General features: G+C 60.1%; 47 protein-coding genes and 1 riboswitch (2 of these 48 only partly in view). Of the genes, 34 read left to right on the plus strand and 13 right to left on the minus strand.

The annotated features are described in order from the left end of the window. From ACK4FH_RS07200 to ACK4FH_RS07225, 6 genes are all read right to left on the minus strand, one after another. On the minus strand, positions 1-120 hold the 5' end (the start) of the coding sequence (locus ACK4FH_RS07200) for a glutathione S-transferase N-terminal domain-containing protein (protein WP_409812206.1). It extends 483 nt beyond the left edge of the window; only the first 120 of its 603 coding nucleotides appear in the window; the start codon lies at positions 118-120; its stop codon lies off the left edge, out of view. A gap of 63 nt (positions 121-183) precedes the next feature. Then, on the minus strand, positions 184-663 hold the full coding sequence (locus tag ACK4FH_RS07205; RefSeq protein WP_409812208.1) for a hypothetical protein: 480 nt from the start codon (positions 661-663) through the stop codon (positions 184-186). Further along, complete coding sequence (locus tag ACK4FH_RS07210) at positions 663-1163, minus strand: phage holin family protein (RefSeq protein WP_409812210.1); 501 nt, start codon at positions 1161-1163, stop codon at positions 663-665. Before ACK4FH_RS07210 ends, ACK4FH_RS07205 begins: the two co-directional genes overlap by 1 nt. A gap of 9 nt (positions 1164-1172) precedes the next feature. Then, positions 1173-1433 (minus strand): hypothetical protein, encoded by a 261-nt coding sequence (locus ACK4FH_RS07215; RefSeq protein ID WP_409812212.1) that lies wholly within the window; start codon positions 1431-1433, stop codon positions 1173-1175. A gap of 99 nt (positions 1434-1532) precedes the next feature. Continuing rightward, positions 1533-2978 (minus strand): phospholipase D-like domain-containing protein, encoded by a 1446-nt coding sequence (locus tag ACK4FH_RS07220; protein WP_409812214.1) that lies wholly within the window; start codon positions 2976-2978, stop codon positions 1533-1535. Positions 2979-3014: 36 nt separating this feature from the next. Beyond that, positions 3015-5114, minus strand: a complete 2100-nt coding sequence (locus ACK4FH_RS07225) for a TonB-dependent receptor (protein ID WP_409812215.1) — start codon at positions 5112-5114, stop codon at positions 3015-3017. 211 nt (positions 5115-5325) lie between these two features. Here ACK4FH_RS07225 and ACK4FH_RS07230 point away from each other — a divergent pair, with 211 nt between their 5' ends. The 9 genes from ACK4FH_RS07230 (at position 5326) to ACK4FH_RS07270 (ending at position 17065) form a co-directional block, all read left to right on the plus strand. Continuing rightward, positions 5326-5982: a cytochrome c oxidase assembly protein gene (locus ACK4FH_RS07230; RefSeq protein ID WP_409812217.1), complete on the plus strand. Its 657-nt coding sequence runs from the start codon at positions 5326-5328 to the stop codon at positions 5980-5982. Between the two features lie 192 nt (positions 5983-6174). Continuing rightward, a riboswitch (guanidine-I (ykkC/yxkD leader) is annotated at positions 6175-6299 on the plus strand. 92 nt (positions 6300-6391) lie between these two features. Beyond that, on the plus strand, positions 6392-7474 hold the full coding sequence (locus ACK4FH_RS07235; RefSeq protein ID WP_409812219.1) for a putative urea ABC transporter substrate-binding protein: 1083 nt from the start codon (positions 6392-6394) through the stop codon (positions 7472-7474). A gap of 32 nt (positions 7475-7506) precedes the next feature. Then, a complete protein-coding gene (locus ACK4FH_RS07240) occupies positions 7507-8328 on the plus strand; it encodes an ABC transporter permease (RefSeq protein ID WP_409812221.1) in 822 nt (273 codons plus the stop codon). Then, positions 8325-9098 carry an ABC transporter ATP-binding protein gene (locus ACK4FH_RS07245; RefSeq protein ID WP_409812223.1) on the plus strand — a complete coding sequence of 258 codons (774 nt, stop codon included), beginning with the start codon at positions 8325-8327 and terminating at the stop codon, positions 9096-9098. The genes ACK4FH_RS07240 and ACK4FH_RS07245 overlap by 4 nt, the downstream gene beginning before the upstream one ends. Positions 9099-9212: 114 nt before the next feature. Further along, entirely contained in the window at positions 9213-10049 is an 837-nt protein-coding gene (locus tag ACK4FH_RS07250; protein ID WP_409812225.1) for an urea amidolyase associated protein UAAP1, read from the plus strand. A 5-nt stretch (positions 10050-10054) separates the two neighbouring features. Then, positions 10055-10684: an urea amidolyase associated protein UAAP2 gene (locus ACK4FH_RS07255; protein WP_409812227.1), complete on the plus strand. Its 630-nt coding sequence runs from the start codon at positions 10055-10057 to the stop codon at positions 10682-10684. 45 nt (positions 10685-10729) lie between these two features. Continuing rightward, positions 10730-14350 carry an urea carboxylase gene (gene uca / locus ACK4FH_RS07260; protein ID WP_409812229.1) on the plus strand — a complete coding sequence of 1207 codons (3621 nt, stop codon included), beginning with the start codon at positions 10730-10732 and terminating at the stop codon, positions 14348-14350. Continuing rightward, a complete protein-coding gene (gene atzF, locus ACK4FH_RS07265; protein ID WP_409812231.1) occupies positions 14347-16155 on the plus strand; it encodes an allophanate hydrolase in 1809 nt (602 codons plus the stop codon). Before uca ends, atzF begins: the two co-directional genes overlap by 4 nt. Before the next feature lie 142 nt (positions 16156-16297). Then, a complete protein-coding gene (locus ACK4FH_RS07270; RefSeq protein WP_409812233.1) occupies positions 16298-17065 on the plus strand; it encodes a CPBP family intramembrane glutamic endopeptidase in 768 nt (255 codons plus the stop codon). Between the two features lie 9 nt (positions 17066-17074). On the opposite strand, the gene ACK4FH_RS07275 is transcribed toward ACK4FH_RS07270, so the two are convergent. Next, positions 17075-18199, minus strand: a complete 1125-nt coding sequence (locus ACK4FH_RS07275; RefSeq protein WP_409812235.1) for a site-2 protease family protein — start codon at positions 18197-18199, stop codon at positions 17075-17077. A 142-nt stretch (positions 18200-18341) separates the two neighbouring features. Between ACK4FH_RS07275 and ACK4FH_RS07280 the strand changes: the two genes are divergently transcribed. The 4 genes from ACK4FH_RS07280 (at position 18342) to ACK4FH_RS07295 (ending at position 24344) form a co-directional block, all read left to right on the plus strand. Next, positions 18342-18530, plus strand: a complete 189-nt coding sequence (locus ACK4FH_RS07280) for a hypothetical protein (protein WP_409812237.1) — start codon at positions 18342-18344, stop codon at positions 18528-18530. A 192-nt stretch (positions 18531-18722) separates the two neighbouring features. Further along, positions 18723-20093, plus strand: a complete 1371-nt coding sequence (locus ACK4FH_RS07285) for a tetratricopeptide repeat protein (protein ID WP_409812239.1) — start codon at positions 18723-18725, stop codon at positions 20091-20093. Between the two features lie 21 nt (positions 20094-20114). After that, positions 20115-23132: a hypothetical protein gene (locus ACK4FH_RS07290; protein WP_409812241.1), complete on the plus strand. Its 3018-nt coding sequence runs from the start codon at positions 20115-20117 to the stop codon at positions 23130-23132. A gap of 156 nt (positions 23133-23288) precedes the next feature. Next, positions 23289-24344: a hypothetical protein gene (locus ACK4FH_RS07295; protein ID WP_409812243.1), complete on the plus strand. Its 1056-nt coding sequence runs from the start codon at positions 23289-23291 to the stop codon at positions 24342-24344. 20 nt (positions 24345-24364) lie between these two features. Here ACK4FH_RS07295 and ACK4FH_RS07300 read toward each other — a convergent pair whose 3' ends face one another. Together ACK4FH_RS07300 and ACK4FH_RS07305 are read right to left on the minus strand one after the other, a co-directional pair. Continuing rightward, positions 24365-24988 (minus strand): hypothetical protein, encoded by a 624-nt coding sequence (locus tag ACK4FH_RS07300; RefSeq protein ID WP_409812245.1) that lies wholly within the window; start codon positions 24986-24988, stop codon positions 24365-24367. A 53-nt stretch (positions 24989-25041) separates the two neighbouring features. Further along, positions 25042-26040, minus strand: coding sequence for an SIS domain-containing protein (locus ACK4FH_RS07305; protein ID WP_409812247.1), 999 nt, complete (start codon positions 26038-26040; stop codon positions 25042-25044). 277 nt (positions 26041-26317) lie between these two features. Here ACK4FH_RS07305 and ACK4FH_RS07310 point away from each other — a divergent pair, with 277 nt between their 5' ends. From ACK4FH_RS07310 to ACK4FH_RS07335, 6 genes are all read left to right on the plus strand, one after another. Next, a complete protein-coding gene (locus ACK4FH_RS07310) occupies positions 26318-27058 on the plus strand; it encodes a metallophosphoesterase family protein (protein WP_409812249.1) in 741 nt (246 codons plus the stop codon). A gap of 142 nt (positions 27059-27200) precedes the next feature. After that, on the plus strand, positions 27201-27836 hold the full coding sequence (locus ACK4FH_RS07315; RefSeq protein WP_409812251.1) for a polysaccharide biosynthesis/export family protein: 636 nt from the start codon (positions 27201-27203) through the stop codon (positions 27834-27836). 451 nt (positions 27837-28287) lie between these two features. Continuing rightward, complete coding sequence (locus tag ACK4FH_RS07320) at positions 28288-28785, plus strand: hypothetical protein (protein ID WP_409812253.1); 498 nt, start codon at positions 28288-28290, stop codon at positions 28783-28785. A 151-nt stretch (positions 28786-28936) separates the two neighbouring features. Continuing rightward, positions 28937-30211 (plus strand): outer membrane beta-barrel protein, encoded by a 1275-nt coding sequence (locus ACK4FH_RS07325; RefSeq protein WP_409812255.1) that lies wholly within the window; start codon positions 28937-28939, stop codon positions 30209-30211. A gap of 221 nt (positions 30212-30432) precedes the next feature. Beyond that, positions 30433-32703: a GumC family protein gene (locus tag ACK4FH_RS07330; protein ID WP_409812257.1), complete on the plus strand. Its 2271-nt coding sequence runs from the start codon at positions 30433-30435 to the stop codon at positions 32701-32703. Between the two features lie 61 nt (positions 32704-32764). Then, entirely contained in the window at positions 32765-33466 is a 702-nt protein-coding gene (locus ACK4FH_RS07335; protein WP_409812259.1) for a hypothetical protein, read from the plus strand. Here the strand turns inward: ACK4FH_RS07335 and ACK4FH_RS07340 are convergent. Further along, entirely contained in the window at positions 33434-34882 is a 1449-nt protein-coding gene (locus tag ACK4FH_RS07340; protein WP_409812261.1) for an O-antigen ligase family protein, read from the minus strand. The two genes, ACK4FH_RS07335 and ACK4FH_RS07340, sit on opposite strands and share 33 nt — an antisense overlap. Before the next feature lie 494 nt (positions 34883-35376). Here ACK4FH_RS07340 and ACK4FH_RS07345 point away from each other — a divergent pair, with 494 nt between their 5' ends. From ACK4FH_RS07345 to ACK4FH_RS07405, 13 genes are all read left to right on the plus strand, one after another. Then, positions 35377-36702: a flippase gene (locus tag ACK4FH_RS07345; RefSeq protein WP_409812263.1), complete on the plus strand. Its 1326-nt coding sequence runs from the start codon at positions 35377-35379 to the stop codon at positions 36700-36702. A 165-nt stretch (positions 36703-36867) separates the two neighbouring features. Next, a complete protein-coding gene (locus tag ACK4FH_RS07350; protein WP_409812265.1) occupies positions 36868-37722 on the plus strand; it encodes an FkbM family methyltransferase in 855 nt (284 codons plus the stop codon). Between the two features lie 63 nt (positions 37723-37785). Beyond that, positions 37786-38667, plus strand: coding sequence for a sulfotransferase domain-containing protein (locus ACK4FH_RS07355; protein ID WP_409812267.1), 882 nt, complete (start codon positions 37786-37788; stop codon positions 38665-38667). Next, on the plus strand, positions 38654-39907 hold the full coding sequence (locus ACK4FH_RS07360; RefSeq protein ID WP_409812269.1) for a hypothetical protein: 1254 nt from the start codon (positions 38654-38656) through the stop codon (positions 39905-39907). The genes ACK4FH_RS07355 and ACK4FH_RS07360 overlap by 14 nt, the downstream gene beginning before the upstream one ends. A gap of 55 nt (positions 39908-39962) precedes the next feature. Further along, positions 39963-40832 carry a sulfotransferase family protein gene (locus ACK4FH_RS07365; protein ID WP_409812271.1) on the plus strand — a complete coding sequence of 290 codons (870 nt, stop codon included), beginning with the start codon at positions 39963-39965 and terminating at the stop codon, positions 40830-40832. Beyond that, a complete protein-coding gene (locus ACK4FH_RS07370) occupies positions 40829-42016 on the plus strand; it encodes a glycosyltransferase (protein ID WP_409812273.1) in 1188 nt (395 codons plus the stop codon). Before ACK4FH_RS07365 ends, ACK4FH_RS07370 begins: the two co-directional genes overlap by 4 nt. A 73-nt stretch (positions 42017-42089) precedes the next feature. Next, positions 42090-43055: a sulfotransferase family protein gene (locus tag ACK4FH_RS07375; RefSeq protein WP_409812275.1), complete on the plus strand. Its 966-nt coding sequence runs from the start codon at positions 42090-42092 to the stop codon at positions 43053-43055. Between the two features lie 67 nt (positions 43056-43122). Continuing rightward, positions 43123-44085, plus strand: coding sequence for a D-2-hydroxyacid dehydrogenase (locus ACK4FH_RS07380; protein ID WP_409812277.1), 963 nt, complete (start codon positions 43123-43125; stop codon positions 44083-44085). Next, positions 44085-45266 carry a glycosyltransferase family 4 protein gene (locus ACK4FH_RS07385; protein ID WP_409812279.1) on the plus strand — a complete coding sequence of 394 codons (1182 nt, stop codon included), beginning with the start codon at positions 44085-44087 and terminating at the stop codon, positions 45264-45266. Before ACK4FH_RS07380 ends, ACK4FH_RS07385 begins: the two co-directional genes overlap by 1 nt. Positions 45267-45412: 146 nt before the next feature. After that, on the plus strand, positions 45413-46057 hold the full coding sequence (locus ACK4FH_RS07390) for a sugar transferase (RefSeq protein ID WP_409812281.1): 645 nt from the start codon (positions 45413-45415) through the stop codon (positions 46055-46057). Between the two features lie 10 nt (positions 46058-46067). Further along, positions 46068-46895, plus strand: a complete 828-nt coding sequence (locus ACK4FH_RS07395) for an aldolase/citrate lyase family protein (protein WP_409812283.1) — start codon at positions 46068-46070, stop codon at positions 46893-46895. Positions 46896-47278: 383 nt separating this feature from the next. Then, positions 47279-49243: a polysaccharide biosynthesis protein gene (locus ACK4FH_RS07400; protein WP_409812285.1), complete on the plus strand. Its 1965-nt coding sequence runs from the start codon at positions 47279-47281 to the stop codon at positions 49241-49243. A gap of 45 nt (positions 49244-49288) precedes the next feature. Next, positions 49289-50302, plus strand: coding sequence for an NAD-dependent epimerase/dehydratase family protein (locus ACK4FH_RS07405; protein WP_409812287.1), 1014 nt, complete (start codon positions 49289-49291; stop codon positions 50300-50302). Between the two features lie 25 nt (positions 50303-50327). Here the strand turns inward: ACK4FH_RS07405 and ACK4FH_RS07410 are convergent, their stop codons facing one another. After that, positions 50328-51644, minus strand: a complete 1317-nt coding sequence (locus ACK4FH_RS07410) for a UDP-glucose dehydrogenase family protein (RefSeq protein ID WP_409812289.1) — start codon at positions 51642-51644, stop codon at positions 50328-50330. Positions 51645-51695: 51 nt separating this feature from the next. Beyond that, positions 51696-52574 carry a UTP--glucose-1-phosphate uridylyltransferase GalU gene (gene galU / locus ACK4FH_RS07415; protein ID WP_409812291.1) on the minus strand — a complete coding sequence of 293 codons (879 nt, stop codon included), beginning with the start codon at positions 52572-52574 and terminating at the stop codon, positions 51696-51698. Between the two features lie 250 nt (positions 52575-52824). Here galU and gmd point away from each other — a divergent pair, with 250 nt between their 5' ends. Beyond that, entirely contained in the window at positions 52825-53892 is a 1068-nt protein-coding gene (gene gmd / locus ACK4FH_RS07420) for a GDP-mannose 4,6-dehydratase (RefSeq protein WP_409812293.1), read from the plus strand. A gap of 6 nt (positions 53893-53898) precedes the next feature. Here the strand turns inward: gmd and ACK4FH_RS07425 are convergent, their stop codons facing one another. Then, positions 53899-56046, minus strand: a complete 2148-nt coding sequence (locus ACK4FH_RS07425; RefSeq protein WP_409812295.1) for an ATP-binding protein — start codon at positions 56044-56046, stop codon at positions 53899-53901. 245 nt (positions 56047-56291) lie between these two features. Between ACK4FH_RS07425 and ACK4FH_RS07430 the strand changes: the two genes are divergently transcribed. Beyond that, a protein-coding gene (locus ACK4FH_RS07430; protein WP_409812297.1) for a mannose-1-phosphate guanylyltransferase/mannose-6-phosphate isomerase crosses the window boundary here: on the plus strand, positions 56292-57671 show its 5' portion. 54 nt of this gene lie beyond the right edge of the window; the window shows 1380 of its 1434 coding nt (coding positions 1-1380); its start codon is at positions 56292-56294; the stop codon falls past the right edge of the window.

The following is a 57671-nucleotide window of genomic DNA, read 5'->3' on the forward strand; positions in this document are numbered from 1 at the left end:
GGCGGGGTCTTCCATCGCCGCGACGGTCTCCTCGGTCACGCGGGCAGTGGCCCCCTTTTCGTGGATGAGGAGCCTCACTTTTCGGGCATAGGGCGATGTGTGCGAACAATAGAGCTTCATGATGCGCGTCCTCAGAGTTCGGGCTGCGCATCCTAGCTGCGTTTTGCGACAAAAGTGAACCTGTCAGAGACAGGCCGTGCCTGATGTATGGCCGTTGTTGGCGCGGATCGTGCGCCACTCCACGAAGTCGCGGCACGCGCGGCCCCGTTCGTCGACAAAGTCGCGAACGGGTGTGATCTTGCCGCTTGCCTGATTTTCAGACGTGAACCATGTCACCTGCTCGCGAAGCGGCACAGTCATCATCCGGGCCAGGGCTTCGCGCCGTGCCTGCGCTGCCATGCCTGTGAGGGCCGGACCTTCCGAACCGCCGACGGCATAGCCGAGTGCGACACCGGCGGCGACCGCCCATTCCGTGCCGCCGCCTGTGCCGATCGCCATACCGAGCATGGCGCCGCCCGCCGGGCCGATCAGCCCCGTGCCGTGATCGTCGATCGGCACATCGATCATTCCCTGTGGCTGGCGCATTGTGACTTCCGGCTGCGGCAGGCTCTGCTGGGCGCAGGAGGCGAGAAAAATGGCGCAAGCGAGAGCAAATGCGCGCATCAGTCTTTCCTCAGGAAAGGCATGAGAAAGCGGCGAAGGGCCGGGCTCAGCGCGGCGAGCGCGCCGACGATGATGGTGATGAGCGGCAGGCTGCCGCTTGAACCCTTGACCAGACCGAGTATGCCAAGTGTGAGGTCGTTCAGCGTACGCTCTATGGCATCGAACTCGCGCTTCACATCGGCGCGCGCCTCGGCGATGGCGCGGTTTGCAAGTTCGAGTTCAAGCTTGTCGGCTCGGCCAGGTTCGCGGGCTGCGAAGACAAGTGCAATGAAGGCGAGGAGTACGAGCGAACCGCCTGTAATCAGAGCCCCCAGCGGATAGCCGTAAAGTTCCGCGAGATAAAGGAAGCCTGCGATCACGAGCATGACAAGCGCGAAGAAGGCGATGAAGACCGCGATGCCGACAAGGAAGAGGCGGCGGGCAAGACGGCGCGCTTCAATCTCGGCGCGATAGAGCTCGGCTTCGGCAAGCTTGCGAACCTGTGGCGTTGGATCGATCACCGGCGCCTCCTATCTTGCGATCAGGCGGCCGATGAGAAACCCGATTCCGAAAGCGAGCAGCGCGCTCGGAATGGGGTGCGCATCGATCTGCTTATGAATGTCCTGCAGGCCTTCCTGCATACGCTCGGCGACTGCCTCGGCATTTGCAGCGAAATCTTCGCCAGTTTCGCCTGTGGCCGCACGGGCCTCTTCCAGCGCCTTCTGAAGCGTCTCGATCTGAGCCTGCAGCTCCTCGATCGTCGGGCCGGTGTCGCTTTTCTTGTCTGCCATGGCCAAGCCTCCGGAAGGGATGTCCCTAATGTATCAGGTTATCGCCCCCAAGCGCTGCAAGCATAGCCCGCAAAAAGCCGCAGGCAAGGGCGGTGTGGCCTAGAGATAGGGCGAAGCAAGACGAAAGAAGGCATCCCGCATCCGCACGGGCAGCGACCGGCCTGCCAGTTCTTCCTGGGAAACGGGGCGCGCGGTCGAAATTCGTCGTACGATCATGTCGTCGAGCGCACCGGCAAAACTGGCGCCATAACATTCAAGATTGAATTCGAAATTGAGACGAAGGCTTCGATCGTCCCAGTTCGCCGAGCCAATGGTCGCCCATATGCCATCGACAGTCATCATCTTGGAATGATCGAAGGGCGCCCCGGTCTTCCAGATGCGGCAGCCCGACCGGGCCAGCCATTCGAGCCCCGGTGTGGCCGCCCAGTCGCAGAAGCGCAGATTGCTTTTTTCAGGCAGGACAATGTCGACGATGACGCCGCGCATGGCGGCAAGCGAAAGATTGGTTCGCAATGTCGCATCGGGAATGAAATAGGGCGTTAAGATGCGAATGCTGCTTTGGGCTTCCGCGAGCGCTCCGAGTAGCGTCCAGCGGATCGGATTGAGACCCATGTCGGGGCCCGCCGGCAGGCCGCGCGCGATGACCTCGCCTGCGGGCTCGATCTCGGGAAACCAGTCTTCGCCCTCGAGAATTTCGTCGGTGGTGAAGTTCCATTCATAGGCAAAGGTGTGCATGAGATGCGCCACGGCCGGGCCTTCGACCTGGAAGTGGCAATCGCGGATCGGCTTTTTCGGATTCGATGCATGCAGGTTTCCCTCGGCGATGTTCATGCCGCCGGTAAAGCCGTGGCGGCCATCCACGACCATGATCTTCTGATGGTTGCGCATGTTGAGATAGGGCATGCGCCAGGGCATGAACGAATGAAGGAAGCGGGCATAGTTGATGCCTCGTTCCTCGAGCAAGGGGATGATGGAAGGCCGCGAATACCACGAGCCGACGCCGTCTATGAGCAAACGCACGCGAACCCCGCGCGCCATCGCATCCGACAATGCCTCAACGAACTGCCGGCCCGCCCGGTCGTTGTTGAGAATATAGGTCGAGATTGCAATCGAGCGTTCGGCGCGAGCGATCATGTCGAGCATGACCGGATAGGCTTCATCGCCATTCAGCAATAGCCGTACCGAATTGCCGGGTTCAAAACTTTCCGGAAGGATTCGCTGGCCAAGCCGGGCAAGGCTTTCAAGCGCAGGAAGGTGCAGGCCGCTGTCGCGGGGGCGCCGTTCTCCATGCTCGGGCGGTTCCAGCAGAAACAGGTCCTGCTTCTCGCCACGCAGTTCGCGGGCGCGGCGCTGAATGCGGTTTACGCCGAACATCAGATAGACGATCCAGCCGAGGAAAGGCACGAGGATGATGAAGCCGACCCAGCCGGCGGCTGCGCGCTCATCCGACTTGGTCAGCAATGCATGGATGGCGGCCGCACCCATCGCCGCGAACTGGATCGCGGCGAGCAGAAAGAGCGATATCTCCCAGAAGTCCGTTCCCATTTGTCTCCAGACGCGCCGGCGCAGGGCCGCCGCAGGTCAGTAGCGCAAGGTGGCGCCGATATAGAGGCCGCGGTCTGCGCCGGGAAAGTAGCGTTCCTCTCCGGCGCCGAAGTCGGAATAGTCCGCCCGGTCCGCATAACGGCTGTCGAAGATATTGGTGAGTTTCCCGAAGATTGCGAGGTTTTCGCTGATCTCGTAGTCGAGACGCAAATTGAAAATGTCGTGCCCGTCATATTTGACGGTGTTGCCCGCATTCATCCAGTAGGAGCCCATGTGAACCCATTCGAGTTCTGCGCGTCCGGCGCCGTCATTGAAGTTGTATCCCAGCCGAAGATTGCCAAGCGTTCGCGGCGCCGTATCGACATCGTCCCCATCCCGGATCGTTTCCGTCGGGGTGATGTTGGTGAAGGCATAGGTGTGGCGCGCGTAGGTGCCCGCGGCGGCTATGTCAAAACCGAATCCGAGCGGTGCCGAAATTTCGACTTCGGCGCCCGCATGATTGGTGCGGCCGTCGCTGACATTGAAGCCGCCCGCATCGCGGAAATAGTAGTTCCGCTTTTCCATGTAGAAGAGATTGGTCTCGTAGGTGATGCCTGAGACGCGGCCGCGCGCGCCGACTTCTATGCTGTCGAGCTTTTCCGACTTTGCCTCGCCCGGCACCTGCAGGCGTTGCAGGCGGTAAAGGTCTGTCGTTTGCGGTGCGCGGGTGCCGCGTGCGAGGTTCACATAGGTGGTGAAGCCTTCGTTGAACTCGTGCAGCAGTCCGATCTTCGGCGTGACGTCTCCGAATTCGTCGACCCGGTCGGGGATGCGCAGGAAGCGGCCGAAAATGCCATCGGGCGCGTGGTTCCGATAGTCGTAGCGCGTGTATTCGAAGCGCAGTCCTGCAGTGAAGATCGTTCGCGGTGCGAGGCGCCATTCGCTGTGAATGTAGGGCGCGAGCACCAGCGCCTTTACCGTGTAGTCGTAGTGCACGCCTTGTGGCGACTGATTGGGCGCGATCCCCGCAGTCGGGTTGAACTGGACTTCGGTCAGCCAGCCGTCCGTGTACTCGGTGTCGAGACCGAAGATGATGCGGTGTCCGCCGTCGAGCGTTGCGGCGAGGTTTGAAAGCAGGCCGCCGCTCCAATGCGCATTCTGCTCGACCGGCCGTCCGGGCAGGAAGTGCATGAGAAAATTCATCGAGTTCGTGCGCGCATATGGCGTCAACGCAAGTGTGAGCTTATCGTCGATATCGCGTTCCATGCGAACGGCGGCGCGCACGGCCCAGGCATCGCGATAGGCGTCCGGGTCCGGGTTGGTCTTGTAGAGCGCCGGGTCCTTGTAAGCCTTGACGCCACGAACGAAGCCCGCCGTTTCCTGGTTTGTGTTGATGGCAGTCAGCGTCGCGTTGATGCGTGTATCGGGCGCAGCGTAGTCGTAGCGCAGGCGCGCCTTTTGCTGCTCAAGGCCGGAGTCGGCGCGAAACCCCCCATCGTGGAGAAGGGCGAAGCTGCCGCGGAAACCGTGACTTGCATTGCCGTTCGAAAATGTCCGGCTCGCCGTGCCGGAGGTGCTGAAGAAATCGTCAGGGCCGCCCTGCAGTGTCAGTTCGGCATCGCGCTCGGCAGGCGGTCGGCTCAGGAAATTGATGAGGCCGTGTTCCGCATTCGAGCCATAGCGCGCGCCGCCCGGTCCGCGCACCACCTCGATACCGCCCGACACTTCACTCATCGCTTCCATCAGCGCGTTCACATTGGCAAAGCCTGCGGCGCGCATGGGTACGCCGTCTTCCAGATAGAGGAAGGAGCCTGCGCCTGCGCCGCCCGTCAGCACGGGCGAGCGGATGGCGGTCAGGTGCTCGGCGCCGCTGCCCTGCTGAATGCCGACGCCGGGCAGGCGGTTCAGCGCCTCGGCCGGCTGGACGGGGCGGATGAAATCCATTTCGAATCCGCCGATTTTCGAGATATTGCCGGTATGCGTGGCGCGGGGGGTGCCGAATCCGGTGGTGGTGATGATCAGCTCGTCGAGCAGAAGGGTAGGCTCATCTTTTGGCTCTTCGGCGCCGGCCGGAAGCGCAGTGACAAGGAGGCCGAGACCGGCTGCCGGAAGGGCCGCGCCGACGCTGCGCAAAATGGACGCAAACCGAAATTCCATAACTCGAAATACCCCCCTAGAACGGGCATGAAGCCCGCTATTTTGCCTGCGTTACGGCTCTTTGCGGCTGTCTCTCTGCAATTGTTAGCATGGTGGGGGCGAAGGTCACCCCCTTTTGGCGTGGCGGGAAAAGCGCGGCAATCCGCCACGCGGCGCGGCTGTCCGGGTTTTCTTGCCCGGCAGGTCGGAGGCGACTAGATTTCTCTGCGTCATGAAAATCTTCGGCACGTCCATACCGCCTGTTGCCCTCTCGGTTGCAATTCTTGCCGTTGCGACGACAGCTGTCGTCTATTCGCCGACGCTCTACCGCATGTTTTGCGAGGCGACGGGCTATGGCGGCACGGTGAGCGTGACGCGGGCGGTCAATCCCGACCCTGCCTCGCCGATCGGTCCGGCCATGAAGGTGCGTTTCGACGCCAATGTGTCGCCGGGACTCGACTGGACCTTCGGTCCGGTGGAGCGCGAGGTGGAAGTCTATGCCGGTGTGCCCAAGACCATCTTCTATCGCGCGGTGAACAACAGCAATGAAACGCTGGTAGGCCGTGCCACATATAATGTGACGCCGGGGATCGCCGGGTACTACTTCAACAAGACGGACTGTTTCTGCTTTACCGAGCAGAAGCTTGAGCCCGGCGAGAGCGCCGAAATGCCCGTCATGTTCTTCATCGATCCCGAGATCGCCACGGATTTCGATACGAAGACCATCCGCACCATCACCCTGTCCTACACCTTCTTCCGGCTCGCCTCGGATGATGGCCTGATCGCCTCTGCCCGCTCGCTCAGTGAGACGGGTGAGACCCGGCAGCGCGAACTCTCGACGGCGGAAACGGCCGAATTCACGAACAACGTGCAGCGGCTTCGCCGCTAGCGGTCGATCGCTGACGGCCAGTCAGCGCCGGACCTTCCATTTACTTCCTCATTCATGTTCCGCGGCATTGCACAAACAAATGGCAATGCGCTTCTTCGCCTGCCTGATTTGCGAGCCGATTGACGCCCTGCCCATTGTTGCGGCGCGGTAAACGGCGCTTCGCGCTCTGGCATGGCACTTGCGAAGTATGTTTCCGGCAGCGGCTAGGGTTCCGGCTTCGCATGAGAACGACGAGTTTGCGAAGTGTCTGGTCCGAGAGCCGCACCCTGCCCGGTGAACAGCGGGCAGGTACACGGCGGGACAAAAGCCCGGGAGACGGATGTAATGCGAGGGTTGGCATTGCAGAACCGCCGTGACGCCAATCCTCCGTTTTTTGAAACGCGATCACTTGATCCGGAGGACTGGCTATATGACTTCTTTCAGACTCTCTTCTCTCAGACTATTCGTGGCGGGCTTCGCAGCCATTGCATTGGCCTTCATGTCTCTTTCGCCTGCTCAGGCGGCGCCCAAGAAGGACTTCAAGGTAGCCTGGTCGATCTATGTCGGCTGGATGCCCTGGGGCTACGCGATGGACAATGGCATCGTGAAGAAGTGGGCTGACAAATACGGCATCAATATCGAAGTCGTTCAGTTCAACGATTATATCGAGGCAATCAACCAGTACACGGCTGGCGCCTATGACGGCGTGATGGCGACCAATATGGACGCGCTTGCCATTCCGGCGGCAGGCGGTGTCGACTCGACCATTCTCATCATCTGCGACTATTCGGACGGCAACGACGTCATCATCCTCAAGGGCAAGGAAAAGCTTGAGGACATCAAGGGACAAAGGGTCAACCTCGTCGAGCTTTCCGTTTCGCATTACACGCTGGCGCGCGGACTTGAATCGGTTGGGCTCACGGAAAAGGACGTGACGATCGTCAATACGTCAGATGCCGACATGATCGCGGCATACGGCACGCCGAGCGTAACTTCCGTGGTGACATGGAATCCGATGGCCGCGGAAATTCTCGCCGGCCCCAATGCCTATAACGTCTTCGATTCATCGAAGCTTCCCGGCGAAATCCAGGACTCGCTTGTCGTCAACACGCAGACGCTAAAGGACAATCCCGACTTCGCCAAGGCGATGACGGGCATCTGGTACGAGACGATGGCGCTGATGTCGGCCGATGACGAGGCGGCCAAGGCTGCCAAGACCGCGATGGGTGTTGCATCGGGCACGGATCTCGCCGGCTACGAGATGCAGCTTGCGGCGACCGAAATGTTCTACACGCCTGAAGACTACATCGCCTTCACCGAAGGCAATCTCGCCGAAGTGACCTCCTTCGTGACCAAGTTCCTCTTCGATCACGGGTTGCTCGGTGACGGGGCAACATCGCCCGGCTATATCGGCATCGAGCTTGCCGACGGCACGATTGTCGGCGACGAGACCAATGTGCTTCTCCGTTACAACACCGACTACGCGAAGATGGCGGCCGACGGAAAACTCTGACGGCAACCGCAACCATCGAGGCCAGTAACGTCATGCGTAGATTGATCAACCGGCGGCCCGACATTGCGACGCGGTTCGGACTCATGCTCCTGCCCTTCGTGCTTGTCATCATCGCCTATATAGTTGCATCCGAGGCGCGTCTTTCGGTGAACCCGAACGACAAGCTGCTTCCTGGATGGTCGACGATATCTGCGGCGATCGACCGCATGGCGTTTCAGCCGGATCAGCGCACCGGCAACTACCTGCTCTGGACGGACACGATGTCGAGCCTTCAAAGGCTCGGCATCGGTGTCGCCGTTGCAACGCTGATCGGCGGCATATTCGGAATTCTCCAGGGTCTGATCCCCCATTTCCGTGCGACATTCAGCGCTTTCACAGGCGTATTGTCGATGATCCCGCCGCTTGCGGTGCTGCCCATTCTCTTCATCATCTTCGGGCTCGGCGAATTGTCGAAGGTGGTGCTGGTCGCCATCGGCATAACGCCCTTCATCATTCGCGATCTTGCGCTGCGCACGGGTGAAATCCCGCACGAGGAAGTCATCAAGGCGCAGACGCTTGGTGCATCGACCTGGCAGATCATCTTGCGAATCGTCGTGCCGCAAATGCTGCCGCGCCTGATCGACGCGGTGCGTCTGTCGCTTGGGGCGGCCTGGCTCTTTCTCATCGCGGCGGAAGCCATCGCCTCGGACAGCGGGCTCGGCTATCGCATCTTCCTGATGCGGCGCTATCTCGCGATGGATGTGATCCTGCCCTATGTCATGTGGATCACCTTTCTCGCCTTTGCGCTCGACCTTGCCTTGCGTCTTTTCCAGCGCGTCGCATTCCGCTGGATGTATCGGGGGAATGGCGCATGACGCGGGTCGTTGTTGAAAATGTCTGGAAGGTCTATGGCGACCAGACGGTGCTTGAGAATATCAATTTCGAGATCGAGCCCGGTTCCTTCATTTCCCTTGTCGGACCGTCGGGCTGCGGCAAGTCGACTTTCCTCCGCATGATGCTGGGCGACGAAGCGCCAACGCGCGGTCGCATCCTGATCGATGGCGAGGTGCTCGAGGACGAACCCTCGCCCGACCGCGGCGTTGTGTTTCAGAAATACTCCGTTTTTCCGCATCTGACCGCCCTCCAGAATGTGATGCTCGGCCTCGAGCTGGCGCAAAGGCCCGTTCTCGGGCGGCTGTTCGGGCGGAAGCGCCGCGCGGCGCGCGTCGCCGCGATCGAAATGCTCCAGAGCGTCGGACTTTCGCATTCCGTGAACAAATATCCGGCGGAGCTTTCCGGCGGCATGCAGCAGCGCCTTGCCATTGCGCAGGCGCTCATCAAGAAGCCGAAGATACTTCTGCTCGATGAGCCCTTCGGCGCGCTCGATCCCGGTATCAGGGCGGAAGTTCACGAGATCATGCTGCGCCTGTGGCGTGAGGAGAAAATGACCATCTTCATGGTCACGCATGATCTTTCCGAAGCCTTCAAGCTCGGCACGAGGGTGATTGCATTCGATCGCGTCCGCACAAGGCCGGAAGAAATGAAGGCCTATGGTGCGACCGTCACCTTTGATCTCAAGGTCGACGGCAAATCATTGCCGCCACAGGTACCAGTGGCATCGCCGCTCGCCGCAGCAGCGCAATAGGAATTGCCGGACGGGACGGCCCGTCCGGTTGAAAAGGCTCCGGTCGAACGGAGCGAACGCCTGGACGGCCAGGCTTCGGCCCGGGGGAACCCGGCGCGCAACAGGAGACGCGCGATGGCGGAAGCAACCCGCAAGGAAAAGTATACCGGCCCTTATGCCGCGCAGCAGGAGCGCTACTATCAGCTTTTTGGTGGTGCGAAAGCGCGCAAGAAAGATCCGGGCGGCGCACCGCGCAATCCGGCGCAGATTCCCGCGTCGCTTGTACGCTCGGTGGAAACGCTGGCCGGCGGCTGGGGCCATGTCTTGCCCGTGAAGCGCGGCGAGACGTTGCGTGTTATCAACACGCATGGCACGCCGGGCGTATCGGTGATCATCTACAATTCGGCCGATACGAGCGAGCGGCTCAATGCCGGCGACACGATGAAGGTGCAGTGGAATGCGCGGCTGACGCGCGGCGCCGGGCTCTTTTCCGATATGGGACGCGTGCTTGCCTCGATCACCGACGATACATGCGGTCATCACGATGTGCTGACAGGCGGCTCCACGCCCGGCAGCAATGCCGAACGGTATGGCGATGGCGCCCTGCGCAGTACATCCGGCAATTTCGTGTTGCTTGCCTCGAAGCACGCGCTCGACAAGCGGGACATCCCGCCCTGCGTCACCTTCTTTGCGCCGGTAGGCGTCGATGCGCAAGGCCGCTTCCGCTGGGAAGGCGAGGGGCCGAAGCCGGGCGATTATGTGGATCTTCGTGCCGAGCTCGACATTGTCGTCTTCGTGTCCAATGCGCCGCATCCCTATGCGCCGGGCCCCTACGCGCCGAAGGAAATCGATCTTCTCGTCTGGAAGTCGCCGCCGCCCGCGGCGGACGACTTCTGCAGGACAGCTTCGGAAGAGGCGATCCGCGGCTTTGAAAACAATGCGCGCTATCTCGCCGCGCGCGGGGAGGCGTGACATCCATGACAATACCAAATCGCGATGAAGCCACGGCGATCCATGATTTCACGGTGCCAGCGCTCCGGCCCTGGTCACGTGAAGTGAAGAAGGGGCAAATCCTTCGCATTGTCGATCTCGAAGGTTGCCAGGCGGTCGATACGCTTTTCTATTCGAAGGCCGATCCGTCGGAACGCTACAGCGCGCAGGACACGGTGCGCACGCAAGGCTCGCCCTATGTGACGGTGGGCACGAAGCTCATATCGAACGAAGGCAATGTGATGGGCGTGGTGATTGCCGACACATCCGGCAATCACGATACGTCGGCAGGTGCCTGCTCGGCGGAGGCGAACACGGTGCGCTTCGGATATGAGACGCGGTACATGCACAGCTGCCGGGACAATTTCGTGATGGAGCTGTCTCGCCACGGGCTCACCAAGCGGGACATCGTTTCGAACATCAACTTCTTCATGAATGTGCCGATAGAGGAAGACGGGACGCTTGCGATTGTCGACGGGATTTCCAAGCCGGGCGATTACGTGGAGATCCGCGCGGAGATGGATCTGCTCTGCGTGATCTCGAATTGCCCGCAGGTGAACAATCCCTGCAACGGCTTCAATCCCACTCCTGTCCGTACATTGATCTGGGACGCCTGATGCGCTCCCGCCCGGCGGGAACCGCCGGGTATCATCGGAGGCCCGATGTTCAAGAAAGTTCTGATCGCCAATCGAGGCGAGATCGCCGTCCGCGTCATCAAGACGCTCCGGCGCATGGGCGTGTCGCCCATCGCGATCCATTCCGAGGCAGACCGCTTCGCGCCGCATGTGCGGCTGGCGGATGAAGCGGTCTGTGTCGGCCCCGCGCCTGTTGCGGAAAGTTACCTCGAAATTGGCACCATTCTCGACGCTGTGCGGCGTACGGGTGCGGAAGCGGTGCATCCGGGATATGGCTTCCTGAGCGAAAATCCGGAGTTTGCCGCCGCGCTTGCGCGAGAGGGAGTCGCATTCATCGGCCCGCGGCCGGAACATATGCGCGCCTTCGCATTGAAGCATACGGCGCGCGAGCTTGCGGAGAAAAGCGGTGTGCCGCTGCTGCCGGGCTCGCCCCTCATCGTCGATCTCGACGATGCGCTGACGCGGGCAGAAGAGATCGGCTATCCGGTGATGCTGAAAAGTACGGCGGGCGGAGGAGGCATCGGATTGCAGCTTTGCCACCGGGCGGAAGACATGCCGCGTCTTTACGACACGGTGCGCCGGCTTGCACTTGCCAATTTCAAGGATAGCGGCCTCTTTCTGGAAAAGTATGTCGCCGCCGCCCGGCATATCGAGGTGCAGATATTCGGTGACGGTGAAGGCGGCGTGATCGCACTCGGCGAGCGCGATTGTTCGGCCCAGCGCCGCAACCAGAAGGTGATCGAGGAAACGCCGGCGCCGGGACTTGGCGCAGCCGAGCGCGCGGCGCTGCATGAGGCGGCGGTGCGCCTCGGCGAAGGCGTTTCCTATGCCTCCGCCGGCACGGTCGAGTTCATTTATGATGAGCAGGGAAGAAAGTTCTATTTCCTCGAAGTGAACACACGGCTTCAGGTCGAGCATCCCGTGACGGAGGAAGTGACCGGGCTTGATCTCGTCGAGATGATGGTGCGGCAGGCTGCGGGCGAGCTTGGCGATCTGAAGCAATATGAGCGTACGCCGCAGGGTCACTCGATCGAAGTCCGGCTTTATGCGGAAGATCCGGGGAAGAACTTCCAGCCATCTTCGGGACTGCTAACGGAGGTTTCATTTTCTGAGGGTATCCGCGTCGATGGGTGGATAGCGACCGGGACGGAGGTCACGCCGTTCTACGATCCGATGCTCGCAAAGATCATTGTGAAGGGCGCGACGCGGGCAGAGGCGTGTGAAAAGCTTGGCGCGGCGCTGAATGCCTCGTCGGTCTATGGCATCGAGACCAATCTCGACTATCTGCGCGGCCTTGCGCGATCCGATGCCTTTCTCGAAGGCCGGATGCTCACCTCGACGCTTTCCACGCACGAAGCGGAAAGCAGCGCGATCGATGTTCTTTCGCCCGGCGCCCAATCGAGCCTGCAGGACTGGTCAGGCCGTGTCGGCTACTGGAATGTCGGCGTGCCGCCATCGGGGCCGATGGACCCGTTGTCGCATCGGCTTGCGAACCGGCTGGTGGGCAATGCGGAGGATGCGGCCGCGCTTGAAATGACGCTCGAGGGCCCCACGCTCCGCTTCCGCTGCGACGCCGTGGTGGCGCTTGCCGGTGCCGAGATGGAGGCGGTTCTGGACGGTGTGCCGGCCGCTTTCTGGCAGGCATTCGACGTGAAACGCGGGCAGGTGCTTGCGTTTGGAAAGGTGAAGGGAGCGGGGCAGCGCGCCTATCTTGCGATCCGCAATGGCTTCGATGCGCCGCTTTATCTCGGATCGCGTTCTGCCTTCACGCTGGGGCGCTTCGGCGGTCATGGAACGGGTGCCTTGAAGACGGGCGATGTATTGCGCATCGCAAAGGGAGGTGCAGTGGCACCCGTCGTCATGACGCCGCTTCCCTTGTCGGCCCGTGTGCCGCTCGCCCGCGAATGGGAGATCGCAACGCTCTACGGACCGCATGGCGCGCCGGACTTCTTTCTCGATGAGGATATCGAGACGCTGTTCAACACGGCTTATGAGGTTCACTACAATTCGGCGCGAACGGGCGTTCGCCTCATCGGGCCGAAGCCAAAATGGGCGCGCAAGGATGGCGGCGAGGCGGGGCTTCATCCCTCCAACATTCACGACAATGCCTATGCCGTCGGCACAATCGACTTCACGGGCGACATGCCGATCATTCTCGGGCCCGACGGGCCGAGCCTTGGCGGTTTCGTCTGTCCTGCAACGCTCGCAAAATCCGAACTCTGGAAACTCGGCCAGTTGAAGCCGGGCGACAAGATACGCTTCCACCGGATCACCGATGCGGAAGCGAGCGAACTTCGCGGCGCGGAAGAGACATGGGTGAGAACGCTGGCACGCCCTGCAGCGCCGCTGGCGCGCCAGACGAAAAAGGAAGATGCGGTTCTCGGCCGGATCGGCGATCTCGAAACGGAGGTAACCTATCGGCGGGCGGGCGACGACTACCTGCTGATCGAGTATGGGCCCATCGTTCTCGACTTCGCGCTGAGGTTCCGCGCACATGCAATGATGATGGCGCTGGAGGCGCGCGCCCTCGACGGCATCATCGAGATGACGCCGGGCATTCGTTCGTTGCAAATCCATTTCGATCCGGATGTGTTGCCCGTGCGGAAACTGTTGTCGATCCTCGAGGAGATGGAGCGTGTGCTGCCTGCGATCGCCGACATCGAGGTTCCGAGCCGCATCGTTCACCTGCCGCTGTCATGGGACGACGAGGCGGCGCGCGAGGCGGTCAGGAAATATGAAACGCTCGTTCGCCCGGATGCGCCCTGGGTGCCTTCCAATATCGAGTTCATCCGCCGGATCAACGGACTTTCAAGCATTGCCGATGTGAAGCGTATCGTCTTCGACGCGGATTACATGGTGCTGGGGCTTGGCGATGTCTATCTGGGTGCGCCGGTCGCAACGCCGCTCGATCCGCGCCACAGGCTCGTCACCACGAAGTACAATCCGGCGCGGACCTGGACGCCGGAGAATGCCGTCGGCATCGGCGGCGCTTATCTCTGCGTTTATGGCATGGAGGGGCCGGGGGGGTACCAGCTTGTCGGCCGTACCGTGCAGATGTGGAACAGCTGGCACAAGACGGCGAATTTCGAAAAGCCGTGGCTCCTGCGCATCTTCGACCGGCTGCGCTTTTTCCCCGTATCGGCAGAAGAATTGCGCAAGGCGCGCGACGGCTTCCCGCATGGGCGATATGAAGTGAGGGTGGAGGAGGGATCGTTCCGCCTCAGCGATTATTTCGCATTTCTCGAAAAGAATGCGGCCGAAATTTCCGCCTTTCGCGTCTCGCAGCGCCATGCTTTTGAGGAGGAGCGCCGCCGCTGGGAGGAGCAGGGCCTCGCCATATCGGCAATGGAGCCCGAAGCCATACCGGTTGAAGACGTAACCGATGTTCCAGATGGCGGGCGCCTCGTGGAAGCGGGTGTGCCGGGCAATGTCTGGTCCATTGGCGTTCAACCGGGCGACGAGGTTTCCGCAGATCAGACGCTTGTCATTCTTGAATCCATGAAGATGGAGATAGAGGTGCGCGCGCCCGTTGCCGCCCGCGTGCATGAAGTGCACTGCACGCCGGGCAAGATGGTGCAGGCGGGGCAGGCGCTCGTCACGCTGGTGCCGATTGAGACGGAAGTGTTGAAGCTGGAGGCTGCATCGTGAAGTCGCTCACTTTCTCCCTGTCCGCGCTTCGCGCCGGATTTGCGCGCGGCCTCCGTGCCGAAGATGTTGCGCGTGAGACCTTGGCGCGGGCCGATGCCTTCGCCGATCAGGCAGTCTGGATATCACGGTTGCCGGCGGAAGATGTGATTGCAAGGGCCAGGGCGCTGGATGCGCTCACGCCGGCGCAGAAGGCCATGATGCCCCTTTTCGGTGTGTCCTTCGCGGTGAAAGACAATATCGATCTCGCTGGACTGCCGACGACGGCAGCGTGCCCGGCCTATGCCTATCAGCCGGAGCGGAATGCCTGTGTGGTGGAGCGCCTCGTCGCGGCGGGCGCCATTCCCATCGGCAAGACCAATCTCGATCAGTTCGCGACCGGCCTCGTCGGCACGCGCTCGCCTCATGGCGCTCCCCGTTCCGTCTTCCACGCGGACTATATTTCCGGCGGTTCGTCCTCGGGCTCCGCGGTTGCTGTGGCGGGGGGTATTGTCTGCTTCTCGCTCGGCACCGATACGGCGGGCTCGGGCCGTGTCCCTGCCGCCTTCAACAACATCGTAGGTTTGAAGCCGTCCCGCGGTCTGCTTTCCGCAAGCGGCGTCGTGCCTGCCTGCCGTTCGCTTGATTGTGTCTCCATCTTTGCTTTGACGGTCGGCGATGCGGCGCAGGTATTCGATGTGGCAGTGGCGTTCGACGTAGACGACATTCACGCCCGCGCGCGGATGCCGGAAGTGCCGGTCTCGCTTGCGGGCGGGTTCACCTTCGCCGTGCCGCGGGCTTCCGACCTCAAGTTCTTCGGTGACGATGAGGCAGCGCGGCTCTTTGAAGAGGCGGTGGCGCGTTTCGAGGAACTTGGCGGAAGGACACGCCGGATTGACTTCTCCTTGTTCGAGGAGGCAGCCGCCCTTCTGTATGAAGGCCCATATGTGGCCGAGCGATATGCAGCCGTGGGATCTTTCATCGAGGCCAACCGTGCGGCGGCTGACCCGACCGTTGGCAGCATTGTGCTTGCCGCAAAGGCGCGGAGCGCCGTCGAACTTTTCGAGGCGGGCTACCGGCTCGAAGCATTGAAGCGGCGCGCGGCCGCTCTTTTCGCAGAGATCGACTTCCTGATGGTGCCGACCGCTCCGACGGCCTATCGCGTCAGCGAGGTGATGGCGGAGCCGGTCAAACTGAACAGCCGTCTCGGTACCTATACGAATTTCATGAACCTGCTCGATCTCTGCGGCATCGCGGTGCCGGCAGGTTTCCGCGAGGCAGGGCCGCTCAATGGATTTCCCTTCGGCGTGACGCTGGCCGCCCCTGCCTTTACCGATATGCGGATTGCCGGTTTCGCTTCTGCCTTCGAAGCGGCACAGGGCCTTGCGCCGGGCGGGCCGCGCGATGCGGCGGCAGAGGATGAAGGCTTCATCGAGCTTGCCGTGGTCGGCGCGCATATGTCGGGTCTGCCGCTCAATCACGAGCTCACTTCGCGCGATGCGATGTTTGTCGAGCGGACGAAGACGGCGCCGCTTTACCGCTTCTATGCGCTGGCGGGCGGGCCGCCTTTCCGGCCGGGCCTTGTCCGCGTCGCGGAAGGCGGGGCGGCGATCGAGCTTGAGGTCTGGCGCCTGCCGCGAGCCGCCTTCGGCAGCTTCATGGCCGGTGTGCCGCAGCCGCTCTGCATCGGAACGCTCGACCTGGTGTCCGGCAGAAAGGTGAAGGGATTTCTCTGCGAGGCAAGCGGGCTCGCCGGGGCTGAAGAAATTACGGCCTATGGCGGCTGGCGGGCCTTCATGGCGGAGAAGCTGAAACTGGCAGCAAGCTAGACCAACATGGTCATTTCCGGGTTATTGTGGACGCTATCCAGGCTCGTGGCTTCAATAGCGAAACAGGAAACCCCGATGATCGAAGCGTCAATCCCAGCACGGAAGCCCTGAGCCCATGGCCATATGGGGACCGGACGCACCGGTGCGAGATTCTGTGGCGCCGGACCCGGTTGCGGCTGAGTCTCGCCCCGCTGAACGATGGATCGACATTCTGCTGGTGCCGTTGGTCGCGAGCGGTCTGCCGGCGGTGGTTCTGGCAATCATGGCTCTCTCCGGTTCGCGTTTCCGGGACCGGTTCGGTATCGATCCTTTCTCGAACTACACCTTCTATGCGGCGATGGCCGGCTTTTACCTGTCGGTGCTTGCCGCCGTCTCCTTTCTGCTCCTCCTGCGGGGCAAAAAGACCGGCCGTGTCTTCTTCGGGAAGGGCCGTGCGATCTGGTCCTTTGTTGCGGTTCCGGCTGGCATCCTGCTCGCACTTGGCGCGGCCGGTTTTCTGTCGCTGCTTCCCGATGAGCTGCAGCAGGAAATGATGGAGAAGAGCGCGGCACTCGAGCCCGGTACGATCGTGGAAGCACTCTGCCTGCTCCTCGTCGTTGCGGTTCTGGCGCCTCTTGCGGAAGAAATCTATTTCCGCGGCATCATGCTTCGTGTTTTCGAGCGGCATTTTTCATTCGCATTATCCACCGTCATCACCGCGATCATTTTCACCCTGGTTCATGGTCACTTGTTCCCGGTGCCTGGGCCGTCCGGGCTCATCCTCACCGGAATTCTGTTTTTTCTCGGTGTTCTTCTCGCGCTGCTCGCCCGAGCGGGCGGCAGCTTGCGCGCGCCTTTCGCCATGCATGCCGCCTATAACGCGACGCTGATGCTGCCCGGCGTCTATACACTTCTGGTCACGCAAACCTGAGCGCCTCGGTCAGCCAAGCTCGCGCTTCAGAGAAAGAAGACGCATGATGTCGCGCAGAGCCACAATGCCTTCGAGCCTGCCATTCTTCACGACAAGCAGGCGCGAATGACCGCCCTCACGCATTTTGCGAAGGGCTGTCTCCGTCTTGTCGTCCACGTTGATGGTGTTGAGCGCGGAAATCGGGTGCATTGCGTCGCTTACCAGAAGCCGGCCCCACGCCTGCTTGCTGGTCTCGCGAAGATCGGCAACGCCGATGCTGCCGACGAGACGCCCGCCATCCATGACCGGGAATGTCTCGTGGAACGAGCCATAGATGTAGTTGTCAACGAGATCGCGCAAGGTGATGTTTGCCGGAACCGTGAGCGGGCTGTGGGTCATCACGCGTTCAACGGTTTCCGATTCGAGAAGTTTCTGGGATTCAAGCTGGGTGATTGCGTTGCGCGATGCCGAATGAAGAAAAAGGCCGATGAGTCCCCACCACAAGCCGCCGATCAGATGGCCGGAAATCAGGCTTGCCACACCGAGGCCGACCAGCATGAGGCCGAAAATCTGCCCGGCCATGGCGGCGCGGCGCGTGGCGGCCACAATGTCGCCGGTCCGGCCCCAGAGCCAGGCGCGGTAGACGCGGCCGCCATCGAGCGGGAAGGCGGGGACCATGTTGAAGATCGCGACGATGAGATTGATGAGGGCAAGATAGGCAAGGACGCCGGAGATGGGTGTACCTGCCCCTGCAGAAGCCATGATGATGGCGCCTAAATAGAAGAACAGTGAGAGCCCGAGGCTCGCAAGCGGGCCGGCAATCGCCATCATGAATTCGGCGCGTGCGGTCGGCGGTTCCCGCTCCATCTGCGCCACGCCGCCGAAGATGAAAAGCGTGATGCCGCTGATCGGAATGCCATAGCGGCGTGCGACAACGGAATGGGAAAGTTCGTGCAGCACGATGGAGAGGAAGAGCCCGGCCGCCCCGATCACGCCCATGGACCAGTAGGTTGTGCTCTCGAAGCCCGGATATAGTTGCGGGAAATAGCCGGTTGCCAGCGTCCAGGAAATGAGCAGGGCGATGAAGACCCAGCTCACATCCAGATTGACGTCGAATCCGGCAAGCCGGAAGAGCTTGATTTGCGCGCCGAACATGTCCAGCCCCTTGTGATCCTGAAGTTTAGACAGTCTACACCGCCTGCCGGGCTCCGGTCGCGGCAATCGGACGCTGCGTCATTCTTTCTGTATAATCGGCGCTTGAGGCCCCGAAGCCTCGTGCTCATCTAGGGAGAAGCCCATGCCGCTCTGGACAAGATGGCTCATCACGCTCGCCGCCATGCTGATTGCGAGCATTCTTGCCGGCTATCTGTGGAACTGGATGTTCAATGCCGATATTCCGAGCTACCTGAGCGGATTGGCCGGTGGCGCCGCCGCGGTGCCGGTATGGGAGCTGCTCAGACGGGCAGGCGGCGCTTCATCCATCTGATTAGGCGGGCCGGTCGAGAGCCACACGCCTCGAACCTGACAGCGTCTTGAGGGCGTTTTAGTCCAATTGGGTCATGCGGCCCATATCCCCTCCAAACTAGTTTCCGCACCGTGGCGCGAGGGTTGCGCCGCCGATTCTCCGGCTTGGCCGGCGTCTCGGCTGTTTTGATTCTGTGTTGGGCGGGGTGGATAGATGTGGGCGAGAGGGAAGGCGCTTGACGCCGTGCTGAGGCTTGGACGTTCGCGGGCAAGACCGGTGGCGATGGCGGCGGCATTCCTGCTGGTAGCAGCAGGGACGGCGGTCGCAGGCGCGATGGAAGAAGCGGCGAAGCGCCTCGGGGCAGGCGATGCCCAGGGGGCATATGAAGTGCTTAAGCCCGAAGAACGCAGCCGCGCGGGCAATCCCGATTTCGACTACATGCTGGGCGTGGCCGCCATCGATTCAGACCGGCCGGCGGAAGCCGTCGCGGCTCTCGAGCGGGTGCTGGCCGTGAAACCCGACCACCTTCAGGCGCGCGCCGAGCTTGGCCGCGCCTATATCGCCATGAACGAGCCGGAAGCGGCGCGGCGCGAGCTTGCCGCCGTGAGCTCGCAGGATGTACCTGACGATGTCCGCGCTACGATCGATCGCTATGTGACGGCGCTCGATACGGGACTTTCGGGAGGCGGCACGCAAATCCGCAGCAATGTGACCGTGAAAGCCGGATATGACAGCAATGTAAACAACTCGACGAGCGACAGCCGCATTCTGATTCCGGCCTTTGCCGGTCTCGGTTTTGCCACGCTCGGCGCGGGCGCGACCTCCGAAGACGATTTTTTTGCCGAAGTCGCGGGGCGCACATCGCTGACGCATGGCCTTGCGTTCGACAAGAAGCTGATTGTCGATCTCAACGCCTCCTACCGGGCAAACGGCGATCACGACCAGTTCAATCAGGCGCTGGCGGGTGCGAATATCGGCTTTGCCCAGCGCACACCCGATCATGGCACTTTCGCGATCACCGCTCAGCTCCAGTCCTACTGGGTCGATGACGAGGCCTATCGCTATACATACGGCGCGCTCGGCCAGTGGTCCTATCGCACCAGGGGCAACACCGACCTCGCGCTCTATCTGCAGTATACGAAGCTCAACTATCCGAACAACAGCGCGCAGAATGCGAACCGTTATACGATGGGTGCCACCATCGGGCAGCCGCTTGCCGGTGCGAGCGAGCCTTATGTCTATGCCGGTGCCTATGCAGGCTATGAAAAGCTCACCGACAGCACCTTCGACCATCTGACCTACGGGTTCGGCGGGCTTCGCGCGGGCGCCGAGATGACGCTGATGCCGAAACTGCGGGGCTATGCCGTCGCCGCCGTCGAAGTCTCCGAATACAAGGATGCAGATCCGCTTTTCCTTGAGGAGCGCTCCGTCGTGCGTGCCGACGCGACGGCGGGCCTGCGTTATGCGCTCCGGGACGGCCTGACCCTTGGCGGCGAAGTCTCCTACACGCGCTCCGACAGCAACATCGTGCTCTACGAGTATGACCGCGTCGTTGCTTCCGTTTCGCTCAGTCTCGATTTCTGAACCCGCAAGGAGCCCTGAACCATGAAAAGCAATTCATTCAACCGGCTTCTGGCAACCACGGCGCTCGCTGCGGTGCTGTCGCTTCCCGTGACGGCTCATGCCTTGCCGGTCCTGTTCGGCGGCGCGAGCGCCGATGGCGTCTACACCGGCAACATCGAGCCTGGGCAGACGGTGACGGCGACGACGCTACTGCAACTGCAGGCACCGGATGGCAGCATCATCACCATCGAGCCCGGCTCCGTCTTCACGCTGACCGGCGAAGGCGACAGCATTTCCTTCGAGCTCGTCTCCGGCGCGATCCGCGTCGCCTCGAGCGGCATGCCGATTTCAGTCTCGCGCGGCGGCGTCACCGTCACCACAACGGGTGGCGCCTTCAGCGCCTATGGCAATGAGAATGGCGGCCTCGACGGTCGCGTCAATCAGGGCACGGCGACCGTTCGAAACGGCTCGGGCGAGCGCGAGTTCGCGCGCGGTGAGGGCTATGAGGCGAGCGAAACCAGCATTGCCGGCACGTTCACGCCGCCTGCGCCGGGGACGCCGCAGTTCGCGCAGAACGATCCCGGCAACGACATGGATTATTCGCCGGCCGACCAGCAAGGCTCGAACGGCGCCTCCATTGTCGAGGATGCGGCGGGTGGCGGTGGCGGCTATGGCGGCATACCGCCGGTAACCGGTGTCGTGGTTCCGCTCGAAGGCAATGAGGATGCGGGCTATTCCGTCATCTATGCAGCGGACTCGATCGGCATCGATGGCCGAGCCGCCGCTCGCGTGACGGTCGGTGCGGGCGGTGAGCTCAACCAGTATGACCTTGAGCCTGACTATGAGGAACGCCTCGAACGCAATTCGAACCAGTCTCTCGAACGATCCAGCCTAAATGACAATGTGTTCATCGAGCGCTGGGCGGGCGGCGAGACGAGAGGCAACTACTACAACGTCTTCAATGGCGACACGATCGCGACACTCGGGCGGACCAGCCATCAGGGGTTTCACATCGTCTATGGCAAGCCGACCGATCAGGCAAATCTGCCAACGGGTGGTGTTGCAACCTACAATCTAGTCTCGGCGACTGCGCCGACCATGGATAATGGGCGCTTTGCGCCAGGCACATTTGACGGTGTGCTTGGCATCCTCTTCGGGCCAATCTTCAAGGTCGGTATCGACTTCACGATCGATATGCCGGGCGATCATGTCTATTCGATCCTGACCGCAGGCGGCGCAGCCAATCCTTCTGCCGTTCTCGGTTACAATGATCTCGCCAATGGCATGTTCCGGGTGAACGGCATTCCGGTTGCGCAAGGCGGTGCGGCCTGTCCGACTGCCAATTGCGATGCCGTCGTCTACGGACTTTTCACCGGCGCGGCCGGAGAGGATGTCGGCATTGTCTACCACATCATGGATTTCACGGCCGATTTCGACGATCTCTTCCGCGGAACGCAGATTTCCGGTGCGGCGATCTTCTCCCAGGCCTCCTATGATCCGGGCGATCCGCCGCCGCCATCGTCGAGCGGCGAGGTCGATGCGCCGCTGGGTGCCGGGCCCTACACGGTTTCCTTCAATGGCGGCATTCTCGGCGGCAATTCCGACGTGACGCTCGATGGCGACGGGGCGCTTGAATATTTCGAAAACAACCAGACAGGGCCGGACGGTCCCGATCGCGGCACGGCGCAGGTCGCCGACCTGTGGGGCAATGAAGACATCACGATCGGGCGCTGGAACGACGGTACGACGTCCGGCTATCTCGGCGGCGCGCTTTCCGGCGTTCAGGGCTATCACTATGCGGTGGGTACGCCCCTGACCAATCTGCCGGTCTATGGCATTGCGACCTATACACTGGCGGGTGCGACGGCGCCGACTTTCTCCGACGGCGGCGGCATGCCGGGCACGTTCACAGGCGCAATGGGTATCGCTTATGGCGGCGTCGGCACGGGCACCTTCCCGCGCGTCGGTTTCGATTTTGCGATCGACATGCCGGACGACCGGATCTATTCCGTCGTGACGCCGGGCGGCGCTGCAAATCCTGCCGGTTCGCCTTTCATCGTCTACAACACGGCGGGAATTTTTCCGCTCCACAGCATCATAAACGGCACAGGTGGCACCTTCTCCATCGACAATGGCGGCCGCGCATGCCCCGTCATGGATACGTGTTTCGTATCGATTACGGGCATGTTGTCGGGCGATGGCGGCAGTTCAGCGGGTATCACCTATCAGGTCTGGCAGTCGGGCTACAGCACACAGTCGGTCTATGGCGCTGCCGCCTTCACGACGTCCGGTGCATCAAATCCGGTTACGCCGGAAGCGCTCGACACACCGCTTGCCGATGGCAATTACGCCGCGCTGGTCGCGCGGGCGAGCGGCACGACCGTCCTCTATGACCGGCCCGCCACATTCGGTGCGTCGGGCGAACTCGCCACGGTCGAAACCGGCGTGAACCAGACCGTCAATATCGGTTCCAATGCCATGAGCGAAATGGGCGGCAATGACGATGTGATGTGGGGCCGCTGGACTGGTGGCGGCACGGGCGGCACGGGCTCCTATTCCGTCCGTGATCTTTCCGGCGATCGCGGCATGCATTGGGCGGTCGGCACGCCGACGGCCGATGTGCCGGCAAACGGCACGGCGCATTACGATCTCACCGCCTCGACCGCGCCGGTCTTCAATGATGGGCGGAGTGCACCGGGCACACTGAGCGGCGGCATCGTCGTCGCCTGGAATGGTGCTTCCTCGCGTATCGGTGCGGAGCTTGACGTCGCGATGCCGGGCGATGCGACATATCACATGGCAACGACGGGCGGGCTTGCGACGCCTGCAACTTCCGAACTTGTCCATACGGGCGGCGCAGGTGCATGGCGCTTCAGCGGCAATGTGCCCGTGACGGTGACGGGCTCGGGCGCTGCCTGCGATGGTCCCTGCACGGCGAGCGTCAATGCGCAGCCATTCGGTGCAGGTGCGTCGACGATCGGTCTCGGTTTCGAGATCGGTACGTCCAATGCGGCAAGCTCGATCACGGGCATGGGCATCTTCTCGCCAGCTCTGCCCTGATCTGCGGGATGATGACAAAGATAAGGCCGGGCGGCAGCGCCCGGCCTTTTTTGTTGCCGTGAAATTTTATCCGGCTGCGCGGCACTTTTATGGAGATTGAATTCCCTAAATCCCTATCATGGGCCGCAATGAAAAAGTGATGTGGGGGCAGTATCCATGAGTAGTGACGAAAAGAAGCCGGTCGAATCGAAGTGGACATTTGTTGTCGGCACCTCTCCGACACGAACGCTTTTTTTCGCGATCGCGCTCCTGTCGACGGTGCTCTACGCCGTCAACTCCGTGACCGGCACTGTTCCGGCCCTTCAGCACGATGTTCTGTTTGCGAGCGAGCCCAGGCTTGACGCGAGTTCTATGGAAGCGCTCGACCGCTCGTTGAAGGAGATGTCCAATGACCTGCCGGGGAGCGAGCGCGAGGAGTTCTCGCAGATCGTCCAATTTCTGATCATACGGAACTACCATGTTTCAATGGGCACGCCCGGCCCCGACTATCCCGCCGTCCAGCTCCAGCCGTGGCATGGGTATACGGCCCGGCGCCTCGTCGCCGCTAACCGCGACGATTATGCGGCTTCCATAAAGGATGCGCATGCTCGGCAAACTCAAGAAGCCCAGGAGGCGAAGGAATATCAGGCCGCGCGGGTCAAAGAGGGATATGAAGAGGTCCGCCGGCTGAAGGCGGAGATTGCCCGCGAGCCGGAGATCCGTTCGCTGCTTTCGAAAGTGGTAATCCGGCCTTTGAACGAGGAATGGACAAGTTTCACGATTCGGAAGTCACAGGCCGAGGGTGGCGGCGAGTTTAGCGGCTATCAGCTCGATCTTGATTTCGTCGTTCACAACAACACAGATGTCAAAATCGAAACGGCGATCATCGAACTTGATCTGGTCGACCGGCGAGACGGATCAATCATCGAAAATGAGCGAAAGCGTCTCTATTTCGGGCCTCCCGTGCACCCTTTTACATATGAAATCCTGGGCGATGCGGATCCCCTCCTGCCGGGAACATCGAGGAGGCTGCGCTGGGAAGCGCTGTTCGAGGTCGATGATCTGCCGCTGGGTACACATGTTGACGCCGGCTATCTGAAAAGCATCACCCGGATCGATGCCCGCGCGACCGCAATCGAGGATGTTCAGGGAGGCCGCGCGGTCGGCCTTTGGCAGATCAGCGAAGCCCGTAAGCACCTTGAAGCCTGGGAGACGTTTCTGGCCGACGAATAGGCCACCGCCCTTTCGATGTTCTACTCTTCCCCGGTCAACCGCCTCGGCATTGCGGCGGCGCTCTGCCAGATGTGGGAGAGGGCTGCGTCGGGCACATGGAAGCTGGCATAGGCATAGCCGGTGCCTTCATGGAAGCGCACGATGAAGGGACCCTGATAGTTCAGCCAGTCGCCATACCGACCCATCCGATAGGGCAGGCTTTTGGGGAGAGAGGCCTCATCCGGCAGGACGATGCTGTGGCGATAGACAAGCGGCGGACCGTCAGCGTCGATCTGCACCATGTCCTTGTCGATGCAGCGCCGGCCGCTTTCGGTTCTGCAGCCATTGAATGAAATCCGGCTCGGCCCTTCGCCCGGCTCGATGCGATTCTGCATGGGTGTCACAAGATCGCGCGAACAGAAGCCCGCGCCGGCATCGGCTTCGATTGCGGCGTCGAGATAGACCGCTTCACCGTCATGCGTCCGCGCGAATTCGAGCAGCGCCTGTATCGCTTCGAATTCCGTTTCGAGAGTTGCGCCCTCACCCGGCACGCAGGAGATTGCGAATGCTGCCGATGGCAGCGGCTCGGCGGCGCTTGCCGGCACGGACCACATGGGAAGGGCGGCTGCCAGAGCCAGGGCGAGAGCGGCGGAGGCCGGTTGCATGGATGTCTCCTGTGCCGGGTTTCTTGTCTTTGCCGCGGATGGGCCGGTTCTGCCTAGATTACGCCGGCCTTGAGGAAATCATGGATATGGACGAGGCCGACGGGGCGGCCGTCTTCCACGACGAAGAGGCTGGTGATCTTTCTTTCGTTCAGGAGCTTCACCGCTTCCGAGGCGAGCATGGAGGGGACGACCGTTTTCGGCGTCCGGTTCATGATATCGCCGGCCGTCTTCGAGAGCAGGCCATCTGTGCCCGAGTTCCGGCGGATGTCACCATCGGTGATCATGCCGATGAGCTTGCCCGCCTCATCCACAATGCCGACCGAGCCGAGGCTCTTCTGCGACATTATAAGAAGTGTCTCCGACATCGAGCTTTCGGGACCGGTCAGGGGCAGCTCGTCGCCCGTGTGCATAACTTCGCGCACCAGCTTCAGCATGGCGCCGAGCTTGCCGCCGGGATGGAAGACGCTGAAGTCCTTGGCCGAGAACCCCTTCTTCTCGAGAAGCGCGATCGCAAGCGCGTCGCCCAGCGCAAGCTGCATGGTGGTCGAGGTGGTGGGGGCGAGCTTGTTCGGGCAGGCCTCCTCGGCACGCGGGAGAATCAGCGCGATATCGGCAGCGGAGCCGAGCGCGCTCGTCTCGACCGAGGTCATGGCGATCAGCGGAATGGCAAACCGTTTCGCGTGCGAAATGATGCTCGAAAGCTCCGCCGTCTCGCCCGACCAGGAAAGCGCGAGGATGACATCGCCGGTAGTGATCATGCCGAGGTCGCCGTGGCTTGCCTCGCCGGGATGGACATACTGGGCGGGGGTGCCTGTCGAGGCGAGCGTCGCCGCCATTTTACGCGCGATATGGCCGGATTTGCCCATGCCCGTCACGATAACGCGGCCGGTCGCCGCGCCCAGCGCCTCGACGGCGGCGGAAAAGGGCCCGTCCAGGGATTCCACGAGTGCTTTCAGGCCTTCGATTTCTAGCGAGAGCGTACGTCGCGCCGAGGCCAGATGGGCGGTTGCCGGATTGCCGGTTCCGCCGGGTTTTGTTGACGCGTCAGACAAGCATGGGCTCCCTGGCTTTGTTCCCGGGCCTTTCAGGGCCCGGATGTCGATCCGCTTCCTTATATATCAATCCGGGCCGATTTCAGTATGTAAGGGTTGGAAGCCACGCCTCAATCTGTGCTTCATCTCCTTGTTTACACTGGGATTTCCATTAGTGTGAAGGCCGAAGAAGAGATGGCGGCGCCACTTCGATGGGCGCTGCGAAAGGCATTGTGTGCTGGGCGAAATTTTCGGCCGAATTAGAAGTTCCTTAGCGGGCCCCTCAGGCGAGGCCGGGTTGCCGGAGGGGCTGCGCATCTATGCCGTGGGCGATATTCATGGCCGCGACGACCTGCTCGCCGAGCTTCACGACCGGATCGCGGCCGACGCCGCGCGCGTGCCCTCCGCCACCAACATATTGATTTATCTGGGTGATTACATCGACCGGGGGCTTCAGTCGAAGCAGGTGCTTGACCGGCTGACCGGCAATCGCCTGGCCGGCTTCGAGCATGTGTTCCTGAAGGGCAATCACGAGCTTGCCATGCTGCAATTCCTGGGTGATGCCGCTTTCGGCAAGACCTGGAAATATTATGGCGGGCTTGAGACGCTGCATTCCTACGGAATTCAGGAGCTGACCCGGACCGACGATCCGGCGGCGTTCGAGCGGGCCCGCGAACATTTGCTCGATTTGCTGCCGGAGGCCCATCGCTATTTTCTCGAAACTCTTGAAATATCGAGAGAATTCGGCGGGTACTTCTTCGCCCATGCAGGCGTGAGGCCCGGCATTGCGCTTCATCGCCAGATCGAGGAGGACCTGCTCTGGATCCGGGAGGAGTTTCTGCAATCGGCGGCTTTATTCGGAAAGATCGTGGTTCATGGTCACACGCCGAACGAGGAAGTGGTGATTAGGCCGAACAGGATCGGCATAGATACAGGGGCCTATATGACCGGGGTGCTCACGGCGCTTGTGCTCGAGGGACAGGGTCGGCGGTTCATCCAGACAGGCGAGGCGATGCTGCCGATTGCCGCAGCGGGTTAACCAGAATGCGTGAAAATTGGCGGGCTACAGCGGTTTTGGCACAATTCCTGAGCCGTTTGGTGGTAAAAAGCTGCGATGCTGCTCCTGTCCCGGCTTTCTTGGCCGCATGGTATAGTCAGGCCACTCATAAGGGCGATTTCAGATGATCCATTTTGTGGCGACCTCTCTCGGGCTTCGGTCGGCTCTGGCTGCCCGTCTTGTGGCGGCCGTTCTTGCCATTTTCCTGGTGGCGGCTTGCTCGGACGGCCCCCGGCCGAACCTGCCGGCGGCAGCGCCGGTCGCGGCTGCGGGTGAAACCGTGCCTCTGCCCAAGGATGCCAATATCGACTATCGGCTGGGCTCCGGCGACAAGCTGCGCGTTATTGTGTTCGGTGAGCCCGATCTCTCCGGCGAGTTCGATGTGAGCGGGTCGGGTAAGGTCGCCCTGCCGCTGATCGGTCAGGTCGATGCCGAAGGGCGCACCTTGAGCGAATTCGAGGCTGCCGTGATCGGCAAGCTCATGGAGGGCTATCTGAACAATCCGCGCGTGAGCGTGGAAGTGATGAATTACCGCCCTTTCTATATTTTCGGTGAGGTCGGCAGTCCCGGCCAATATCCCTATACGAACGGCATGACGGTGTTGAATGCGATCGCCGTCGCAGGCGGTTACACATACCGGGCGAATACCAGCCAGATCTACATCACGCGCGGCGACGGCGCCGAGCAGACCTATCCGGCAAGCCAGGCGGTAAAGGTGCTGCCTGGAGATGTTGTGCGGGTGCCTGAGCGCTTCTTCTAGATATAGTATTAAACCGCCCGGGCCGGCTGACGCGCGAATCAATCTCGCGTGACGGATAAGGTGGCGCAAGACACGGGTGCTTGCGAATGAATCAAGCGAAGTAATCGCCGTCATTCGCCAGAATCAAAATTCACTGTTTCATTTTAGAATTAGCGGCGATGTATTTATGCAACGTGCGACGGAAACCATTTGTTAACCAAAAAATTCACATGCCAGAGTCATCCTTTTGGCATTACAGTGTTGACAGTTCTGCCGTTCGCGATGTGCGGGTGTCGGCCTTGGTCATTCTGGCCGCTCGGATGGCCGGGGAAGTGTCTAAGTTGGGCTGCCGCCCCGTGAGCCTCGCTGCGGGATGATTGCCCATCTGCGGAAGCAGCGGGACTAATGATGAAATTTCGGGGGCGGTGCACATGGCAGCTTCGCATGCCGGCCTCAATCGGGGAGATTCAGTATGAAGAAGTTCCTTTCGGCGCTCTGCCTTGCAGTCGCAGTTGCGATGGCACCCGCCTTTGTCGCCACCCCGCATGCTGTCGCCCAGGAGGCCGGGAGCCTGCAGGCCATGGAAGCGGATATCGAAGCTCTCCTGATTGCCCATGCAGGTGACCCGGATGCTTTCGCGGCCGCTATCGAAGAATATGTGATCGCCTCCGGCGACCCGGAACTCGCGGCCGACGCGGTGATCAGTGTGCTCACCCGGCCGACGACCGATCCGGAGATGAAGGTTGCTGGCGGCAAGGGGCTCGGCGCAGCGATTGCGCTTATCGGCCTCACCGATCCGACTGCGGCCGCGAACATGCAGGCCAAGGTCGAGGCGTCGGGCGATACGGTGCTTCAGGCAGCCGTTGCCGAGGGCAATGCGGAACGGACGGCCTCGATCCTGCGGCAACAGCAGCAACAGCAGCAACAGCAGCAGGACTCGACGCCGGAAACGCCGGTGAGCCCGAACTGATAGAACATCCGGGCGCCGGGTTAGCCCGGCGCCTGAAACCTTTGTTGCGTTCGCCGTTGTGACGGACGTCAAGGACTTGCCGGGCGGGTATTTGCAGCAGCAGTTGCCCTGGGTGGGGCGCAAAACTCAGATTTGTTAAGGGGAATGATCGATGTCTTCCATGGTTTCCAGGGCGATGATCGCGGCGATTGCCGTGACAGCGATTTATGCAGCCCCCATTCAAACCGCTTCGGCGCAGACCGCAGAGATTGCCGATGATCGCAATGTCAGCGTCCGTGACCGTGCGCGTCCGGGCTATGACGCGGTAGGTGTTCGGGCAGGTGCCTTTACGGTTTTCCCGGAAGCGTCCATCACCGGCACCTATAGCGACAATATCTATGCGACGGATACGAACACCGAGAGCGACTTCATCACGACGCTTGGTGCGCGCGTTTCGGCGGTTTCGACTTGGAGCCGTCATTCGCTGAACCTTCGCGCGGGCCTCGCCCAGCAGCTCTATGCCGATAACAATGACGAGGACCGCCTCGACTGGGATGTCGGCGCGGATGGCCGGATCGATATCACGCGGGACACGAATATTTCCGCCGGCCTTTCCTATGCGCAGCTCCATGAAGATCGTGGCGCGCCGAATGCCATCGGCAATGCGGCAGAGCCCACTGAATATTCGGTGTTCCAGGCGAATGTCGCTTTCAGCCACCGCTTCAACCGCGTGACTTCGCGGATCGGTGCGACCTATGCGGATTACGATTTCGACACGGTGCCGCTCCTCGGTGGCGGTACCCTCAATCAGGACTTCCGCAATCGCGAGCAGTTCACGCAGTTCCTGCGTCTCGGCTATGACGTTTCGCCGGATACCAATGTCTATGTTCAGGGCACGCTCAACCAGCGCAAGTATGACCAGCAGCCGCCGGTCGTGGCGCTGAACCGCGACTCCGATGGTTACTCGATTGTGGCGGGTGCGGATTTCCGTCTGACCAACCTTGCGCAGGGCGGTGTCTATGTGGGCTATCAGTCCCAGGACTATGACGATCCGACGCTGCCGGAGATCGACGGTCTGGCCTTCGGCGCCAGCGTCGACTGGTTCGTGACGCCGCTGACCACGGTGCGCTTCGAGGCGGCCTCCTCGATTGAGGAAACGATCAGCGCGGGTGCCTCCGGTTACACCGATAATTCGGTGGGCCTGGGCATTGACCACGAACTGATGCGGAATGTCATTCTTGGCGGTCGCGTGAGCCTTGCCAATCGCGATTATGAGGGCATCAACCGCAGCGATGACGTGATGCGGGCCGGCCTCGGCGTCGATTATCTGCTCAATCGCAACCTCTCGCTGCGGCTCGGTTACGATTACACGGACCGCGATTCGAATGTGGCGGGTTTTGACTATACGACCAACGAAGTCGGCCTGACCCTGAAAGCCGCGCTCTGATACGTCGCGCCCGGGAAAAGAATGATCGAAAGGGCAGCAGGTTGAACCGGCTGCCCTTTTCGTTTCCCGGGAAACGGTTTCTCGGCTCTCCGTTAACCCGGCAGGATTTTGGTTGAGCTAGATTTAGGGCTGGAAGGTTCGGGCTGTCTTGGTGCCGTGGCTTCCAGATGAATTGAATAGGCTTGGCGGGCAGCAGGTTTCGGGCTTTAAGGAATGTGACGATGAATGCACCGGTGCAGGGCGGCGCTTCCCGTGGCGGGATGCCCTCTTACGAGAGTCGCGCTACGGACGAGGAACAAGGATTTATCGAGTTCGATCTCAAGGCGCTCTTCCTGACCTTGCGCAAGCGGATGGGTGTGATCCTCGGTGTGACCTTCGGGTTGACCGCACTGGTCATGGTGGCCGTTCTTCAGCAAACCCCGCTTTACACCGCCACGGCCCAGGTGTTGCTTGACCGGCAGAAGATGCAGGTGACCGACATGGAAGCCGTCATGTCGGGCCTGCCTTCCGACTCGGCGACGGTGGACAGCGAAGTCGAGATTCTCCGGTCCCGGGCGCTTGCCGAGCGAGTGATCGACAGGCTCAACCTTTTGGAAGATCCAGAATTCAACCGCGCGCTGAGGGAACCCTCCATGCTGCGCTGGCTCGATCCGCGCGTCTGGCTTGGAGAACTGCTCGCGATTGTTTCGGCAGCGCCCGCGCCGGTGAACGACGAAATGCGGGCAAGGGCAGAGCGGGACGCGGTGGTGAACAGCCTGCTCGCCAATCTCACCATCAGCCGTCAAAGGTTGACCTATGTCATCAATATCGACGTGATTTCGGAGCGCCCCGCAAAAGCCGCACGGATTGCGAACGCATACTCCGACACCTACATTCTCGACCAGCTGGAAGCGAAGTTCGATGCGACCCGCCAGGCCAATGAGTGGCTGTCGCGGCGCCTTGGCGAGCTTCGTCAGCAGGTTCAGGATTCCGAGCGGGCCGTGGAAATTTACCGGGCGGAACAAGGGCTGGAATCGAGTTCCGGCGTTACCGTTTCCGAACAGCAAATGTCGGAGCTCAATGCACAACTCATTCTGGCCAGGACCGCGCTTGCGGAGGCCCGTGCCAAATATGATCGCGCCCGCCAGATACGCACTTCAGGCGGCTCGATCGAGAGCATGGCGGATGTGGTCCAGTCGGGCACGATTTCCCAGCTGCGCCAGAAGCAGGCTGAGCTTGCCCGTGAGCTTGCGAATCTCTCCTCGCGTTATGGCCCGCGCCACCCCGAAGTCGTGAACGCCGAAGCGCAGCGCCGCGACATCGAGAGCCAGATCGGGTCGGAGATCACCCGCATCATCGGCAGCCTGCAAAACAATGTCTCTGTTGCCGAAACCCGTGTTGCCTCGCTCGAGCAGAGCCTTCGCGAAATTCGCGGTGAGACTGGCGAGAGCGGGCAGGCCATGGTCCAGCTGCGCGAGCTTGAGCGCGAGGCGGCGGCGAACCGCGCCGTCTATGAGAGCTTCCTCAATCGCTTCAAGGAAACGTCGCAACAGCAGGACTTGCAAGTGCCGGACAGCCGGGTCATTTCACTGGCAACAACGCCGATATCCCCCTCGCATCCGCGAAAGGGTCTCTCGTTTGCGCTTGCGCTGGTTCTGTCGGCAATTCTGGGCGTCGGACTCGCTTTCCTGCTCGAGCATCTCGACAATGGTCTGGCGACTGCCCGCGATGTGGAAGAGGCGCTTGCCCTTCCTCATCTTGTATCGATCCCGCTCGTGCCTGCCGAAAAGGGGCCAGGCGGCAAGCCGCTCAAACCCCATGACTATCTGGTCCAGAAACCACTCTCGGCATTCTCGGAATCTCTCCGCAGTCTCAGAAGCGCGCTGCAGCTCTCCAATGTCGACAATCCGCCAAAGGTGATCCTCTTCACCTCCGCGCTGCCGAGCGAGGGAAAGACGACGACCTCGGTTTCGTTTGCACGAGCCGCCGCCGCATCGGGGCTCAGGGTTGTACTCGTCGATTGCGACCTGCGTCACCCCTCGGTCCACAAGACGTTCGGGCTTGCGACGCCGACCGCCGGTCTGGTCGAATTGCTGGCCGAGCGCCTAGATCCGGAAACGGTCATGATCGAGGATGAAAAGACATCGCTCAGGATTCTTCCCATCGCGACCGGTACCGCCAACCCGCCGGATCTGATGGCATCCTCGCAGATGCAACTTCTGATCGAGCGGCTGCGCGGCGAATATGACCTTGTCGTGCTCGATAGCGCACCGGTGCTGCCGGTCTCCGACAGCCGCGTCCTGTCGCGGATCGTCGACGAGACGGTGTTCGTGGTGCGCTGGAACGATACGCCGAAGGATGCCGCTCAGGCCGCCATTCGCGAACTTCGCCTCTATCAGAGCAATATCGCCGGAGCGATCCTGGTCGCCGTCGATGCCGCGAAGCAGGCGAAATACGGCTATGGCGACGGCGGCTACTACTACGGCAAGTACAGCCGGTACTATGTCAACTAGCGCACAGCTCGGATCGCGGGGGGTCTCCCGTGCCGTAGCCCTGCTGATGCTTGTGTTGGGATTGGCGCTTGTGCTGATGGGCGCGCCGCGTGTCATTGCGCATGCCTACGTCCTGACATTTGACGATGTGCGCGCCGCTCTGGTTTCCGGTGCACCGGTGCCGGAGGGGAGGCTTGACAGTGCGCAGGTGGCCTATGGACATGCCATTGAATGGCGGTCCGATGACCCCAGCTTTCGACGTGATCGCGCGCTTGTTGTGCGGCGGATGCTCCGGCTTGCCGATGTAAATGCTGGCGAGACCAGCGCAAGCGCCGAGCCACGTTGCAATCCGGCCTGTTTGAAGCGCGCAGCGCGAGACGATTTGCGCGTTCACGCCGGGCTCGCGCCTGCCGATGGTTTTGGCTGGGCGCTTTATGCTGATGCGGGACTCGAAATTGACGGCGACATGTCATCGGCGCTGCCGGCGCTGCGCCTTGCGCGGCTGACGGCGCCGCGGCGGGCCTCGGCGTTGCTGATGCAGTTTCGCATCACGATGCAGCGTTGGGACCGGGTGCCTGAAGAGATGAGAGATCACAGCTTGCGGTATGTTGGAGCATTCTGGCTGAACAACGACCTCCGGCCGTTTCTCATCGATGTTTACCTTCACTCAGGATACGCTGCGCGGGCGGCCTTCAGGGAGGTGATGGCGCTGAACCCGCGCCACCTGGAGCAATTTGACCACATGATGCTCTCAGGCGAGCCCGTCCCCCGCCGCCTTCGTTGACCCGGACGCTGCTCGTGCCTTCGGGCGTCGCACATGGCCGGGATTGGCCTGGGCAACGGCTAGCCCCATGATGAACGCATAGAGAAGTGCGACGGCAGGTATCTGCAGGCTGAAATCGACCAGTGCATGAAGTCCGACCAGAAGTGTCGCTGCAACACCGAGTGCCGGAAAGGCGCGGCCGCGGCGGCGTGTGCGGAACCCCAGAAAGCAGATGATGGCGAGCCATAGAATGGCGCCGTGAAGTGCCAGGGCGGCCGGCAGGCCGAGCTCTACCGCGCTTTCGAGGTAGGTGTTGTGCGTTTTCTGCCAGATGTCGAATATCGCGCCAACACCCGCGCGATAGGTTTCGATTGCCGTCTCGTAGGTGCCATAGCCGGTACCTGTGAGTGGCACGGAGCGGATCGCTTCCAGCGTTGTCACGAATATTTCATGCCGAAGTGTATCTTCGGAAAACCAGAACCCGGAGTTGTCGATCCGGTGCGCAAACCGGTCCCCGCCGGCAATGAAACCTGCACCTGCTATGGAAAGCGCGATCAATGCGAAGATTCCGCTCCGGCCCTTGCCTCGCCCGGAGCCGGTTTGAAAGGCCAACAGAGCGAACATCGCGATGAGCGATGAAACGATGCCAGCGCGGGAGGCTGTCAGGAACAACGCGACAATGAGAGCAAGCGTTGCCGCGCTCGTCCATCGGGCCTCCGAGAGCAATGTCTCGACGACAAGTGCTGCTTTCTGCCGGAAACGCCTCGACGTCGAAAGTATGTGCCGTACCCGGTCCAGAAGAATTGAGAAGCTGCACAACAGGCAGAGGCCTGCGAATGTTGCAAAACTGTTGCGATTGACGAATGTAGCGACCACCGATTGCGGATGGCTGGAGATGTATTGGCCGGGAGCCCAACCGGTGCCGATAAAGAAATTCGCGATGCCATATACCGCATAGACGGCGCCGATTGCCGCTATCGCGCGTCGCGCCCGAGCGGCATATTCCTGGTCGGCAGTCGCGGCCATTGCGAGCAAGAACACCGCCACATAGGTGAGCAGATTCATCGAGGCAGCCCCCGTTGCGGCAGGGTCGATGCTGATGCGAGGGGTAAGCTCTTCGCCAAGCGCGGCGGATGCTTCGGCCCAGATCGGATGAGCGAGCATCGCTATGGGCATTGGCGCCATCTGAATGAGGGTCCAGACGATCACCGCTGCGAGCAGGGTAAAAGGACCTGCAAGGCCCGTCATTCGTATCATCCCGCCCCTGCCGTCCTGAAGCATGGCGCCGGCCTGAACGACGAGCAGAAGACCGGCGGCGCAGGCCAGAAGTGCGGCCGGCATCGGCCTGTTGCTGCCGAGCGGCAGGGGGGCGAGCGCGAGGAGCAGGATCAGGCCGCCAAAAGAGAGCCTTGCCAAAAACGGAGCCGGGGAATTCATGCGATGCGCCGCTTCTTGCAGGTTCTGGCCTCCGTTCCATTCACGGTATCAAGTGTTGATCGGAAAGAATGGTTGCTCTTCATGTTAAGCATATATCTCTTCATTCCGCATCGGAAGCGGCCATGCGGCAATATGCGCTTGCTCCTCTCGCGGCTGGCTGCTTAATCTGCTTCGTGTTGCAGCGCAGCGACGACCGGCGCGTGGGGGCAAGACGCGGCCATGCCGAATTTCATGGGTGCGCCAGTCGAGGCATGCGGAAAATTGTGCAACCTGAAATTTGCCGGGGCTCATGTCCTGGGTGGAAGTGCGCTGCGAGGGGGCGGGGTGACATGCCTCTCTGCGTATCGGTCGATCGGAACAAGGCGCGGCCTGTGAATGGCGACGCGCGGTAAGACATATCGCAATTCGGATTGTCACATGAGAGAGCCTCGCCAAATGCTTCGAGCTGGCACGCCGGTCATTATCTCTCGCCCCGGAAATTGCGAGCCCGGATCATGGTGAAGCGTGATCGCCTGCTTGCCTTGATACGGCACAAGATGTTCAAGGGCGGCGTCGGAAGCCTCGCCATCAAGTTGGCGCATACGCTTCTCGTATTCGCTGTTGCAGTAACGCTTGCGCGGCTCATGGGGCCGGACGGCTATGGAATCTACGCCTTTGCCTTGGCAATCGTGACGCTGGCTGCCCTTCCGGCTCAGGCAGGCTTGCCGCAGTTGATCGTTCGCGAGACGGCCCGTGCGCATGCCGAAGAGGATTGGGCGAGAATGCGCGGACTTTGGCAGTGGGCTAACAGGCTCGTCATGGTTCTGTCGGTACTCCTCGCCGCCGCCGTCGGGGTGGCGATCTCGATCCAAGAACCGACTGACAGGACCTCCGTTCTTGCCATCGCCACATTGCTTGTGCCGGTGCTGGCACTCGCCCACATCCGGGCGGCAAGCCTGCGTGGTCTGCGTCATGTGATCTATGGGCAATTGCCGGAAAGTGTGATCCGTCCTCTGACTTTGCTGATACTTGTCGGGATTGCCTGGCTGATACTGCCTCTTGAGGCATTGTCAGACCCGGTTTTGATCATGACACTTTATGTATCGGCCGCCTCGGTGGCCTTTGTCGCGGGGGCTGCCATGCTCTTGCAGCTTCGTCCTCCTCAAATGAAGTTCACGCCCCCTCGAACCGATATGTGGCGTGTCTGGCTGCGCTCGGTTATTCCATTGTCGTTGATTGCCGGATTTCAAATCATCAACAATCAGGCCGATATTGTAATGCTCGGCGTGTTGCGAAGCGACGAAGAGGTTGGGATATACCGAGCCTCCTTCCAGATATCGCTTCTGGTAATCTTCGGCTTGCAAGCGATCAATCAACTCGTGCAACCATGGTTTGCCCGCCTCTATCAAATAGGCGACATGGTCAAGCTGCAAAGGCTCGTTACGGCAAGTGCGCGCGTGATTGTCATTCTTGCCACGCTGCCGTTTCTTGCGATCCTCGGCTTTGGCGATCTCCTGCTCAAGCTTGTCTTTGGTGATCCGTTTCGTTCGGGGGCTCTGGCGCTTGCGATACTTGCAGGTGGTCAGGCATTCAATGCGGCAATGGGTTCGGTCGTCCAGCTCCTCAACATGACAGGACACGAAACCGACACGCTCAAAGGTGTTGTGCTTGCGGCTCTCCTCAATCTTTTGCTGAATGTCGCGCTCATCCCGAGATTCGGCATGGAAGGTGCGGCCATCGCCACTTTCTGCTCTCTTGTTGTATGGAACCTGTATCTGCGGCATTGCGTAAGCCGCCGTCTCCAGATCGAATCTTCCATATTCGGCAGGTGGCGGCGATGAAACGATCGGGGGATCGTCAACATGGTGCGGCAAATGCCACAATTCGTGCCGAGTGTTTGTCGGGCGAAAGCGGTTCCGAATGCTCGATCCAGCATTTGTCGCCGGGGCCAAAGAATATTGCCCGTCAATCGCTGACCGGCGCGCGCGAATTGAAAGGAACAGCTGATGGGCACATCTGAAGCAAGGCAATCTGCGCGCAAGGGGTACGCATGGGCATATTTGCTCCGTGACAGGATCATCGCGTTGTTGCCGGACGCATTTTACTTCCCGACCATGCGACTGGCATATGGGCTGATGGATGCCAGGCGTCGCACTGGATTGGTGGTCGTTCGGCACGCCCCCGGCTTGTATGAGGGGAGGTTGAACGGCGGAAAACTGTTTTTCTGCGAGCGGACCCGTGTGGCGAGGTATCTTTGGAAAGACGGAATTTCGCGTGGCATCGCGAAGATTCTGTCAAAGTATCAGCATAGTGATGTAGCTGTTCGGCCTGGCGATATCGTTGTCGACATTGGTGCCAATATTGGCGAGTTCACCCTTGCCGCAAGCAGAGCGGGCGCGAAGATTTATGCGTTTGAACCGGATCCGGCCCCATACCTTTGCCTCAAGCACAATGTGGAAGGGCTTGAAGGTGTAAGAACATTCGATGTGGCGCTCTCCAATCGATCCGGTTCGCTCACCTTTTTCAAGGCGTCGTCAACTGCAGACTCGTCATTTGTCAGGCCTGAAGTAAATGCCGAGGAAATCGTCGTCATGGCAAGGACACTCGACTCGGTGATTGAGGAACTGGGATTGTCCCGCATCGACTTTCTCAAGCTGGAGGCTGAAGGGTGGGAGCCTGAGGTTCTTGAAGGCGCGTCCGCGGCGCTTGCCATCACCCGAAAGATCGCCGTTGACGGGGGGCCGGAACGCGAAGGCCAATGCACTCACCCCGTCGTCGCGGAAAAATTGCGGGAAAGCGGATTTGTGGTTCAAGTTGTCGATGATGTTGTTTTCGGTGAGCGCCCCAATGGCATTTTCTAACATATGGCTCTGGCCGAAACCCGGCCATTTCCACTCCGGTCACGTTAGTTCACAGGTGTGGTGATGAAGCGGCCCAATTTCTTCATTCTCGGCGCACCGAAATGCGGAACGACCGCCTTGGCGCATTGGCTGGCTCACCATCCGAAGGTGTTCATGCCGCGCATCAAGGAGCCCCATTTCTTCAATACCGATATGAAGAACCGAAGTGTGCCGATTTCGAGCGACTACGAGCGGCTGTTCGACGGCGCGGGCCCGCAGCACATTGCGATAGGTGAGGCATCAACCTGGTATCTTGTATCGCAGAAGGCTGTGCCGGGTATCCTGGATTGGAATGCGAACGCACGGTTTATTGTGATGACCCGCGACCCGATAGAGATGGCGCGCTCTCTTCATCATCACAATCTGCGTGTGCTGAATGAAGATGAACCGGATTTCCCGCGGGCCTGGGAGCTCCAGTTTGAAAGATGCCAAGGCAAAGCAATTCCAGCGAGTTGCGTTGAGCCGGCGGTGTTGCAATACCGGCAGGCATGCTCGCTCGGAGAGCAACTCACCCGTCTGCTGTTGCTGGCCGATCCCGCCAAAGTTCTTCATCTGACGCTTGAGGGCATGCAAGAGGACCCTCGAGCTGGATATCTGAAAGCACTGGATTTTCTCGGGCTTGAGGATGATGGCCGAACGGACTTTTCCGTGCTGAATCAAGCTCGCGGGCATCGAAGCCGTATTCTTCAGCGCCTCATCCGCATTGCCGGGCGTTGGCGCAGCAAAATGGGGCTGCGCAAGGGCTTCGGTTTGGCCAGACTCAATGAAACAGCGCGACCCAAAGCGCCGCTTGCGGAAGACGTCCGTATACGCCTGCTTGGAGAGTTCGAAGCCGATAGAATTCTTTTTCAGAAGGCGTTGACGGTATTGACCGCAGCGGCGGAGGCACGCAATGCAGCACAGTGACTCTGCTTCCCGCGCAACGTCAGAACCTGCCGTGCCGGAGCGCCGCCAAAAGAGAGATATATTTTTCGCAGCCTGTCTCGTCATATATGCCGCGACTGGCTCCATATATGTCTTTGACAGTGGCCTGCCTCAGCCAGCGGATTTCGTTCTTGCTCTTGGCACATTGGTGATGTTGACGGCGGCCAGGATTCCGAAGCAGTTCGCCGATATAATAGGCCTATTTGCGGCGCTTGCCATATACTGCGTTTTCATCTCGGGTGTCTGGACACTACTGATCGCCGATCCTGACATGTTGCGGCCTGCGATGTACTACGTCTACAACATCGCGGCATTCGTCGCGATCTTGATGCTTTATACGCGGTGCCCCAATTTCTTTTTCCGTACCGTGCGGTTGATGCTTCTTTTCGCGCTTGGTTCAATCCTTGTTCAATATCTGTTGTTCTATGACGCTTCCAGAATTCGTCAGATGCTCGGCTTCAACAATCCAAATCAGCCGGCATATTTTTCACTGTGTCTCCTCAGCATTGCGTTGCTTCTCCTGTATGCGGGGAAGATATCCCGATTGCAGTTTCTGGCATGCTACTTTTTCTTCTCGTGGATTGTGCTGATCAGCTTGTCGATGACTGCGCTTGCCGCACTTCTTCTCGCGAGCTTTCTCGCTTTCCTTCTTTTGTGGAAGGGGAGCGTGAAGGAGGTTCTCGTCGCCGTTACATTGGCTGCGGTCGGGTTGGCTGCGGCGAGCAGTTATGTCGTTCGAAACGATCGCTTTCTGGAGTCATTTGAAACGCGCATGACCATGGATCGCGCGCAAGGCAAGATCGATGACGTCGGTGTGCGGCGAGGCTATTCCCGTATCATCGAATTGCCGCATCTTGCAATTTTTGGTGCAGGGGAATCGGGGCGCCATCGCTTCGATATCAAGCACCGGCAGGAAATACACTCGTCCATTGGCACAATCCTCTTCTCCTATGGATTGTTCGGGCTTTTCGTCTACCTGTATTTCCATGTCTATGTTTTACGGAAAGGTGGGCTTTTCCCCTTTCTGATATTGATGGTGCCGTTCACCTATTCTCTGACGCACCAGGGTTTGCGGACAACTATGTTCTGGATTTTCATAGCGGCAGCGCTTGCAGTCATTTCCGCGCTCAAATCAGGTTCGCGCGGCAACAGGGTTCGATGGAAACTCAAGCGTAACGGAGCGGCAGGACAGCGTTGGTCGGGACCGGCAACGGCTGATTGATCGACTATAGCGCGTTGCGAAGTCCGAGGTTCCACCGAAAACGAGATGTGACGACATGAAGCGGCTTTTCATCATCGGCGCCCCAAAGTGTGGCACGACGTCACTGTCAAACTGGCTGGCTGGGCATCCGGCCATTCATTTCAGTGCAATCAAGGAGCCTCACTTCTATGCGACGGATTTGCGCAACAGGCCGGTAGCAGACCCCGTTCGCTATGCACGGCTTTTCGAGTCGGCCACGGATGAGGTGCAGTTCCATGCCGAGGGATCGACATGGTATCTTAGATCCGACAGGGCAATACCAGCGATCATCGACCAATATCCCGATGCCCGGTTCATCGTGTTGACGCGCGATCCGGTGACGATGGCCGTCGCACTGTTCTTCCACAATCGTAACAAGCTTTATGAAAGCCGAACCGACCTCCTTGATGCATGGTGTCAGTCGTCCGATGCTTCCGGCATGGGAACCGGTTCGGATGCCGAACCGGTCTTCACCGACTACAGGCGGGCATGCTCGCTCGGTTCGCTGCTTGATCGATTGTATGGCTGGGTGAAACCAGAGAATGTTCTCCACATCCGGCTCGAAGATATGAGCGCCGATCCGGCAGCGGAGTATGCACGTTGTTTGCGGTTTCTCGGTCTTTCTCCAGATCACCGCACTGACTTCGCCGCATACAATTCAGGATGGATGCATCGCTCCGCCGGCATGCAGCGGTTTTTCAAGAAATCCGCCGCCCTGGCGCGAAAGATGGGACTAACGCAATACGCCGGCCTCAAGAACCTGATTATCAAGGTAGTATTCGGCCGCCGGCTTGATGCAAGACCGGTGTCCGATGAAGCGATCGCTCGAATAACAGAAGATCTCAGGCATGAAACGCGCCGCGTAGACGAGTTGTTCGCACTGCATGGCGGGCGAGGTCGGGCATGAGGGCGGCAGTCATAGTCAGCCGGCGGTTCTTCCAGGACGGTGATATCTGGTACTCGGCGGGTCCGGCGGGGCCCGAGACAGGAGAGCGCTATCTGAAGTATTTCGACGAGGTGGTTCTCGTCGGCCGGGCGGCCGGTGAAGCTCATCGCGGAAAAGTACATACACGGCTCGATCCGCGAATGAGCGTGACACTTGCACCAAACCTTGCATCTCCGCTCGCACAGATTACGAAGACGCTCAAGACGGCCGAGATTTACCGGAAGGTCATCCTGTCGGCTGATGCGGTGATCGTGCGTCTACCCAACCAGAATGGCATGATTGCCACGTCAGTCGCGTATCGTCTGGGGAAGCCGCTCGCCTGCGACATTGGAGGGCGGTCGCTCGACGCGCTCAGCAACCATGGCAAGATCACCGGGCGGATATATGCCCCGTTTTCGGAGTGGCGGGCCCGGCGGGCGGTGCAGCGCGCGGACTACGTCTCTTATGTTACGAAAGAGTACTTGCAAGCCTGCTACCCAGCTAAAGAAGGCGCTGTGACATTCTCGGGATCGAATGTGGAAATCGACACCCCGTCCGAGGCCGTCCTGAAAGCTCGCCTGGAGCGGAGCGCCGGTTCGCGGGGACCGATCGTTTTCGGTACAATCGGCAGCTTGACCGGCCGTTTCAAGGGTATCCATGTCGCGCTGGAATCAATGGCGCTTCTGAAGAAAAGCGGCGTGGACTGGCGGTATCGGATACTCGGCGGTGGTGACCCGGCCAGCCTGCGCAATCAGGCACAGGCGCTTGGCATTGCCGATCAAGTGGATTTCGATGGCACTCTGCCTGCCGGCGAGGCGGTTATGAACTGGCTGGACGAGATTGACGTCTATGTGCATCCGAGCTTGCGCGAGGGTGTGCCTCGCGCCGTGATTGAAGCGATGAGCCGGGGATGCCCGGTTATCGCGACGCGTGTTGGCGGTACACCGGAGCTGCTCGATGCTGCGGATCTGGTGCCTTCCGCGGATCCTGCCGCACTGTTTCATGCCCTGAAAGGGAGCCAGTCAATTGAGTGGCAGCGAGACCGTGCAGTTCGGAACTGGAAAGAAGCGTCCGGTTATTCTGCCGTAACATTGGGTAAAAGGCGCCATGAATTCTGGACAGATTTTGCGCGATTTTCCGCATCGCGTGCAGAAGGTCGCAATTGAGGGAACGTGAATTCCATCGGGAATTGCGGCCCGCTGTCGGGAATCGTTGAGTGAAATTGGGGCCGGAGGGGCGATGAGCGAGACCGAGGCAACACGTCAGAATCTGTTCTTCATCGTCGGCAGCGGCCGTTGCGGCACTACCATGCTGCGCTCCGTTCTTTCCGCCCATCCGGATATCTGCATTCCCACCGAGACCCAGTTCTACAACGTATTCCGCCCCGCAAGCATCATGCGGCACGGCCCGCTTACGCAATCTTCGTTCAGGAAGATTGTCGATCGAATCGACCGGTGGGAGCATGTCCGGGGGGAACAGATCGATTGGAACGAGTTCCAAAGCCTTGTGCGGTCAATGCCGCCCGAGTGGCGAAGTATTCTGACAGCATTCCTCACCGCTTATCGCGCGGGGCAGGGAAAGCGCATTGTCGGCGAGAAGACCCCCGGGCATATCAGGTGCATGAAGCGAATTAGCCGGGATTTCCCGCAGGCGAAGTTCATTCACCTCGTCCGCGACCCTCGTGCGGTTGTGCATTCGCACCTCAATCATCCAAGCTACAGAAAAGTCTATGGAGACAGCGTGGGGTATGCCGCCTGGAAATGGCGGAGTGCCTATGACTGTCACCAAAAGGCAGCGAAGTATCTCGATGCAACGAGATTGTATCTGTTGCGATACGAAGATCTGATCGCTTCACCGGACGAGGCAATTCGCGCGCTATGCGCGTTCCTTGGCGTGGAGTTCCATGCCGGAATGCTGGATGCCCGCGGCACAGACGATCTATACATAAAGAATGCGCAAACGCATCAGATGGCGGTCGCGCCGATCGTCGCTGACCGGATAGACATCTGGCGTGAGGATCTTGATACATCGCGCGTTGCGGCGATAGAGCTCATCGTCAGCAAACGCCGCATGACAGATTTGGGATATACACCCCAGTTCGCTGACGGATCTGGATTGCGGGTGTCCATGAATTCAGCGGGACACATAATTTCCGGTGCCGTTCATGCATTACGCCACGGCTTCTCGAAAGTATTTGCCAGGTGAATCCTATGGACTTGTGCGATAGCGCCATGTGCCAATGCCATATTTCCGGTGCCACGCGGGTGCAGCCATGAATGTCGGGGTGTCATTTCCGGAAGACCGGATGCAATACTGGATGCGCCGGTTGAAGGAGACATTTTCGCCGTTTTCGGGTTCTGTCAGCCTGGTGCCCTGTGCCGATCTGGCTGCGCTTGAGAGCGTCAATCCCGAGATTGTTGTTGGGCAGGAGTCGTCCGACCTGATCCGCTACCTCTCGTCGAGACCGCCCGCGCTGCGATGGGTGCAGTTTTTGAGCGCCGGCCTCGACAAGACTTTGCAGGCTCTGGGTGAAGGCGGTGTTGCCTTCAAGATCACCAACATGCGCGGCATTCATTCCAGTGCGATGGCGGAATACTTTCTTGCTGTGGCGTTGTACTTCGAAAAGAACCTGGACCATTTCGTAGCAGCCCAAGGCGCGCGAGAATGGTCGCGCCTTCCCTTGGCGCAGATGAGAAGAAAGCGGCTCCTTGTTTGTGGTGCAGGCGCAATCGGACAGGGTGTAGCTGCAGCTTTTTGTGCAATGGGTGGGCGCGCGGACGCCGTTGCGCGGACTCCGGAAGCAAGAGAGCCCTTTGGCGAAACTTTCTCTCTGTCGGCGCTTGAGAATATTGCCGGTGAGTACGACTACATATTTTGTGCACTTCCGTTGACCGAGGAAACCCGTCAGGCTTTCAACGCGCGCGTCTTCAGGGCTATGAGAAAGGGCGCGATATTCGTCAATATTGCGCGTGGTGATCTTGTGGATGAACAGGCGTTGATTGAGGTCCTGAAAACGGGACACCTACGGGGAGCGGCGCTCGACGTGTTTACGATTGAGCCGCTACCGGCCGGGTCGCCATTGTGGTCTACGCCGCGCCTGCTGATCACGCCGCATGTTTCAGGATTGTTTGCCGAAGGGCATGACCTTGGTCTGGATCTGGTGTTTCGCAATATGTCTGCATTCATTGAAAAACGGCCGCTTGAGTCGGAAGTCTTTCCGGATCGGGGATACTGATGAACGATGTTCGGTCAAGCCTCTCGGGGAACACGCCTGGTGTTGATTTCCTGTTCATTGCCGCCAATTCCCGGTCCCTGGCGGTGAATCGGAAGCCTGTGATCCAGGCGTTGCAGAAACGCGGCCTGACTGTCGGGGCGCTCGTTCCGGATGAAGAATTTCGGGAAGACCTGCAATCATTGAACGTGACCGTCTGGCCTTATGCACTGGACCGGCATGGAATGGGAATTGTCGCTGAGATCAGGCGATTTATGGAAATTCTGAGTCTCATACGGCGAATACGCCCAAAAGCTGTCCTTGGATATGCGATCAAGCCGGTGGTGCTGGGAATACCGGCAGCGCGGCTGGCGGGGGTCAGAGAGACCTACTGCCTGACGACCGGCATGGGGTATCTCTTCGGTTCGGCTACGACAAGGGTGCGCGTGATCCGCTGGGGAGTGACGCAGCTCTTTGCGATAGCAGGGGCATTGAGCCGCGCTTTCTTCTTTCAGAACCCGGATGATTGCGCTGAATTGCGCCGGAATTTCTTTTTCCGTCGTTTTGTCAAATCGGTGGTGGTGAATGGCTCAGGCGTGGACATAGTCGAGTACCCGTTCTCTTCGGCCCCTGCTGATCCGCCAACTTTCCTGTTCATGGGACGGTTTCTGCGAGAGAAGGGAATTTACGATCTCGTCGAGGCTGCAAAGATCGTTCGTGCCAAAGATCCCTCGGCGCGTATCATCGCCTTGGGAAGCGGTGATGCCACTCTGGTCAATTCGATATCCGACGCCGAACTCGAAGCGTGGCGAGCCGAAGGTGTTGTCGAATTTCCCGGACGTGTTCGGGATGTGAGAAGCTATCTGACAGCCGCCTCCGTGGTGGTGCTTCCATCCTATTACCGGGAAGGCATTCCACGGACGCTCCTTGAGGCGCTTAGCACAGGCCGAGCGATCGTTACGTGTGACTCTGTCGGCTGCCGTGAAACTGTTGAACAGGGGTGCAACGGTTGGCTTGTGCCGCCCCAAAGTCCGGAGGCGTTGGCCGACCGGATGCTATACTTCATAGAGAATCCTGAAGCGATCCTCGATATGGGGCGCCGTAGCCGCGAAATTGCGGAGGCCAGATTTACCGTCGGCCATGTGGCCGGGCAGATGCTGGCGGAAATGGAGATCGCGCAATTGGCGGAGATCGCGAGACAGTGAGACGCTGCAGAACCGCATTGCTGACAAGAGACGACCAACTACGCAACAACAGGAAATGACTGAGCAAACTAACCGCAATTCCTGAGTATTCAGAGTCCGCTCAGCTGATACTCTCAGTTTCGCAACTGGCTATTTGGACCTGCCGTATGATCAAACGAATATTCGACATTGTCGCAAGCGGAGGAGCGCTGGTGGTGTTGTCGCCGCTGCTGCTTCTGCTGACGTTGTGGATCAGGCTGGACAGCCCTGGCAGCGCGCTTTTCCGGCAACGAAGAATCGGAATTGGTCAGAAAGAATTCAGGGTGCTCAAGTTTCGTACGATGTTCGAGAGGGATCCCGACAGCATCGATCAATACAAGGAAGGGGTAATTACCACCAGCGAGGATCCGCGCATAACCCGGTCAGGCCGTTTTCTCCGGAAGACGTCGCTGGATGAACTGCCACAACTCTGGAACATTTTTCGTGGCGACATGTCGATCGTGGGGCCGCGCCCCATCATTCCCGAACAGCTTGAGGCCGTGCCATCCGAATTCATGACGCGATTTGATGTTCGACCCGGCCTCACCGGTCTTGCGCAGGTGCGGGGGCGACGCAGTCTGGCCTGGCTAGATCAACTTGCGGCCGATGCCGAATATGTGCGCGATCAGGGATTTCTCTACGACATCAAGCTCATGCTGTTGACAGTCTATGTTGTGCTTACCGGCAAGGGCATCTATGGCGAGGAGGGCCAGAATTGGCGGGACTATCGCGACGAAATGCGCGCAAAACAAAGGCAGACCGAAAAAGGTTGAACACGGAACTATGCCGAGCCTCAACACGCTTTTGATCACGGTTTCGCCGGATGTCGCCCTCCATGCGGAGTCATGCGGTGTGGATTCCATCTTTGTCGACATGGAGTCGCGCGGAAAGGCGGAGCGGCAGGGTCATCTTGACACTCATCGGGCCGAACACACGCTCGACGATGTTGCGAGGCTGGCGCCGCTGCTCACGCGATCCGAACTTCTGGTTCGCCTCAATCCGATCTGGGAGGGTACTGCCGGCGAAGTGGAAGGTGCGGTAGTGGCTGGCGCAGATCGCCTGATGCTACCCATGTTTCGGACGCCTGACGACGTTGAGGTTTTCAAGAATATTGTCGCGGGTCGCGTTCCTGTCACACTACTTGTTGAAACAGCGGCAGCTCTGTCGCGCCTTCCCTCCATCCTGCCGCTTCTTTCGTCCGGTGACAGGGTCCATTTCGGGCTCAACGACCTAGCGCTCGATATGAAGCTTTCATTTCTTTTCGAGGTTCTCGGTGGCCGGCTTCTGGATGGACCTTCGGCGCTGTGCCGCGAAGCCGGAGTGCCGTTCGGCATTGGCGGTGTTGGCCGCATCGGACACGGAAATCTGCCGGCAGAATGGATCGTTGGGGAGCATGTCCGGCTCGGTTCGGAATGGGTCATCCTGTCTCGTGCCTTTCACAATGGAATCAAGACTTTGCAGGACCTGGAGCGAGACATCGATTTGCGTGCGGAAATCGAGGCGCTGCGGCGGTGTTGCGAAGAATTCTCGAAAGCCACCGCGGCGGAGCTTTCTGCCAATCATCTTCGGCTTGCAAGGAAGGCAGCTGAACTGGGTGGAATGAGCCAGTAATGGGCTCCGTTCCGGATGAGGATCTCTGTTTGCTCAATGGGGCTGCCCGATTGGCGTAAATGGATGACGGCTACAAGAGGAAGGCCTGCTGCCCGGAGGCGGAGTGACGATTTTGAGACACAGGGCCGCGCCAATTGGCATCTGAAGATTGTCATTAAAGTTAACAGCCTGAATGTTGCAGCGAATTTGGCAATCGGAGTGCCGCCGCTGAGATGATGGCAATCTAGGGTGGCCGCCGCGTCCGCTTGACGCGGCGCGAATTTTGTCCGGAAACAGTATATTGTCAGGATACTGAGGAGGGCCTCGGCCACGGTAAATCCGTGAGAGCCAAACTGAGGCTACAGGTTTGGTGTGATGGTGGCGGTCGGATTGGGGAATAGCCGATGTTGAATTTTCGAAAGGCAAGCGACCGTCTGGCAGGTGTCCTGCTTTCGCTGCCGCGAGGGGTCAAGCGGGGCATTGCCGCGTTTGTCGACGCGCTTCTTGCCGTATTCACGGTCTGGGCGGCTCTGGTCCTTCGGCTGGAGAGCTTTGTCACCTTGCAGGGCGCCTATCTCTGGCCAGTTGCCGCGTCCGTATGCATCGCTATACCGCTGTTTGAACGTCTCGGACTTTATCGCGCGGTCTTCCGGTTTTCCGGCTGGCGCGCCATGGGGAATATCACCTCTGCGGTCGCCATCTATGGCGTCATATTTGCGACGATCTTCACTCTCATCAGTGTTCCAGGGGTGCCCCGCACAGTGGGCATCTTCCAGCCCGCTCTGTTTCTCATCGTTGTGATCGCGGCGCGAGCCATCGCGCGCGATATGCTGGGACGCGGTTCCGCCAAGGCATACGGAGCGGAGGAGCAGCGGATATTGATTTACGGGGCAGGCACGGCGGGCCTTGAGCTTGCTGCGGCGCTGGCTTCCAAAGGTACGAGCGAAATTGTCGGTTTCCTCGATGACGATCCCGCACTTCACAAGCATGTCGCGAACGGTCTGACCATCTTTAACCCGGACATGGTCGGATCTCTTATCTCAAGGCTCGACGTCACCGATATCCTCCTTGCAATGCCGTCGATCAGCCGCTCCGAACGGGGCCGGATCATGAAAGGTCTCGAGAAGTACTCTGTCCGCGTCTGCACGATGCCGAGCATCGACGATCTCGCTTCTGGCAGGGTGCAGGTGAGTGATATTCGTGAGCCGGACATTCACGAATTGCTTGGGCGCGATCCGGTTGCGCCCGATCTCGATTTCCTGCACCGCCATATCCGCGACAAGGTTGTCATGGTGACGGGCGCCGGCGGTTCCATCGGCAGCGAGCTTTGCCGGCAGATTCTGGAATGCAGGCCGAAACAGATCCTGCTTTTCGAAATGACCGAATTCGCACTGTTCCAGATCGAGCAGGAATTGCGCGGCATCGAGCGGCAGCGGGGCGGCCAGCCTGTCGAGGTCGTTGCGCTGCTCGGCTCGGTGCAGGACGAGAGGAGAATGCGAACCGTATTCTCCAAATACTCGCCGAATACCGTCTATCACGCGGCGGCGTACAAGCATGTGCCGCTGGTTGAGGCAAATCCGCTTGAGGGTATCAGGAACAATGTCTGGGGCACCTGGGTCTCGGCCTATATGGCGCGGGATCACGGGGTCGAGAATTTCGTTCTTGTGAGCACGGACAAGGCGGTTCGCCCGACGAATATCATGGGTGCGAGCAAGCGGCTTGCAGAACTGGTGCTGCAGGCATTCGACAATGAACAGAGAAGTCTTGGCGCCGATAGCGCGAAAGGCGGCAATCGCCGCGGCACCTGCTTTTCGATGGTCCGCTTCGGCAATGTTCTCGGGTCTTCCGGCTCCGTTGTCCCGCTTTTCCGTCAGCAAATAAGGAATGGCGGGCCGATCACCCTGACGCACCCAGAGGTGACGCGCTTTTTCATGACCATCCCGGAAGCGGCCCAGCTTGTCATTCAGGCAGGCGCGATGGCCCGTGGAGGAGATGTTTTCCTGCTCGATATGGGCGAGCCGGTTCGAGTAGCCGATCTTGCCCGCCGGATGGTTGCCCTTTCAGGTTTGTCGATCAGGGATGAAAGCAACCCCGACGGCGATATCGAAATAGAGGTTGTGGGCCTTCGTCCCGGCGAGAAGCTCTATGAGGAGCTGCTGATTGGCGACAATCCGGAAAAGACAGATCATGTCCGTATCATGAAGGCTCATGAAGCCTGCCTGCCATGGAGCGTTCTCGAGCCGAAGCTGCGGTTCCTCATGGCATCGATGGAAAAAGGCGACATCGCCGGCATCAGAAAGATGCTCGCAGAGCTTGTCTCCGGCTATAATCCCGAAAGGGCGGTCGAGCCTGAGCGGAAGCTCGCTTGACTCACAGGCTCCACTGCGACCGATCTCACAGGAATCGATAAATAGATGCGTACCGCTCTCGTGACAGGTTCTGCCGGGTTTATCGGCTATCACCTTTGCCGCCGCCTGCTCGATGACGGATTTCGGGTGATCGGTCTCGACGCGCTGACCGACTATTACGATGTCCGGCTGAAGCAGCGGCGTCACTCGATGCTGCGTCAATCGCAGCATTTTCAGGCCATCGAGTCGCGGCTAGAAGAGCCTGGGTGCCTGATGGACCTGTTTGCAAGCGAGAAGCCGGACGTCGTCGTGCACCTTGCGGCCCAGGCAGGTGTACGCCATTCGATTGACGCACCCCGGTCCTATGTCGAAGCAAATCTTGTTGGCACGTTCGAACTTCTCGAGGCCGCGCGCGCCTGGCGGCCAGAGCATATTCTCCTCGCATCGACATCAAGCGTCTATGGCGCGAACGAGGAAATGCCCTACAGGGAGGTGCACAAAGCCGATACGCCAATGTCCTTCTATGCGGCGACGAAGAAGGCGAATGAGGCAATGGCGCACAGCTACGCCCATCTCTTCGATATACCTACGACGATGTTTCGCTTCTTCACGGTCTATGGGCCGTGGGGACGGCCAGACATGGCGCTCTTCAAGTTTACACGCGCCATTCTCGCGGGCGAGCCAATCGATGTTTACAATCATGGCGAGATGCAGCGTGATTTCACTTACATAGACGATCTGGTCGAAGGCATCCGCCGTCTGATCGATGCCTCTCCGGTAAGGCTACTTGATGCGAGTGACGTGCCGGAAGGAGACAGCCTCTCTCCAGTCGCGCCGTTCCGCATCGTGAATATTGGCAATTCGTCGCCAGTTCGGCTGATGGATTTCATAGAGGCGATTGAAAGTGCCATCGGTAGCAAGGCCGAAAAGCGCTACATGGATATTCAGCCGGGCGATGTGCCTGCGACATGGGCCGACATTTCGCTGCTTGAAAGGCTGACCGGCTTTCGGCCTGGGACACCGGTGAAATCCGGTGTTGCGCGGTTCATCGACTGGTATCGCGACTACTACAAGGATTGAGCAGCGGCGATCGCCCTGCGGTCTCTCAACCCCTCACCGGCACCCGTCCCACCGAGTGATATTCGAAACCGGCGTCCCGCATTTCGGCCGGCGTGTAGATATTCCGCAGGTCGATGATGAGCGGGCGGCGCAGCAGCGATTTTACGCGCTTGAGGTCGAGCGCGCGGAACTCGTTCCATTCGGTGAGGATCACGAGTGCATCTGCGTCCTTCATCGTACCATAGGCGTCTTCCGCCCACTCCACATGCGGGAGCAATTGCCGCGCTTCGTGCATGCCTTCGGGGTCGAAAGCCGCAATGCTGGCGCCCGCCTTCTGCAGCGTGGGGACGATGTCGAGGCTCGGCGCATCGCGCATGTCGTCGGTATTTGGCTTGAAGGTCACGCCGAGCACGGCAATGCGCTTGTCAGCGAGGCCGTTGCCCAGCGCCTGTGCGATGCGTTCGGCCATGCGCTTCTTGCGCGCGTCATTGGCGTGAACCACCGCATTGACAATCGAAACGGATGTACCGAAATCATGTGCGGTCTGCAGCAGCGCCTTGGTGTCCTTCGGGAAGCAGGAGCCGCCATAGCCGGGGCCAGCATGAAGGAATTTCTTGCCGATGCGCCCGTCAAGGCCGATGCCGCGCGCCACGTCCTGCACGTTTGCACCTGCCGCCTCGCAAAGATCGGCCATCTCGTTGATGAAGGTGATCTTGGTGGCGAGAAAGGCGTTTGCTGCGTATTTGGTGAGTTCGGAGGTGCGCCGGTCGGTAAAGAGGACGGGCGTTTCGTTGAGGAAGAGAGGCCGGTAGATGCGGCGCATCACTTCACGCGCGCGTTCCGACGATGTGCCGACGACGACGCGGTCGGGCCTCATGAAGTCGTCGATGGCAGCACCCTCGCGCAGGAACTCCGGGTTTGAGGCCACATCGAAGTCGAGGCCGGGGCGGCGTGCCCGGATCAGCTCTTCCACGCGGTCGCCGGTGCCCACTGGCACTGTCGATTTGTTGACGATGACAGCATAGGCATCGAGATTGCCGGCAATCTCTTCGGCGGCCGCGAAAACATAGGTGAGGTCCGCGTGTCCGTCGCCGCGGCGGCTCGGTGTGCCCACCGCAATGAAGATGGCTTCGGCATCTTTCACCGCCTCGGCGATATCCGTCGTGAAAGTGAGACGCCCAGCACCCGCATTTCCGGCAACCAGTGCATCGAGGCCCGGTTCGAATATCGGGATTTCACCGCGCTTCAGGCGCTCGATCTTGCCCGCGTCCTTGTCCACGCAGACGACATCATGTCCGAATTCGGCAAAGCAGGTGCCGGAGACGAGGCCCACATAGCCCGTGCCGATCATGGCAATTTTCATCGGAAAATCTCTTCAGCGTTGGAGGAAGCGGCAATTTTCGGCGAGAGCTATCTACTTTTTCAGTAACAATTCCGCGACAGGCCGGAACTTTGGCGCAATGTCGGGGCGGGAAAGGGCAAGCGCCAGATTGGCCGAAAGGAAGCCGATCTTGTCGCCGCAATCGTATGTCGTGCCCTTGAAGCGGTAGGAGAAGAAATCCTGCTCCGCGATGAGCTTGATCATGGCATCGGTGAGCTGGATTTCGCCGCCCGCGCCAGGCTTCTGGATTTCGAGCTTCGCGAAGATTTCGGGCTGCAGGATATAGCGGCCCGAGATGATGAGGTTCGAGGGCGCGTCCTCGAGCTTCGGCTTTTCCACCATGCCGGTGATGCGATGCGTGCGCTCGTCGAATTTCTGATCGAGCGCCACCACGCCATAGCGGTTCACATGTTCCTGCGGCACTTCCTCGACCGCGATCACATTGCCACCATGGGCTTTATAGACATCCATCATCTGCGCGAAACAGCCGCGGGGGGCGTGGATCAGCATGTCGGGCAGCGCGAGCAGAAAGGGCTCATTGCCCACAATGTCGCGTGCGCACCAGACGGCATGGCCGAGCCCCAAGGGCTCCTGCTGGCGGACGAAGCTGGCCGCGCCCGCCGCCGGGCGGCTTGTTTTGAGCATCGCAATTTCCGCTGTCTTGCCGCGGGCTTTAAGCGTTGCTTCCAGCTCATAGGCGAGGTCGAAATGATCCTCGATCGTGCCCTTGCCGCGCCCCGTCACGAAGACGAAATGCTCGATCCCGGCTTCGGCGGCCTCTTCCACCGCATACTGGATCACTGGCTTGTCGACGACGGTCAGCATCTCCTTCGGCACTGCCTTGGTCGCGGGCAGAAAGCGGGTGCCGAGGCCGGCGACGGGGAAAACGGCTTTGCGGGGCATCTGGGTCATTCAGGTCTCGCGGCGCAATGTGACGGCTAAGTAACTCATATCAGTAAGGAATTTTGCTTTCCATAGCGACTTTTGGCATGGGGGCAGCCGCACCGCAAGCCGCCTTCACACCGCCTGTTTCCGAGCGGGTAAAATCCATGTATCTAGAGACGCCTTCAGACCCCAAGGCATTCCCAGGGAACAGTCGGTCGGGGGTGGTGAGCTGGTCAATTGCCGGCCTTGATTGTCCATGTCGGGAGAACGTCTGAATATGACGAAGCGGGTTGCGCTGATTACGGGTATCACGGGCCAGGATGGCAGCTATCTGGCCGATCTCCTGGTCTCGAAGGGCTATGAGGTCCACGGCCTCATGCGCCGCTCCTCCTCGCTCAATACCGACCGGGTGAACCATCTCTATAACGAGGATTGCGCGCCTGCCACAGGCATCGGAATGCATTTCGGCGACATGTCGGATGGCGGCAGCCTTCTGCGCGTCCTGAAGGATGTGAAGCCCGACGAGGTCTATAATCTTGCCGCGCAGAGCCATGTGAAGGTGAGCTTCGACAAGCCGGAATATACGGCGGATGTGAACGCGACCGGCGTGTTGCGTCTTCTTGAGGCGATCCGCCTGCTCGATATGGGCGAGAGTGTGCGCTTCTATCAGGCGTCGACATCTGAGCTTTTCGGGAATGTGCAGGAAACGCCGCAGAGCGAGACGACGCCCTTCCGGCCGCGCAGCCCCTACGCGATCTCCAAGCATTTCGCCTTCCAGACGGTCGTGAACTACCGCGAGGCCTATGGCTTCCATGCTTCGAACGGCATCCTCTTCAATCATGAGGGGCCGAACCGCGGCGAGAATTTCGTCAGCCGCAAGATCACGCGCGCCGTCGCCGCGATCCATCACGGGCTGCAGGACCGGCTCTATCTCGGCAATATCAATTCGCGCCGCGACTGGGGCCATGCCCGCGACTATGTCGAAGGCATGTGGCTCATGCTGCAGAAGGAGACACCGGGCGACTATGTGCTGGCGACCGGCGAGGAACATTCCGTGCGTGACTTCGCCGAGCTTGCCTTCGAGATGGTCGGCCGCCCCATCGAATGGGAAGGCTCTGGCCTTGAAGAGAAGGGCATCGACCGGAAATCGGGCAAGGTGCTGATCGAGATCGACCCGAATTATTACCGCCCGGCGGAAGTGAACTCGCTCGTTGGCAATGCCTCGAAGGCGCGCGACGAACTCGGCTGGACGCACAAGACGACCTTCAAGGAACTGGTGGCCGAAATGGTCGAGGCCGATATGCGCCGCATGAGCGGCGGGGCCGTCGCGGCGCATGGTGGCTAGGCCGGTTCAGGCGTCCAGCACCTTGCGGATCTTCGCAGCGAGTTCCTCGCGCCGGTAGGGCTTGCTCACGAGCTGAACGCCCCGGTCGAGGCGGCCCTGGTGGACGATTGCATTCTCGGTATAGCCTGATGTGAACAGCACTTTGAGGCCTGGGCGCAGCTTCGCTGCCGCTTCTGCCAGCTGACGCCCGTTCATGCCGCCCGGCATCACCACATCCGTAAACAGCAGGTCGATACTCTCATCCGCTTTCAATATGTGGAGTGCCTTTGCACCGTTCTCGGCGCCGGTCACGTGGTAACCGAGATCGGCCAGCTGATGCAGCACATTCTGGCGGACCAGCTCGTCATCCTCGACGACGAGGATGTGTCCCGTGCCGGTTGATTCAGGTGCCGCGCCGGCGGGCACATAGGCCGCTTCGCCCGCCGCGTGGGAGCGCGGCAGGTAGATCTTTATGGATGTGCCTTCGCCCAGCTCGGAATAGATCTTCGCATGTCCGCCAGACTGCTTCACGAAGCCGAAGACCATGCTGAGCCCGAGCCCGCTTCCCCGTCCCGAGCCTTTGGTGGTGAAGAAGGGCTCGAAGGCGCGTTCGAGCGTTTCCCTGGTCATGCCCGTGCCGGTATCCGTTACCGAAATCATCACATATTGACCGGGCTTCACATCATTGTTCGCTTCCGCGTAACTGTCGTCGAGCATCGCATTCGACGTTTCGATGGTAAGGCGGCCGCCCTCCGGCATGGCATCACGTGCATTGACAGCGAGGTTCACGAGCGCCGCTTCGAGCTGACCGGGGTCGATTTCCGCGCGCCACAAGCCGCCCGCACCCGCGATCTCAAGGTCGATATCCTCATTGAGCGTCCGGCGCAGGAGACCCTCGATGCCATTGATGAGCCTGTTGACGTCTATGACTTTCGGCTCAAGCGGCTGGCGGCGGGCGAAGGCGAGGAGGCGCTTCGTCAGATCCGCACCGCGCTCTGCGGCTGTCACGATCGTCTGCGCCAGCTGTCGCCCGCGCGGGCTGATCGTCTGATCGTGCTCGAGCATTTCGCCATTGCCGAGAATCACGGTCAGCAGGTTGTTGAAGTCATGGGCGATGCCGCCGGTAAGCTGGCCAAGAGACTCGATTTTCTGTGATTGCCGCAAACTTTCCTCTGCCGCGCGTTGCGTCGTTACATCCCGGGAAATGAACATGATGGCATCGGATTGGAATTCACTCGCGGGCATGAGGACAAAATTCGCATGCAGAATAGGCGGCTGCGCGCCATTGCTGACAAGCCGCCCTTCAAAGACGAATGACGGAACTTTCCTTTCTGCAAGCGCGGAGAAGCCCTCCTGCCACACCTCTCGATCCTCGGGCTGCAGGATCTCTTGAAAGGAACGGCCCAGCGAAGCGTCGAAGCGTGTGATCGCGAGGAAGGTTTTGTTGCAGGATTCGATGACGCCATTGGTGCCGAGATATCCGATACCCGTGCCGGACTCGTCGAAGAGCCGCTGCAGCCTCTCATCGTTCAGGCGCATCAATGCGCTTGCGCGTTCCAGCGCCTGCAGCCGTTCTGCCTCGGCGACATAGCGTTCGCGGTACTGGGCAAAGAGATTGAGGAAGAGAGCAAAGGAGACAAAGCTCAGGACGAAGACAGACGGCGCACCAAGTTGCAGCGCGTAATGTTCAATATCCACCGTGGTCAAATAGACGGCAAAGACGAATACCGCGGATGCAACGATCAGATAATCGACCAGGCGGCGGCTCTTGCCCGAGTTGGTGAATTTGTTGAAGGCAATGAGCGGGAAGTACCAGAAGAGGTAGGGGAACATCAGAACGAGTTCGCCCGTCTCGGAAAAGGCGATGAGCGAACCGGCGGCCAGATAGAAGGCGAAAAATATGGATGCTGCGGCGGCAATAAGCGGCAGGCGGTCTGCCGGCTTCATGACGAGAACGAGAAGCAATATGCCGGATACGAGGCCGCAAGTGCCAATGAGCCTGAGTTCCGCGTTGCTTATCGATCCGGGAACAAATGCGAAGGCAACGCCCAATACCGAGCCGATAAAGGCTACCGACAGCCCAACAAAGAGGATCGCTCTTGCCCGGCGGGCATATTCGGCACTGGCGCTGGCCTCATTCGTCGGCGTCATCGGGTTTCCGTACTCAGCGGGCATGGGCATGTCTCCCGGGCCTCGCATCCGCCCGGGATGCTGCCCGAGTTCATATACTGGCCCAAATATGGCGTTGAGTCATTTGGCCGCATAACTGGCAGGACGGGACAATCCTCGGTAAAACCCCTCATTTCCGGTGGCATTAACCGTTTTCGCTATGCCGGGGTGAAAAGAGGATTGCCTTCGACTAGAATTTGCGGCACCCGCTCTCGGGGGGCGGCAGATAATTCGGGCAGGGCAGAAGCGCCATGATCTATCCAGTCATTCTTTCGGGCGGCGTCGGCTCGCGCCTCTGGCCCATTTCGCGCTCGCTTTACCCGAAGCAGCTTCTGCCGCTCGTCTCCGACCTTCCGATGATGCTTGAGACAGCGCTGCGCGTCAGGGACGGCGCGCGCTTTGCGGCGCCCATCATCGTCTCGAATGACGAGCACCGTTTCATCATCGCGCAGCAGATGCGCGACGCCGGTATCGCGCCGCTTGCCCATATCCTCGAGCCCAAGGGCCGGAATACGGCGCCGGCTGCTGCCGCCGCAGCCTCATTCGTGCAGGGGCATGACCCGAAGGGCATTCTTCTGGTTCTGCCGGCCGATCATCACATCGCCAATGTGGATGCCTTTCTCGATGCGATAGCCAAAGGCGAACAGCTCGCTGAATCAGGTCATCTCGTGACCTTCGGCGTGCTGCCCTCTGGGCCCGAGACCGGCTATGGCTATATCAAGCGCGGCAAGGCAATTGGCGGGTCGGGTGCTTTCGCCGTCGAGCGTTTCGTCGAGAAGCCCGATCTTGCGACGGCTAAATCCTATCTCGCCGAAGGCGGCTATGACTGGAATGCGGGCATCTTCATGTTCCGCGCCGATACGATCCTCGATGAAATGCGCGCGCATTGCCCCGAAATTGCCGCGCGGGCTGGCGAGGCCGTGGTCAAGGGTGTCCGCGATCTCGATTTCCTGCGGCTCGATGCCGAGGCCTTCGGAGCCTCGCCGTCGAACTCCATCGACTATGCGGTCATGGAACATGCTGCGAATGTCGCTGTCGTTCCCGCCGATATGGGCTGGAGCGATATCGGCTCCTGGAGCGCGCTTTGGGAGATCGGCGCGAAGGACGAGAGCGGCAATGTCGTTTCAGGCGATGTTCTCACCGCCGATACGAAAAACTCCTATATCCGCGCCGAGAACGGCCTAGTCGCAACGGTCGGCGTTGAAAACCTCATCATCGTTGAGACGGGCGATGTGATGCTTGTCGCCTCGCGCGACCGCGTGCAGGAGGTGAAGGCGATTGTGGACCGGCTGGCTGCGAACGGCCGGACCGAACACCAGCTCCACACCCGTGTGCACAGACCCTGGGGCTACTATGAAGGGCTCGATTCCGGTGAGCGCCATCAGGTAAAGCATCTCATGGTCCATCCCGGCGCCTCGCTTTCGCTCCAGATGCATCATCACCGCGCTGAGCATTGGGTGGTCGTGAAGGGGCGGGCCGAAGTCACCGTCGGCGACAAGGTGAGCATTTTGGAAGAAAACCAGTCGGTCTATATCCCGCTTGGCACCACGCATCGCCTCGCCAATCCCGGTACGGAACCGCTCAGCATCATCGAGGTGCAATCGGGCGCCTATCTCGGCGAGGACGATATT

The organism is Parvibaculum sp. (assembly GCF_046297875.1).
Classification (GTDB): Bacteria; Pseudomonadota; Alphaproteobacteria; order Parvibaculales; family Parvibaculaceae; genus Parvibaculum.

Bases quoted from the DNA above. Each gene is read 5' to 3' on its own strand.
- ACK4FH_RS07275 (WP_409812235.1), bottom strand. From the start codon at position 18,199: ATGTTCGGCGCGCAAATCAAGCTCTTCCGGCTTGCCGGATTCGACGTC.
- ACK4FH_RS07375 (WP_409812275.1), top strand. From the start codon at position 42,090: ATGAGCGAGACCGAGGCAACACGTCAGAATCTGTTCTTCATCGTCGGC.
- uca (WP_409812229.1), top strand. From the start codon at position 10,730: ATGTTCAAGAAAGTTCTGATCGCCAATCGAGGCGAGATCGCCGTCCGC.
- ACK4FH_RS07280 (WP_409812237.1), top strand. From the start codon at position 18,342: ATGCCGCTCTGGACAAGATGGCTCATCACGCTCGCCGCCATGCTGATT.
- ACK4FH_RS07285 (WP_409812239.1), top strand. From the start codon at position 18,723: ATGTGGGCGAGAGGGAAGGCGCTTGACGCCGTGCTGAGGCTTGGACGT.
- ACK4FH_RS07360 (WP_409812269.1), top strand. From the start codon at position 38,654: ATGCAGCACAGTGACTCTGCTTCCCGCGCAACGTCAGAACCTGCCGTG.
- ACK4FH_RS07325 (WP_409812255.1), top strand. From the start codon at position 28,937: ATGTCTTCCATGGTTTCCAGGGCGATGATCGCGGCGATTGCCGTGACA.
- ACK4FH_RS07370 (WP_409812273.1), top strand. From the start codon at position 40,829: ATGAGGGCGGCAGTCATAGTCAGCCGGCGGTTCTTCCAGGACGGTGAT.
- ACK4FH_RS07215 (WP_409812212.1), bottom strand. From the start codon at position 1,433: ATGGCAGACAAGAAAAGCGACACCGGCCCGACGATCGAGGAGCTGCAG.
- ACK4FH_RS07225 (WP_409812215.1), bottom strand. From the start codon at position 5,114: ATGGAATTTCGGTTTGCGTCCATTTTGCGCAGCGTCGGCGCGGCCCTT.
- ACK4FH_RS07410 (WP_409812289.1), bottom strand. From the start codon at position 51,644: ATGAAAATTGCCATGATCGGCACGGGCTATGTGGGCCTCGTCTCCGGC.
- ACK4FH_RS07240 (WP_409812221.1), top strand. From the start codon at position 7,507: ATGCGTAGATTGATCAACCGGCGGCCCGACATTGCGACGCGGTTCGGA.
- ACK4FH_RS07380 (WP_409812277.1), top strand. From the start codon at position 43,123: ATGAATGTCGGGGTGTCATTTCCGGAAGACCGGATGCAATACTGGATG.
- ACK4FH_RS07250 (WP_409812225.1), top strand. From the start codon at position 9,213: ATGGCGGAAGCAACCCGCAAGGAAAAGTATACCGGCCCTTATGCCGCG.
- ACK4FH_RS07330 (WP_409812257.1), top strand. From the start codon at position 30,433: ATGAATGCACCGGTGCAGGGCGGCGCTTCCCGTGGCGGGATGCCCTCT.
- ACK4FH_RS07295 (WP_409812243.1), top strand. From the start codon at position 23,289: ATGAGTAGTGACGAAAAGAAGCCGGTCGAATCGAAGTGGACATTTGTT.
- galU (WP_409812291.1), bottom strand. From the start codon at position 52,574: ATGACCCAGATGCCCCGCAAAGCCGTTTTCCCCGTCGCCGGCCTCGGC.
- ACK4FH_RS07255 (WP_409812227.1), top strand. From the start codon at position 10,055: ATGACAATACCAAATCGCGATGAAGCCACGGCGATCCATGATTTCACG.
- ACK4FH_RS07385 (WP_409812279.1), top strand. From the start codon at position 44,085: ATGAACGATGTTCGGTCAAGCCTCTCGGGGAACACGCCTGGTGTTGAT.
- ACK4FH_RS07365 (WP_409812271.1), top strand. From the start codon at position 39,963: ATGAAGCGGCTTTTCATCATCGGCGCCCCAAAGTGTGGCACGACGTCA.
- gmd (WP_409812293.1), top strand. From the start codon at position 52,825: ATGACGAAGCGGGTTGCGCTGATTACGGGTATCACGGGCCAGGATGGC.
- ACK4FH_RS07235 (WP_409812219.1), top strand. From the start codon at position 6,392: ATGACTTCTTTCAGACTCTCTTCTCTCAGACTATTCGTGGCGGGCTTC.
- ACK4FH_RS07320 (WP_409812253.1), top strand. From the start codon at position 28,288: ATGAAGAAGTTCCTTTCGGCGCTCTGCCTTGCAGTCGCAGTTGCGATG.
- ACK4FH_RS07425 (WP_409812295.1), bottom strand. From the start codon at position 56,046: ATGCCCGCTGAGTACGGAAACCCGATGACGCCGACGAATGAGGCCAGC.
- ACK4FH_RS07205 (WP_409812208.1), bottom strand. From the start codon at position 663: ATGCGCGCATTTGCTCTCGCTTGCGCCATTTTTCTCGCCTCCTGCGCC.
- ACK4FH_RS07350 (WP_409812265.1), top strand. From the start codon at position 36,868: ATGGGCACATCTGAAGCAAGGCAATCTGCGCGCAAGGGGTACGCATGG.
- ACK4FH_RS07390 (WP_409812281.1), top strand. From the start codon at position 45,413: ATGATCAAACGAATATTCGACATTGTCGCAAGCGGAGGAGCGCTGGTG.
- ACK4FH_RS07220 (WP_409812214.1), bottom strand. From the start codon at position 2,978: ATGGGAACGGACTTCTGGGAGATATCGCTCTTTCTGCTCGCCGCGATC.
- ACK4FH_RS07400 (WP_409812285.1), top strand. From the start codon at position 47,279: ATGTTGAATTTTCGAAAGGCAAGCGACCGTCTGGCAGGTGTCCTGCTT.
- ACK4FH_RS07405 (WP_409812287.1), top strand. From the start codon at position 49,289: ATGCGTACCGCTCTCGTGACAGGTTCTGCCGGGTTTATCGGCTATCAC.
- ACK4FH_RS07345 (WP_409812263.1), top strand. From the start codon at position 35,377: ATGGTGAAGCGTGATCGCCTGCTTGCCTTGATACGGCACAAGATGTTC.
- ACK4FH_RS07230 (WP_409812217.1), top strand. From the start codon at position 5,326: ATGAAAATCTTCGGCACGTCCATACCGCCTGTTGCCCTCTCGGTTGCA.
- ACK4FH_RS07290 (WP_409812241.1), top strand. From the start codon at position 20,115: ATGAAAAGCAATTCATTCAACCGGCTTCTGGCAACCACGGCGCTCGCT.
- ACK4FH_RS07395 (WP_409812283.1), top strand. From the start codon at position 46,068: ATGCCGAGCCTCAACACGCTTTTGATCACGGTTTCGCCGGATGTCGCC.
- ACK4FH_RS07315 (WP_409812251.1), top strand. From the start codon at position 27,201: ATGATCCATTTTGTGGCGACCTCTCTCGGGCTTCGGTCGGCTCTGGCT.
- ACK4FH_RS07245 (WP_409812223.1), top strand. From the start codon at position 8,325: ATGACGCGGGTCGTTGTTGAAAATGTCTGGAAGGTCTATGGCGACCAG.
- ACK4FH_RS07340 (WP_409812261.1), bottom strand. From the start codon at position 34,882: ATGAATTCCCCGGCTCCGTTTTTGGCAAGGCTCTCTTTTGGCGGCCTG.
- ACK4FH_RS07300 (WP_409812245.1), bottom strand. From the start codon at position 24,988: ATGCAACCGGCCTCCGCCGCTCTCGCCCTGGCTCTGGCAGCCGCCCTT.
- ACK4FH_RS07355 (WP_409812267.1), top strand. From the start codon at position 37,786: ATGAAGCGGCCCAATTTCTTCATTCTCGGCGCACCGAAATGCGGAACG.